This window comes from Saprospiraceae bacterium (assembly GCA_026129545.1).
GTDB lineage: Bacteria > Bacteroidota > Bacteroidia > Chitinophagales > Saprospiraceae > M3007.
This window is the reverse complement of sequence record JAHCHX010000001.1, coordinates 57,672-115,342: the sequence shown is the minus strand read 5'-3', so window position 1 is coordinate 115,342 and position 57,671 is coordinate 57,672. Positions and strand designations below refer to the sequence as shown.

At 53.8% G+C, this 57,671-nt stretch carries 27 protein-coding genes (1 of these 27 only partly in view); 8 read left to right on the top strand and 19 right to left on the bottom strand.

Annotation, left to right across the window (positions count from 1 at the left end):
• Nucleotides 1-32 precede the first annotated feature (32 nt).
• The 5 genes from KIS77_00355 to KIS77_00335 all read right to left on the bottom strand — a co-directional run bounded on the left by KIS77_00355 (nucleotide 33) and on the right by KIS77_00335 (nucleotide 16,981).
• Nucleotides 33-6,122, bottom strand: coding sequence for a DUF4082 domain-containing protein (locus KIS77_00355; protein ID MCW5920770.1), 6,090 nt, complete (start codon nucleotides 6,120-6,122; stop codon nucleotides 33-35).
• 1,052 nt (nucleotides 6,123-7,174) lie between these two features.
• Complete coding sequence (locus KIS77_00350) at nucleotides 7,175-8,308, bottom strand: T9SS type A sorting domain-containing protein (protein ID MCW5920769.1); 1,134 nt, start codon at nucleotides 8,306-8,308, stop codon at nucleotides 7,175-7,177.
• A gap of 215 nt (nucleotides 8,309-8,523) precedes the next feature.
• Nucleotides 8,524-9,249: a hypothetical protein gene (locus tag KIS77_00345; protein ID MCW5920768.1), complete on the bottom strand. Its 726-nt coding sequence runs from the start codon at nucleotides 9,247-9,249 to the stop codon at nucleotides 8,524-8,526.
• Nucleotides 9,237-10,520, bottom strand: coding sequence for an aminotransferase class I/II-fold pyridoxal phosphate-dependent enzyme (locus KIS77_00340; GenBank protein ID MCW5920767.1), 1,284 nt, complete (start codon nucleotides 10,518-10,520; stop codon nucleotides 9,237-9,239). The genes KIS77_00345 and KIS77_00340 overlap by 13 nt, the downstream gene beginning before the upstream one ends.
• Nucleotides 10,521-10,858: 338 nt before the next feature.
• Nucleotides 10,859-16,981, bottom strand: a complete 6,123-nt coding sequence (locus KIS77_00335; GenBank protein MCW5920766.1) for a hypothetical protein — start codon at nucleotides 16,979-16,981, stop codon at nucleotides 10,859-10,861.
• A gap of 259 nt (nucleotides 16,982-17,240) precedes the next feature.
• On the opposite strand from KIS77_00335, the gene KIS77_00330 reads away from it, so the two are divergent.
• Entirely contained in the window at nucleotides 17,241-17,660 is a 420-nt protein-coding gene (locus KIS77_00330; GenBank protein ID MCW5920765.1) for a clan AA aspartic protease, read from the top strand.
• A 21-nt stretch (nucleotides 17,661-17,681) separates the two neighbouring features.
• On the opposite strand, the gene KIS77_00325 is transcribed toward KIS77_00330, so the two are convergent.
• From KIS77_00325 to KIS77_00300, 6 genes are all read right to left on the bottom strand, one after another.
• On the bottom strand, nucleotides 17,682-21,788 hold the full coding sequence (locus tag KIS77_00325) for a response regulator (protein MCW5920764.1): 4,107 nt from the start codon (nucleotides 21,786-21,788) through the stop codon (nucleotides 17,682-17,684).
• 163 nt (nucleotides 21,789-21,951) lie between these two features.
• The gene (locus KIS77_00320) at nucleotides 21,952-29,424 is read right to left on the bottom strand and encodes a right-handed parallel beta-helix repeat-containing protein (GenBank protein ID MCW5920763.1); all 7,473 of its coding nucleotides are present in this window, start codon (nucleotides 29,422-29,424) and stop codon (nucleotides 21,952-21,954) included.
• Between the two features lie 218 nt (nucleotides 29,425-29,642).
• Nucleotides 29,643-33,719, bottom strand: coding sequence for a response regulator (locus tag KIS77_00315; GenBank protein ID MCW5920762.1), 4,077 nt, complete (start codon nucleotides 33,717-33,719; stop codon nucleotides 29,643-29,645).
• Between the two features lie 276 nt (nucleotides 33,720-33,995).
• Nucleotides 33,996-39,473 (bottom strand): lamin tail domain-containing protein, encoded by a 5,478-nt coding sequence (locus KIS77_00310; protein MCW5920761.1) that lies wholly within the window; start codon nucleotides 39,471-39,473, stop codon nucleotides 33,996-33,998.
• 338 nt (nucleotides 39,474-39,811) lie between these two features.
• Nucleotides 39,812-41,041, bottom strand: coding sequence for a T9SS type A sorting domain-containing protein (locus KIS77_00305; GenBank protein ID MCW5920760.1), 1,230 nt, complete (start codon nucleotides 41,039-41,041; stop codon nucleotides 39,812-39,814).
• A 235-nt stretch (nucleotides 41,042-41,276) separates the two neighbouring features.
• On the bottom strand, nucleotides 41,277-41,858 hold the full coding sequence (locus KIS77_00300; GenBank protein ID MCW5920759.1) for a YceI family protein: 582 nt from the start codon (nucleotides 41,856-41,858) through the stop codon (nucleotides 41,277-41,279).
• A 369-nt stretch (nucleotides 41,859-42,227) separates the two neighbouring features.
• On the opposite strand from KIS77_00300, the gene rplS reads away from it, so the two are divergent.
• Nucleotides 42,228-42,599, top strand: coding sequence for a 50S ribosomal protein L19 (gene rplS / locus KIS77_00295; protein MCW5920758.1), 372 nt, complete (start codon nucleotides 42,228-42,230; stop codon nucleotides 42,597-42,599).
• A 99-nt stretch (nucleotides 42,600-42,698) separates the two neighbouring features.
• On the opposite strand, the gene KIS77_00290 is transcribed toward rplS, so the two are convergent.
• The 4 genes from KIS77_00290 to KIS77_00275 form a co-directional block, all read right to left on the bottom strand.
• Nucleotides 42,699-43,247 (bottom strand): dihydrofolate reductase, encoded by a 549-nt coding sequence (locus tag KIS77_00290; GenBank protein MCW5920757.1) that lies wholly within the window; start codon nucleotides 43,245-43,247, stop codon nucleotides 42,699-42,701.
• Between the two features lie 112 nt (nucleotides 43,248-43,359).
• Entirely contained in the window at nucleotides 43,360-43,800 is a 441-nt protein-coding gene (locus KIS77_00285; protein MCW5920756.1) for an META domain-containing protein, read from the bottom strand.
• A gap of 7 nt (nucleotides 43,801-43,807) precedes the next feature.
• Complete coding sequence (locus KIS77_00280; protein MCW5920755.1) at nucleotides 43,808-44,161, bottom strand: T9SS type A sorting domain-containing protein; 354 nt, start codon at nucleotides 44,159-44,161, stop codon at nucleotides 43,808-43,810.
• A 40-nt stretch (nucleotides 44,162-44,201) separates the two neighbouring features.
• Nucleotides 44,202-45,158: a hypothetical protein gene (locus KIS77_00275; GenBank protein MCW5920754.1), complete on the bottom strand. Its 957-nt coding sequence runs from the start codon at nucleotides 45,156-45,158 to the stop codon at nucleotides 44,202-44,204.
• Nucleotides 45,159-45,313: 155 nt separating this feature from the next.
• On the opposite strand from KIS77_00275, the gene KIS77_00270 reads away from it, so the two are divergent.
• Nucleotides 45,314-48,337, top strand: a complete 3,024-nt coding sequence (locus KIS77_00270; protein ID MCW5920753.1) for a histidine kinase — start codon at nucleotides 45,314-45,316, stop codon at nucleotides 48,335-48,337.
• Here KIS77_00270 and KIS77_00265 read toward each other — a convergent pair.
• From KIS77_00265 to KIS77_00255, 3 genes are all read right to left on the bottom strand, one after another.
• A complete protein-coding gene (locus KIS77_00265) occupies nucleotides 48,334-49,176 on the bottom strand; it encodes a hypothetical protein (GenBank protein ID MCW5920752.1) in 843 nt (280 codons plus the stop codon). The genes KIS77_00270 and KIS77_00265 overlap by 4 nt on opposite strands.
• A gap of 75 nt (nucleotides 49,177-49,251) precedes the next feature.
• Nucleotides 49,252-49,983 carry a hypothetical protein gene (locus tag KIS77_00260; GenBank protein MCW5920751.1) on the bottom strand — a complete coding sequence of 244 codons (732 nt, stop codon included), beginning with the start codon at nucleotides 49,981-49,983 and terminating at the stop codon, nucleotides 49,252-49,254.
• Between the two features lie 244 nt (nucleotides 49,984-50,227).
• A complete protein-coding gene (locus tag KIS77_00255; protein ID MCW5920750.1) occupies nucleotides 50,228-51,571 on the bottom strand; it encodes a T9SS type A sorting domain-containing protein in 1,344 nt (447 codons plus the stop codon).
• A gap of 244 nt (nucleotides 51,572-51,815) precedes the next feature.
• On the opposite strand from KIS77_00255, the gene KIS77_00250 reads away from it, so the two are divergent.
• The 5 genes from KIS77_00250 (at nucleotide 51,816) to KIS77_00230 (ending at nucleotide 56,126) form a co-directional block, all read left to right on the top strand.
• Nucleotides 51,816-52,493 (top strand): response regulator transcription factor, encoded by a 678-nt coding sequence (locus tag KIS77_00250; protein MCW5920749.1) that lies wholly within the window; start codon nucleotides 51,816-51,818, stop codon nucleotides 52,491-52,493.
• Nucleotides 52,494-52,496: 3 nt separating this feature from the next.
• Nucleotides 52,497-53,870 (top strand): HAMP domain-containing histidine kinase, encoded by a 1,374-nt coding sequence (locus tag KIS77_00245; protein ID MCW5920748.1) that lies wholly within the window; start codon nucleotides 52,497-52,499, stop codon nucleotides 53,868-53,870.
• A gap of 244 nt (nucleotides 53,871-54,114) precedes the next feature.
• Entirely contained in the window at nucleotides 54,115-54,840 is a 726-nt protein-coding gene (locus KIS77_00240; GenBank protein MCW5920747.1) for a carbonic anhydrase, read from the top strand.
• A 118-nt stretch (nucleotides 54,841-54,958) separates the two neighbouring features.
• Entirely contained in the window at nucleotides 54,959-55,741 is a 783-nt protein-coding gene (locus KIS77_00235; GenBank protein ID MCW5920746.1) for a DUF2490 domain-containing protein, read from the top strand.
• A 124-nt stretch (nucleotides 55,742-55,865) separates the two neighbouring features.
• Nucleotides 55,866-56,126: a zf-TFIIB domain-containing protein gene (locus KIS77_00230; protein ID MCW5920745.1), complete on the top strand. Its 261-nt coding sequence runs from the start codon at nucleotides 55,866-55,868 to the stop codon at nucleotides 56,124-56,126.
• Nucleotides 56,127-56,347: 221 nt separating this feature from the next.
• On the opposite strand, the gene KIS77_00225 is transcribed toward KIS77_00230, so the two are convergent.
• A protein-coding gene (locus KIS77_00225; GenBank protein ID MCW5920744.1) for a hypothetical protein crosses the window boundary here: on the bottom strand, nucleotides 56,348-57,671 show its 3' portion. It continues 629 nt past the right edge of the window; 1,324 of the gene's 1,953 nt are visible here — the last part of the coding sequence; its start codon lies beyond the right edge, outside the window; it ends in the stop codon at nucleotides 56,348-56,350.

Sequence of the window (57,671 nt, the reverse complement as noted above, 5' to 3'; positions counted from 1 at the left end):
TTCGCTTGGCCGGGCAAGCCCTATCAATCTTTTCACAGCCCCGTCCCCGTGCCATTGATGGTGAACACAAAGGGATTACCGGGAAAATCGTCGTGCGTAATAATTACAATCGCCGAGCGCAGCCCTTGCGCGCTGGGGTCGAACTCTATGGTAAAGGTCGTGCTGCCTCCCCCCGCGATGGGTGTCGAGGGTTGCGCCGTCACGGTGAAATCCAAAGCATTGCGGTCGGCAATGGTCACCAATGGCACACCAGTCAGATTGAGCGATAGGGCGTTGGGCACATTTTCGATGGTGAAGGTGCGGCTGATAGTGCTGCCACTCACGTTGGCGCTACCAAAATCGGTATGGTCAGCGAGGCTGACGGTCAGGGCACGATTGGCAATTTCCACCCCGTTGCCTTTGACGCGAATGTGTTGAGGAATCCCCGTAACAGGCGAACAGGCGAACACAATCCCCTCTAAAACAGGCGTATGTGCCGCATTGGATGTGGACAAATCAGCGCGATACTGAATGTAACGCGAGGTGCCGCCGATGTTGGCACCGTTGGAAGGAATGGCCGAAAAAGCCGTCCAAGTGCCGTCGGGCGTGGGGGTGTCGCCTTGGCGTTGGAAAATTTGCAAAACTGTGCCAGTGGGCAATTTTTCCGTCCATGAGGCTTGTTCCCAGTTGCGTTGTTCCCCCGCGTCGTGGACTTGCGAAGTGAACGAACCCGCTGCCGGATAGGGAGAAATACGAATCCGGTTGACAGCCAAAGCCTGTCCACCCACAGGAAAATCACTGATTTGAGCCACCATGTTTGTGCCGACGGTGTAGGCAATCGTCGCAGCAGGCGTGTTTGCGCCATCCACATAAAATTCAAAATTGGTAGCCGTCCACACGATTTTGTAGCGGTGGGTGGAACCAAGCAAACCAGCGCCAAGCGAAACATCGGCAGCGCCATCCCGGCGGGCGTACACGCCATCGCCGCCAGAACCCGTGCCAATAGTGACCCACGGTGAATTAAAGTCAAAATCTGTTGAAAAGCCTACGTTTTGGAACGGCCCGGCCAGAAAAGTTGCCTCAAATTCGATGGAAGTACCCGGCCCGTAGGTCGCATTGGTGGCTAAATGCGCGCCATTGACGGTCACCGTGCCGCCGCCCACGACGACGGTGCCACCACCACCCCAAGCGCCATCCGTCCAACCAGCGGGCGTTGCCACACCGTCGAATTCCTCATTCACGGCGGGATTGAGTATGACCGCCCCGTCGCCGTCTGGCACCACCAAGGTGTTGGCATCTGGCGTGCCGAGGCTGAATTGCGCGAAAGTGCCGTCCACCGCGCAGGGGCCAAGCGGGGTGACGAAACTCAGCGGCGCGGCAGGCGGCTCCGGTTCGGTCGCGCTGTTGCCCACTCCGTCCTCTGAAGTGACGCGGTAATAGTAGAGCGTACCGGGGGTCAGTCCCGTGAGCAGAATGCTGTGCGAAAGGGTTGGCGCAGCATTGGAGCCGCTCATGTTCAGGTTGTTGGGATTGGTGCCGTATTGCACCAGCGAATTGGCCGATTCGTTGGTGTTCCAAGTCACAGTCGCTTCCGTGCCATTGGCATTGGGTGTAGCAGTCACGCTGGTAATCTCAGGAGGAGTGACATCCACGCCGTAAGTGGCAATGTACGCACCCGCATCCGCCGGGAAAAAGGCGTATTCGATGCCTTTGATGACCTCCGTCGTGTAGGAGACCGCACCGCCGTTGCGCGTGATGCCGAGCAAGGTGCCAACGGCTGAAACCACCGGCACCATGCCGCGCAGGTTGTTCGCATTGGCACCCACAGCGATGTCGAAACTCAATTCGTTGACATTCCATGTGATGGCGCCGAACGACGAGCCATTGCGCCCATCAAGCCAGTCGAGCATTTGTTTGGCCGACACCACAGGCACGTTGTTGGCTTGAGCATGGGATATGAGGCCAGCCGCCAAAGCGCGGGAAGATTCGCGGTCGGTGTGAAAATTGGCACAAAACACCCCATAATATCCTTCCGAGCCAACCGCCTTGTCTATCACCTGCTGATGGTGCGAGGGGAAATTTTGGCCCGATTCGTCGGTGAATTGCGTCGCCACTTGGTAGCAGTCAATCAAATTGCCATCCTCGTCCGCAAAACGCATCGGCAGACCGGAACCCGTGAACATACCTGCGCGGTCTTGCACCCAGCTGCCCGGCCAGTAGTAGTAGTTCACGTCGAGCCGGATGCCGTTGGCAACCTGCACGAGTGCCTTGCTGACAAAATCGCTCCACGCGATGCAGTGCGTGCGGTGGGTGGCGGGCGGGTTGATGTTGGGGAAATTATTCGCGAAGGCCGTCAAGTCGTTGGCAAAAAAGTTGGGCAACGTGGCGGGTGTCCAGTTGGCGCAGCCAGTACTGACGTGCACACTGACTTCAAAACCCTGACTTTGGTAAGTGTCGGCACCCGGTAAGGGCGTGTTGGGATAAATGTAGGAAGAGCCGCGCACGGCCGTCCAGTTTGCCACATCAGCAGGTGTGTTACCGCTGCTCGCCGCGAGGAAGTCGTTGAAAAACGAACTGGTGAGACCCACCCCGTGGTCGTCGCCGGTCATCACCACGGCAGCTTTGAAACCACTTGGCAAAAACCAAAAGCGCGGCAGGGGTTTGCGGTGCAAATTGCCTTGAATGATGATGTTCGACAGCAAGCGCAACTGCTCGTCGGCTTGCGGAATGGCAACCTTGTCGAGATTCACCCAATCAGGTTGCGGGTCGCCAGCGGCATTTCCGAAGAAAAGGTCATTGGAACGAATCACACCGTCGGTCGTCTCGCGGTTTTGTCCTGCCCAAGCGGGATTGCCTTGGCGGGTCAGCACCACAGAGCGGGCAAGGTCGTAGGTGAACGCAACCGCCTTGCCTCCGTTGGCGCCTACTTCGCGCAGCGTCGCCGCGGGGAATGAAGTGGCCGTGTTGGCATTTGAATAAAGCGTGGCCAAACTCGTCGCGCCGTTGAGGTTGTATTGGTCGGCGGTACCGTGAAATTGAATCGTTTGCCCCACGATGCCCACACCGGGGCCGGAGGCAGTATTCACCAATAAATAACCTTCCGAAAGGGTGCCGCCGGCGGACGTGATGCCAAGCAGCGTGGACAATTGTGCATCGGGACGGAAGGCGATAAATGTGCCGCCCGCGTCCACCCAGTTGCTGAACAACGTGACTTGCGTGCCCGACAATGCCATTTCACCCAAAATCACGACATCATAACCGTTCAACATCGTCGCGTCCACTTCGGAGATGTCCGCCGCAAAAAATTCGTTGAAACCCTCTGTGCGCAAAAACTCGACCGGATAGCGGCTGAATGGGTTGGCCGCCGAACTGACCACCAAAATCGGCCCGCCCGGCCCTTCGGAGGGCGGCGGTGGCGGTGGGGCGGAGGTGGTGAATGTCCAAGTATAATCGGCTGCCAAAGCATTGCCCGCCAAATCCTTGATGCGCGGGTCAGTGCCGCCACCGACTATTCTCGCCGTGTAGGTCGTGCTGTATTCTAATGCGGAAATGGGGTCAATGATAGCGGTCCGTGTGCCGACGTTGTAGGAAATGGTGGCTGGCACGCTCATGTTCGAGGGGTCGAGCAGTTCGACCGTGTTTGAGTTCACCGTAGCCGGGTCAATAGCCTCGTTAAAGGTCGCGCTCACGTTGGCGTTGATGTTCACCCCGGAGGCTCCTGCACCGGGCACGGTGGAACTGACGGTCGGCGGTGTCTCGTCCGGGCCGACATTGGTTTCAAACACCACGTCCACCCAATAGTTGCTGGCATTGAAAGTCTGAGTGGGGAATGCGGGCGTGTTGGTATAAAGGTACACGCCGTTGGGTCCGTCCTCACCGTCGGCAAGGCCGCGCAAGGGGCCATTCACGACGGCACTTGTGAAGTAGGGGTCTGTGACGGCATAATTGCCGTTGTCATTGAATACAGAGATGACATAAGTGGTATTGGCGACGATGGCTTGCGGGTTTGCAAAAGCCTGTTCTTGCCAACCAGAAGCGGTTTCGTTTTCAAAATCAACGGTAGCCAACAGGGAGCCGTTGTTAGTCCAGAGTTGGCCGACATGATTGCCAGTATTGCCTGCGCCTTTGTAAAAACGCACCCCCGTGATGAAGCCATCCTCAGCAGCGCGGAATCTCATGCCATTTACGATGCCGCCATTGTTGTCGTTTTCTAACGGAATAGCAGGCGTATTGCTCGGCAAAAACAAGGAGCAAGGACAAGGCAAGGCACCGCTGATCTCCACCGTGATGGCATTGGCAGCGGGCGGCGTATCGGGTGTTTCCATGTTGCCAGTGTCGTCGAATGCGCGGCTTTTGATGACGTAGGTCGCCTCCACCGTCGGCACCCAAGCGTATGTCCAGTTGGTGGTGCCGGTGGCGACCTGCCAAGTGGTGCCGCCGTCCACCGAGACTTCCACACCTGCCACTACCCCACCCCCTGCGTCGGAGGCTGTGCCGGAAATCGTGACATTGGAGTTGTTGGGGAAAATCTCCCCGTCCAATGGTGTCGTGATGACAGCACTGGGCGGGTCAACATCGGTAGAAGCAGTGGCAGCCACCAAGCCCGCCATCAACGTGGCGGGCTGAACGCCCATATCCGCAAACAGATTGATAGTAGCCTGCTGCATATCGGGGCTGGTGGGTTCGTTGCCCCGGTCGTGCACCTCGTCGAGTCCCCAAGACCATTGCACGGTGCCGGCACCAAACACATACGCGCCGCTGGAATGGCGATAGAGCGACAATTTGTGGGTATGTCCATTTTGCAGTGTGCTCGACATGAGGATGCGTCCGCGCGGGTTGCTCGATTCGTAGGCCGCCTGTTCCCAGTTCCATTCATAACCGAGGGTGCCATCGGGCATCGTCCAAGTTTGCCCGTTGCCGAGCGTGGAGACGTTGGGCGTGTTGCGCCAAAAACGCAAATCCTTGAAAGCATCTGGCACCCTAATGGGGCCTGTGGTGCCATCCCAACTTATTTGGCCAGTGAGGGCATTTTCGGGATTGCAGCCATCCGCAGGAGGCGAGAACGCACAGCCGTCGCGCCACAGTCCGGTCCAGATATTTACTTCCGGGTCACATTTGTTTCCGCAGACATTTTCTCCCAATGTTCCTTCTTTATAGCAAACAAGGGTGCGCACGGGGTCGTTGTTGCCGTCAATGCTGTTCTCCCAGCGCGTTTTCCAATACACTTCATTACCGCTAAAAAAAGCCAAGTGTACCCCGGCGTTGCGGGCGTTTTCAAATTTCGTGCGCTCGGCTGCCGACCAATACTCGTCGTGGCCGACTGACAAAATGACCTTGTGGTCAGTGTCAATGGGGTCGGGGTCGCGCTCCATGTCAAGGTCGGTGGTGTAACTGACGTGGTAGCCATTGCGTTCCAGAAAACGAATCATCGGATACTCCGCGTTGAACAACCAATCTTCCGACGAGCTGCTGCCGCCGCCGCCGCCGCGCGTCAAAAAAGGGCGGTTGTAGCTAATTTTTGCTGCATGACCATTGGGGAATCCCGGCACGCTGCCAGTATAGAAGCTGTTGCCTCCATAGCCATTGTAGGCCTGCCAAGTGGCATCCATCGTTTTGAACAACAAATCGGCGTTGCCCTCGTCATCGCGCACGATGAAGGCAATGTGGCTCGCGCCGTTGTTGTCGAGCCGGGTCAGTTTGGCAATGTAGATGCCCGACACTGCGCCAGAGGGTACAGCCCAATTGGCCGATTCGGCCCAAGTGCCGCAATCCACCAGGCCAGTGACGGGGTCGGTGGCGGGTGCGGGCTGGGCCACGCCGGTGAAGGTGCCGAGGTCGGCCACGAGGCGGGCGCCGTCGCCGCCGTAGTAACCGAGGCGGTAGATTTTAATGGTGTAGTCGGTGGCAGCGCCCGTCACATCTATTTTGAAGCGAACGGTTTCGCCCTTATTGACGCTCAAGCCGTCGGCGAATCCCTGAATGGAGAGGTCGCCTGCATTGGGGCTGGGAAGTTCCCATTCGGAGGGGGGATTGCCAGACAGTGCGTTTTCGGTGACGATGGGGTTTTGCGCTATCAAAGGGACGTAGAAGCATACCACGAACAGCAACAAAAAGACAGCAAGCGGACGTACAAGTTTATTCATAAAAATTGGTTGAGTGTTCGTTTGATTGACTTACAGATACACGCATATAGCATAACCCGTTCCCGCATCGAATTTTGCGGAAATCAGCAGTAGGGATGTTTTTCGGCCAAGATTATGAAAAAGGGATGATAGCGGAAATTATACCTTGATTCGCTAAGATTTGTCAGATAAGCATGATTGAACTCCCTGATTTTGAACAGATTGCGTTTTTATCTACGCTCAAAACCTGACAGCGCGAAATATAAGAAAGAAGCGATTTTATCTGCCACAAGGAGCATGGTTACCTTCCAACAGGTAAATTATCGCTGCAAAAGTAAGACCAAGTTCAATTGATGGGGAAAAATTTGGGGAAAAATGAAAAAAGTTAATATTAGTGCCAATGGTTCGTGAAGAATTTGTAAAAACTTAGGCAGGACAGCGGACATTCAATTTTTGACAGGATTTACAAGATTTACAGGATTTTTCGCAGCGAAGCCGCCTCATTGAACCTGTAAATCCTGTAAATCCTGTCAAAAACCTATAAGCCTGTCAACCGAGTCCTCTGCGCTTGAAGGCTGACTAAGTTTTTACAAGAATTTTTAACTGCTCACTATGATTTCGGCATTTTTGGTAGGGTTGGGCAACAACCCAACCCTACCAAAAATAAATTCTGAAGATTTTAAAAAATGCAACTTGCTGATTTCAAAGTCTTTTGACTGATTAGATTCTTCACGAACCATTGAGTGCCGCACCCGGTCAATAGCCCTTGAATTGCGGAGTCGCCAATAGACGGAGAGGCTACCGGGCGCTATCCTTTTTCAACCCTATGGGCAGCCGGGAAAAAGCGGCGGACTTCCTGAATATGTCGTTCAGTACTTACTGGCAGTATCTATAGGCAGGGACGCAGCGGGTTTCCGCCTCGCTTGGTCTTCCCCCGCCGCGCCGAGGTGTTTTCGCCCGGTGTACTCGCGTGAGGTACCAAGTGTAAAAAACTCACAGCGCCAATTTCTTCACCAACTCCCTCCCGCCGATGTCAGCGTCTGCGCCAACATCAACGGCTAAGCGAGGAAACTTCAGTTCTTAACCACCCTGGCCCGGCCAACGGGTACCCCATCGCGCAGTAGAATCAGTTCATAGATGCCAGGCGTCAGGTTAGCGACTGGAATAGAAATATCATTTATGGCTGTGCTAGCCTCCACTGTTTGCTCAAGTATCAGACATCCTTGCGCGTTTATTAGCCGTAATTGAAAAGTTGCCCCTGCGTCGTCGTTTGTGAAACGCACATACAGCGTATTTTGAACCGGATTGGGATAGGCCAAAAGCGATTCATTCAAGGATGGTGCAAAAGTGGCGACGGGGGGAGGCAAGGCTTTGTACTGAACGCCCGTCACCGTGTTTTGTGCAGTATTGAGTGTGCATATAGCAATAGCTTCCTTGGACACGTTGTTCAGAAAATGAAAGGTCGTTATGGTATCCGTCCCCAAGGGGAGTAATTGTTGGCCGCCGATAGTGGATATATCTATCCATCCCAAAGGTGCCACCTTCACATCCACAGCGGTTGACTTGTATTCGGTCTGCTTTTTCCGCAGCACATCAAAAGTGCCGCCGGGGATTGCCAGTGTGCCATACGCATCGATGACACCGATCCGCTGATACGTAAACCGGATACGGAAAGAATCTGCCGTCGGTACCAGGTTCAGCAAAATGGGCGGCGCGAGCGGCGCATCGAAAGCAGTTAAAACATTCGAAGTACTTTGGTGGATGTCAAAGAAGTTGACTGGCGCCCAGGATTGTTCCAGTGCCGGCACCTTTTTAAACAATAAAGTCAAGCCCAAACCCAGCTCGTCTAAGCCATAATAACCCAGGTCATTGACCTGATTACTGGTAACCTGCAAATAAACTTCCGAACTGGAGTTTGCCGGATTATACAGGATAGATGCCGCAGGGAAGGAGCCGGAAGCCGTGCCCAATTGCGGGCTTTTCATGACCTGATTCCACAATTGGGTTGGCTGCAGGTTGGTAAGTTCCCACTGTTGGCCGCCGCCGGGCGGCGTGAAAATCTGATTGATAGCTCCGGGCTGGTTGCCAAAAGCATGGTGAAGCGTGTCGCCCACTGAAGGAAAAACCGAATTGGTGATGGCAATCTGGGCCGTTACCAGATTGGCAAGACCTAACAGCAGGAGGGAGCAAAGTACCAGTTGTTTCATGGTTGCATTTTGACAAGGAACTTACGCAATATTGCGCCACAGCGTCGGCAATCAGCGGGGAGACTGAACCGCCAACAAAGATATTGCGGGATTGAACTAATGCGAAAAATATTCGCGTGAAGCTGGAATCACTTCTTCTGCTGATGTTGGTGTCCGCGCCGACACTCCCTCATGCGGTATATGCACGGTGTCACATCATTTTTGCGGGCACCACCTTAACCTCTTTGAGACATCTCCTGTCTTAAACTATCGCCAATCGTGGACTCAACCGCAATCAAATCATGATAGCTTTCCACACCTGCCTGCATCCACATTTCCCGGTACGGGATGATTTCCATAGCCGACAAATCGAGCCGCTCAAAAAACCGATGCGGGTGCAAGCATACGTCACCCGTGCCTGCTTCATGCTCGCGCAGGCTGCCGCGCATATCCATAATGCCGATGTACGAACCACTTTCATCGCCCTGAAACGATTGGTACAACTGGTAGGCCGCGCTGGAAGCGCCTTGTTGTTCCGTACTCAATTCGACAATTGGTTGTCCCCGATGGCAGCGTGCTATGCCCCTTATCGTGCGATTGTCGGGCGAAACGGAGAACTCTACCGAGATGTCCTCCATGAAATGCGGCAGATGCCACAGGTCAATGGCATGGTCGCGGGCCTTGCAGCTGCTGGAAGCCACCACGAGCGGATAGACTGCCGCGTGCGGATGCTGTTCCATGATGCCGAGGCGCGGCGCGACATACAGCGACATGACCAATTCCTGATAAGGGCCGACGGGGCTTTCCGAAAAATCGAACATCGTGACACCGAGCAGACTGACACCGTGATTGGCTTCTACAGGTTCGATGCCAACGGGCAGGTACTTGCGAGCGACTTCGGTCGGTATTCCAAAGATGGAATTGATGCCATTGGAAATGTGATATTCAACTACTTGTCGCATGGGATACCTGCTTCTTGTAAAATGTTAGCGATAGTTTGTGCGGCGTATTCGAGTTGAGCAAGGGTGTGCGAGGCAGAGACGGATAGCCGAAGACGGGCTTTGCCCTTGGAGACGGCCGGGTAATTCACCGGCTGCAAAAAGATACCTTCTTCGCGCAGCCTTTTGGCAATGCCGAACACTTTGGCATCTTCATACACCATGATGGGAATCACCTGCGAAGTGGATTGGCCAGTGTCCACACCCACTTCTTTCAGCCTTTTTTGCAAATACTCCACATTGTGCCAGAGTTGGAGCCGAATTTCGGGATTGGCTTCGATGTGATTCAAGGCCGCCAAAACACCAGCCGAAACAGAGGGTGGCAAGGTGCAGGAGAAAAAGCGCGAGCGAGCGTAGGCTTCGAGATAGAGGACAAACTCGCGGTCGCCGCAGGCGTAGCCACCCAAGCCGCCAAGGGCTTTGGAAAAAGTGCCCATGTGGAAGTCCACGGCATCCTCAAGGCCGAAATGTTCGACCACGCCCCGGCCATTTTCGCCGACCACAAAAGCCGAATGTGCCTCGTCAATCATGATGCGAGCACCGTGTTTTTTCGATACCTCCACGATTTCCGGCAGGTTGCAAAAATCGCCGTCCATAGAGTACACGCCTTCCACGATTACCAATTTTCGACCCGTTGTGCCAGCAAGTTTGCGCTCAAGGTCAGCGGCATTGTTGTGTCTGAAAAATACGGTTTTGGCTTTTGACAAAATCGCGCCGTCCACGATGGAAGCATGGGAATACTGGTCGAGAAAAATCGTATCCCCCGAACGCATAATGCCGGAAATGATGCCCAAATTGGCAGCGTAGCCAGAGTTGAAAGTCGTGCAGGCTTCTTTCTTTTTAAAAGCAGCCAACGAGGCTTCCAGTTCGCGGTGGATGTCGTACATACCGCTCAGGTTGGGACCGCCCGAAGCACCGAGACCGTATTTATTGATGGCAGCGACGGCGGCGGCAGTCACCACAGGCGCGTTGGACATTCCGAGGTAGTTGTAGGAGGAAAAATTGAGCAGGCCTTCGAGGTGTTTGCCCTGATTGCTCCTGATGGAAATGTGTGTACCGGGTGCCGAGGTGAACGGCTCACGGTAAATATGATAGCCACCGGGAAAAGCCTCGTCCCACCATTGGTTGAAAGAACGGATGGCCTCGCACACGTCGTCGCCGGAGCCGAAATAGAAATTGCTGAAATCGTAGTTGGTGAAGGGGTGAAATTTGCGGATTGCAGTTTCAGTTGCCATGACGGTAAATTTTTTGTAAAAACTCAGGGAAGGCTGATTTCATCTCCATTGAAACAGTATGCGACCTAAAAGCAAGTCTCTCAACCATCCACCTCCCGCCTTCTACCCTCTACCTAAGCTTTTACGATTTTTTAACGTGAGTTCGGAGATTGATGCTTTGAAAATCAATTTCGGAGGCAAGACTTTCCAAGTTTGGAAACTTGGAAAGTCTTGGCCGAATTCTTGGCATCTCGCCTTAAGAACGGCGCTGGCATAAAAGCATCAAATTCAGGCTGCAGATTCTGGTGTCAGATTTTCTGTTTTTGAGCGAGCACAGCGGCGCTATTCGAGCGAAAAAGTCACTTGCGGGTCGCCACCATCCTTTTTGTCAAAATCCCGAACGGTGTCGCCAATTCGTACCACAACACCCCGCTCGCGCCTCGCAATTCAAGTGTTTCCTCATGCCGACCCGCCGCGTAGTTTTTCTTTTGGGAAAACAACATCCGCCCCGACGCATCGAACACCCGCAACTCTGCCTCGCAATTTTCCGACAACACAAAACCGATGCTCGTTCGAGTCTCGAACGGGTTGGGGCGATTTTGCAACAATTCGATTTGAGGTTGAGCAATCGGAGCATTGGCGCTCGTGGTACCGGAGAAATTCAGTTTGACATTGTTGTCCACCAAAGCGCTCGTGTAAGCATGGCCTTCCAGCACCTCGTCGGCCAGTTGAAGCGCCTTGCTGAGTGTGCCGCCTGTTTCCAGCACATTGAAAGTCAATGTGAAAATTGCCGCGCCTTCCTCCACCAGCAAGCCTTCCGCTTGCGACCACACGACACGGAGTTCCCCTTCGGAAATGTTGTAAGCGCCGAAGTTTTCCTCCGAAATGGGCAAGCCTACGAGCGGCCTTATTTCTGCCAAAGCCAATTTTTCCACATCGAATTTCAACGCAAACTGCAAGGCCGCGAGGTCGGAGAACTGATTGGCGCTGAACGTGACCGCCACCTGCTCGCCAAATTGCAGCACCCGGTCAGGCGCGTTGAGGACAAATCCAGACGCTTCGGAATGGTCGAAATTCGCCGGGTTTGTGAAAGGCGTAACCACATCACCTGTTTTGATGCCGAAGAAATCTTGGTCGGGCATATCGTTGTTCACGCCTGTGAGGGTGATTTTTTCGGGAAAACCCCACGGCGGGTTGTTCATCGTGTGCGAAGTTGGCACGAAACGCCACGAGGTTTTGAAATTGGCCAAAGCCGTGGGATTGCCTGCCAGTGCTTGGTGGATGGTCACTGCGTCCTGCATCGTCACGGCATTGTCCTTGTTCACGTCGGCAGCCACGATTTTGTAGAGGCTGGTGATGGGGTTCGCCCCTGCGATGTGCTGCTGGATGCGAGTGGCGTCGGCGGTGGTCACGCCGTTGAGTTTGTTGATGTTTTTGGTGGGCGTGACGGTGAAGTTCGAGCCGGAAGTGACGGTGAACGAGTAGGTCCCAGCCGTTGGCGTTGTCACGGAGCCAGTTTGGTCGCCCGTGAGCGCGACGGTGGCGCTGCCCACGCCACTTGCACCGTCGTGTTCCCAAAGGAGGGTCCCGCTGATGGTGATTTCCTCATTGCACTCGTCAACCGTGACCGGAACCGGGGCACTTTCACAGCCGTTGGCATCCTGAATCACTACCTGATAGGTGTCGGCTGCCAAGCCGGTAAAGGTTGCTCCAGTTTGAAAGTTCGCGCCGTTGTCTATGGAGTACAGGTACGGCCCCGTGCCGCCAGTCTCGCCGCTGACGGCGATTTGGCCGTCGTTCGAGCCGGAACATCCGTTGGAGGGCGTAGCCGTGAAAGTGGGTTGACTGACAGTGACCGTGTGGCTGGCAGTGCAGTCGCCATTACCGGTGGACACCGTGTAAGTCCCTCCGGCACTCACGGAAATGCTCGGTGTGGTTTCGCCGGTGGACCAGAGGTACGAGGGGCCTGTTGTGCGGGTATAGGTGAAACTGCCGCCGCCGCCGCCTTGCCAATAGTTGAAGGTTACCTGAAGATAGATGTTTTCGGCCACCAAATGCATCACCAGCTGCAGGCCGGGAATACTGGAGCCTGAACAATTGGGAACGGGCATCGTGTTCGTGTAGGTTAGCGAGGCCCAGTCGTCAATATGGCCGAGGGCCCACATTACATTATTGACAACAGGACCGCAAACGCCGGAGGCGCTGGGGCCGTTCTGGGTGACGGCATTGTAGATGAATCCGCTGTTCCCCCGTGTAATGTGCGTGGAGGGAACAATCGCATCTGCCTGCCCGGGGCTTGTTTTTTCAAAAATATAACTGCCGCTATTCCAGATAACTGGCCCGTTGATGTTTGCCTGCAAGGTGGCAGAGCCACCCTGGCAAATAGTGGAGGCGCCTGTAATGGTTATGCTTTCTTCAATGGTAAAAGAGCCGGAAACATCGTCGCAGCCGGCGGAGTTGCCCACCGTCACGGAATAGACACCGGCGGAAAGGCCGGAAATCGAAGCCGTGTTGGCGCCTGTATTCCAGATGTAGCTGGCGCCGGAGAACTGCGGAGCGGAAACCATGCCATTGGACGCCCCGGGGCATACAGTCGGCGTACCCGTCAACGTGATGCTTCCCGCATGGAAGGAAATAGAACCGTAAGATTCTCCACTGCCCTCTGTCACCCGGAACTCTACTTCACTATCGGCGCCCAGAAAACCCTGCCAGGCATTTGGATGGTTGTCGCAGCAGCCGATGTGCTCCCACACCATTTCGCCGTCAATCCAAAGCTGTGCGGCATCGTCGTGGCCGTCAATACTGATGCGATAAAAATCGCAGGGAAAACCTTTTCGTTTGGCACTGAAGGAGTGGTTATCTATTCCGACGGGGCAGCCTTGATAACCGGGCGCCATGGCGGGTGACTGATTGTTGTTCCATTGTTGCTGGGTGTTCAGGTTCAGACTGTTTGCTGTGTAAAAACCGGAGTAAGCTGTGTTCCATGAACCAGCGGTCGGTTCCGCGCCACCGGCATTCCAGGCATACACGTTCCAAGCGTTGTCGCCAAATACGGCGGGGTCGCCCGCAGGGCCTTGCGCCTGACCCGACAACACAGTGGAACAACCACTGCCCGTGCTAAGGGTGACTGCGTAGGAGCCGCCGGAAGTGATTTCAATAGAAGGCGTGGTTTCGCCGGTTGACCACAGGTAATTGCCTGCCGGGTTGTTCGATATGGCCAGCGTGGCGCTGGGGTTCCCGCACAGGTCGTTTAATCCCGTCAGGGTCGGTGTTATTTGTTGGATAAAAATAGCGCCATAGGATGTGCCAGTGCCGTGCGTGACCCGGAATTCTATTTCCGATTGCTCGTCGAGCAGCCCATACCATACATTGGGATGGTTGTCGCAACAGCCGCTGTGTTCCCACACCTTCGCACCGTCGAGCCACAGTTCCGCGTGGTCTTTGTGCCCATCTATGCTGATAGTGTAATTGCCGCAGGTGAAGCCCTTGCGTTTGGCGCTCCAGGAATGATTGTCATTGCCGACTGGGCAGCCGACGTAATTCGATGCGCTGGAGGGCGATACCGTGTTGTTCCATTGATTTTGGGTATTCAGGTTGACGCTGCTCACGGTATAATATCCGGCATAATTGGCATTCCAGGTGTTGGCACCGGGTGTCGCGCCGCCAACATTCCATGCGTACACCCGCCACTCGCCGACTCCGAACACGGTGGGGTCGCCTTCCGGGCTGGCAGCCGTGCCAGAAGCATTTACCGAACATCCGCCGCCGTTGCCTATCGTTACACTGTAGTTGCCGCTCGTAGTGATTTCAATGCTGGGCGTGGTTTCGCCTGTGGACCACTCATAGTCGCCTTGCAAACCGCCCGAGACCGACAGCGTGGCCGATGGGTTGCCGCTGCACAGGCCGTCCAAACCCACAATGGCTGGCGTGACCAATTGAAACGAAATTGCGCCATGCGAGCCGCCGCCGCCTTCCGTCACCCGGAATTCCACTTCACTGTCGGCATCCAGAAAACCTTCCCACTCGTCGGGGTGGTTGTCGCAACAGCCGATGTGTTCCCACACCATCGTGCCGTCGAGCCAAAGTTGGGCGGCATCGTCGTGGCTGTCAATGCTGATGCGATAGTAGCCACAGGTGAAGGCTTTGCGTTTGGCGCTGAACGAATGGTTGTCGTTGCCGACGGCGCAGCCTTGATAGCCGGGAGCCGCCGAGGGCGACAGGTCAGCGTTCCATTGGTTTTGGGTGTTGAAATTCAGCCCTGTTGCGACGTAATAGCCAGAATAGTTGGTGTTCCATGAACCCGGGCCCGGCTCCGCTCCGCCGGCATTCCAGGCATACACCCGCCATTCGCCGTTGCCAAATTCGGAGGGGTCGCCGGGCGGCGGGTCAAGGGTAACTTGAATCGAATTGCTGGTCGCAAGTATCGGGTAGGCGCAGGATATGGAACTAACCATGACGCAGCTGACCACATCGCCACTTTGCAAACTCATGGTGGAAAAGGTGGGGCTGTTGGCTCCTACGTTGTTTCCGTTTATTTTCCATTGATACACGGGCGATGCGCCGCCGTCCACCGGGGTAGCGGTGTAAACGGCGGGAGCGGAACAACTTACCTGTGTCGGCCCGCTGATGCTGACCGAAGGTGTTGCTTCGGGTACAAAAGCAGATTGATACTCCCATGCGCCCATATCGGTCATTGCTAACGGCAAACCAACGGCGTTGAAAGGGCGCGGGTTGCCGTCGAAATCTTCGTTCGGCGCGCCGGTGTTGGCGCCGGCATCTATGGCCGGAGAACATTCCTGTAATTGCAAATTACCTGCCGTGCCCAAGCCGACGGGCGGCTGCTCGACGAAGAGCGGGTCGAGATTCAGGTTGCCCGTTCCGGGATAGACTCCGCTGTTTTGCTGGATGATGGAGTGTGACGCATTTAAAAAAACACCCGAATTGGCGCCAATGCCCGAGCTGTTTCCCCATAGAATGCAGTTCGTCAAGACGACTTGTGTGGAAAAGGTATACATCGCGCCGCCGGTTGAGGCTGAGTTGCCGGACATACTGCAATTCGTCAGAGTGGCGGATGAAGAGCTCTGTACCGAGACGGCACCGCCGATAAAAGAGGTATTGCCGATAAAATTACAGTTGGTCAGGTTGGGAGAAGCGCCGTTGGCAAAAGATACCCCGCCGCCGCTGTTCTCCGCCGAGTTGCCGGCAAAAAGACATTGGTTCAGCACATCGTTGGTGTTGTAATTGAAGTATATGCCCCCGCCGCCAAATGCCGTATTGGAAGTAAAAACACAACGATTGAAAGTACTTGAACTTTCGTTGGAGCTTTCCACCCCGCCGCCAAAGCCCGAACATGTGTTGCCCGTGAAAGTGCAATCGTTCAGGGTGGGTGAAGAGGATGAACTTGACATACCGCCACCGCTGCCGAAAGCGGAGGTAGTATTCGAAGTGAAGTTGCAATTGTTCAGCTCAGGCGATGCAAAATAATTGTACATCCCGCCACCGCCGTTGGTTCCTATATTTTGAGAAAAAACGCAGTTGGTCAGCACGGGAGAGGCGTTGTTATTTAGCATCCCCCCACCGCCGCCGTTGCCCGTGGTGTTTTGAGAAAAGGTGCAATCGTTGAGCGTCGGGCTGGAGCTGAAGTTCATCATTCCACCGCCGCCATAGGCAGAAGAGTTGCCGGTAAAGGTGCAACTGTTAAACACAGGAGCAGCGCCGCCCGAATTAAGCACACCGCCAGCGCCATCTCCAAACGCCACATCTCCCGAAGAGTTAAAGGAAAAGGCGCAGCTGGTAAATATACCCGCAGAAGAACCGTTATTGGCAGCGCCACCCCCGGCAACACCGGCCGTGTTGTTGGAAAATGTACAATTGGAGACAGCAGGATGCGAATCCTGGTTATACATTCCGCCTCCGCGGAAGCCTGCCCCGTTGCCGCTGAACACACAATGGCTAATGCCAGGAGAGGAAGCCTGGTTATACATCCCGCCACCGTTTCGATGAAGGTTGACATCCCCGGTTGCATTCCCGCCGCTGATAGTGAAGCCGTCGAGCAAGGCAGTGTTGTTCACGTTCTGGTTGAAAACGACGTGGTAGGAGTTGTCGCTGTTGTCGTTCGCCGCGCCGATGTCGCCGCTGAGGGTCGTCACATAAGTTTCCCAGTCGCGGTCATCCATGTCCGGGTCGCCCGTGTCGGGAAAGCCACCATACACCGCCACGCCACTCTTCAAGGAAAATGAAATGGCGCGGTCAGTCCCGGCAGTGGGTTTATACACCCCGGCTGCCACCCAGACTTCATCGCCGGAGGCAGAGGCATCAATCATGGCTTGCAGGTCGCCGGATGCATTGGCCCAAGAGGAGCCGTCGCCGGAGCCTGCGGGTTTTACATAGCGAATGGTCTGAGCGTTTGCGCTAACAGCCAAAAGCAGGAAGGCCGCCAAAATGGCTATGAGGGGGAAGCGGGTGAGAGAATTGTTACTCATGTCCGACAAGGTTTAATTATGCGTCAAGTTTTTAGAAGGTTGCGAGCATCGGTCGGAAACCCCATCGCTCTGCTCGCGCACCTTTTGTTCGGCACAAACATGGCCTCTGGCACAGGCAGACATACCCGACCAATTGGTAGGAAAAAACCGACTTGACAAAAAAACAAGGTGGAAAAACCCGACACAGGTGGGAAAAAGGCGACTCGAATCGGAACGTGCGCCTTAAAACCTTATCTTTCGGGCAAAATTCTTAGATGTTATGGGACTCGTTTATGCAGAAATCGAACTTATCAATGGCGGCGATGTAGAAATGGTCCGCCGAAAACTAATGGACCCCGATGACGTGAAGCGAATGACCGTCAAGGCATTGGTAGACACGGGTTCTTATATGCTTTGCATCAATGAGGTCATTCAGGAACAGTTGCAATTCCCGATTGTAGAAAAACGCAAAGCAGAAACTGCCGATGGTCGGATTTTGGAATTTGACGTAGCCGACAACGTTCAAGTTCGTTTTAAAAACCGCTCCACCACCTGCCGGGCAATGATTTTGTACGGCGACAGCGAGCCTTTGCTTGGCGCCATTCCGCTGGAAGATATGGATGTCCTGATTCACCCGCAGCGACAGGAATTAATTGTCAACCCGGAACATCCTTATTTTGCCCAAATGAAACTGAAATAAAACGGCAAAAGGTACGCTCCCTCAGCGCATCATCTCCGAAGGATACTTCCCGAACCGCTCGCGGAACTGCTGGGCAAAATACTTTTCATCGCGGAAACTCACCGCCCAAGCCGCTTCCTTCACCGAACGCACCTGCCCGAGTTCGAGGAGGAGGCGTGCTTCCTGCAAACGCACTTCCTTGATGTAGGCATTGGGCGATAGCCCGGTGAGCAGTTTCAGGCGGCGCTGAAAATGGCGCTCGCTCAGGTGCAGTTGGTCGGCGAGCCATGTCACGGACAGTTGGTCGTTCTGCGCTTCAGCGGCCACGAGCGTTTCCAAAGAGGTCAGCCAAGCGGCATCGTGTTCCGACAGGCGAATGTCGGAATCGGCCGGTTGCTCAGCCTCCTCTGCTTCTTCGGTTTCCCATCCCCGGCGGCGCTCGCCATATCTTTCGAGCAAGGCAGCCACGCGCACCAAGAGTTCTTCTTCCTCGAAAGGCTTGAGCAGGTAGTCGTCCACGCCGATGCGCAGGGCGCGGATTTTGTCCTGCATATCGGCTCGCGCGGTAAGCATGATGACCGGGATGTGGCGAAAACGCTCGTCGCTTTTGAGTTTTTCCAGCAACTGAAAACCGTCCATAACGGGCATCATGATGTCGGAAATCACGAGGTTCACGATTTCAGATTTGCGATTTTCGATTTCCTGCGATAAGTAATGGAGGGCAGTCTGACCGTTTTCGGCAGCCGTAACGCGGTATTTATCCGACAGCAGGGTTTGCAGATAGATGCGCAAATCGAGATTGTCTTCCACCAGCAGGATGGACGGTTTTTCAGGAGCATCATTTTCTGTTATGGCGGGTATAGCGAAGGCTTCGCCTGCGGGTGCGGGCGCTTCTTCTGCGGGTCGTTCCGCCGCGCCCATGACCTCGATTTTGGGAAATTCAAAAGTAAAGGCCGAACCTTTTTCGCCTGCCGCCGGGCTTTGAACACTGACGCTGCCGCCGAACAAAACGGAGAGTTCTCTGACCAAAGCCAAGCCGATGCCCGTGCCTCCCTCGGTGGGCGCGTCGGCTTGCCGGCTTTGAAAAAAGCGGTCGAAAACACGCGGCAAGTCGTCAGGGTGAATGCCCTTGCCCGTATCAGTCACCGTCAGGCGGATGCTGTGCGCGAGGTCTTCCACTTTGAATTCCACGCGCTCGCCCGCGCTGGTGAATTTCATGGCATTGGACAACAGGTTGTTGAGCACCAGTTCCAATTTGGCGGCATCGGTCTCGATTTGCAGGCTTTTTTCGGCGCGATACAAAAAAACGAAGGCGATGGATTTGTTTTGGGCGAGGCTCTCAAATTGGGCGGCGATGCGTTTCAGCAAAGGATAAAGCAGCACGGGTTTGGGATGGAGTTCGAGTTTTTTCGATTCCAATTTTTGCAAATCGAGAATTTCGCCCACGAGTTTGAGCAGTTGCTCGCCATTTTGCTGCGCGAGTTTGGCGTAGGTGAAATTGCGGTTGCTCAGTTCGCCGCTTTTGAGCATCGAAGAAATGGGGCCCAGCATCAGGGTCAGGGGGGTGCGCAGTTCGTGGCTCACGTTGGCGAAAAAATTGGATTTCACCTTGTCCAACTGCCGCAGTTCTTCCGCCTGTTTTTCGATGGTGCGTTTGTCCTGCTCAATGCGTTCGGTGGCTTTTTCCACCATGCTTTCCAATTTTTTTTGCTCCAAAATATGCTGCTGGCTGCGCCAACGGATGTAACCCCGAATGCCCAACCCAAAGAGCAGCGCCATCATTGCCAGAAACCAAGCCTGCAAATACCAAGGGCGCAACGCTCGCAAAGTGAAACTCAATTCTTTTTTCGACCATTGGCCGTCGGCTGCTTTGGCTTTGATGCGCATCGTGTAGGCGCCGTATGGCAGCCCGCCGAAATTGATTTGCCGCTCTTCTTGGTAGTGCCAGTCCTCGTTCAAGCCTTCGATTTTCCATGCGTATTGAATCAGGCCCGGCTCGTTGAAAGTCAAGAGGGCGACTTCGAGATTGAAAAAACGGTCGTCGGGGCGGAGCAGGATTTCACGGGTGCGCAGGATTTCACGGGTGCGGTCAACGAGGCGGTTTTCATTTTTGTCAAATTGCTGAAATGCGGTCAGCACGAGCGGAGCATCGGCCTGCGATTTGTTTACGTCGTCAAAATCGGCGGGATTGAAAGCGTTGATGCCGTTCAGGCCGCCGAAATAGAGCGTGCCGTCTGGCGCCTGAAAATGCGCTGCCCGGTTGAATTCGGCATTGGTGATGCCGTCGGACACGAAGTAGGTCTTCACCGCCTCCGTTTTTTTGTCCATGCAAATGATGCCGTTGTCGCTGGGGAGCCAAAGCCTGCCCCGCGCATCCTCGTAAACCGCATAAATGAAGTCGTTGGAAAAACTGTTGGTGCGGTCGAACACCTTGCCCGATTGTGCGTCCCACGCGGGCGAGCGGGCGCCGTCGTCGTCCATTTTGGAAGCAGCGCGCACCAAGCCGTTTGCCGTGGCAAACCAAAACACGCCATCGGCATCCCGGTGAAAATGCAGAAAGTTCTCGGCAGGCAAAAAATACGCGCCCGTGCCGCCCCTCCAATACCGCGCGACGACACCTTTTTGCGGCTCCACTTTGTAAAAACCGTTGTTGGCACAAACCCACAATGCACCGCTTGGCTCCCGCTTGATGTAGAGGATGAAGGCGGTCGCCAGCGCGTCGAAGCCATTGTAGCGGGTGAACGGCTCCGTCGCCTTCGCGCCGGGCGCGAGTGTGTGCAGCCCGGCAGACGAGGAGCCGAGCCACATTTTCCCTGTGTCGTCTTCGCAAAAAACCCAAGTGTCGAAGTCGGTCGGTATCCTTTCTCCTTTTGTGCCATCGGGCAGCAGACGGTGGAGCGATTTTTCCTTGCCGGAGAAAATTTCCCCTTTGCTGGAAAATACAAGCGCATGGTTGCCAAAGCCTGCGCCAGCGGCTTCTATGCGGCGGCTTTTCCCGCTCCGAAAATCATGTTCATACAGGCCGAAACTCTCCAAGTTCGCATACAGCTTTTCGGGGGTGGCGACGATGCCGCGTATGCTGTTGCCCAAAGCGGGCAGCGCATCTTTTTTGAAAAGATAGTGCTGAAAGCGGTTCTTTTTGATTTGCAGGATGTAAAACCCGAAATCGTCGCCCAGCCAATATCTGCCCGCATCGTCTCTCATGAAAGCTCGCCACAAGAAATTGTTTTTGTCGTGGTGCGAAAACGTCCACTGCGCCAATGTGCCGCGTTGAGGAGCAACGAGGCGGTCGTGAATCACGAACGTGCCTTTATCGTCGAAGGGGAAAATAAGCGCAGGAAAAGGCTCTTGGGTGTGCTCCAGACCGGGTGGGGTATAGGGCAAGCGTTCGGCTTTGAGATTGTAGTAACGAAAATCTTCCACCGGGTTGCGAGGTCGCGGTATGGTCAAAACGCCGCTTTCGGATATCGCCCAGTCGCCGTAGAGCCAATTTTTTTCGATGCGGCGCAGTTCTTTACCTTCTTGGCTCAGCTCGACGATGAGGTCGTCATCCGTCGTCACCCAGATCGTTTTGTCGGGAGAAAAACAAACCGGTCGGATGCCCTGTAGCCCCTTTATCGGGAAAGCCCGAACGCCGCTTGCGGGGTGGTAGCGATACAATGTGTTAGTATTCTTGGCCGACAGCCACAGCGCCCCGTCGTCGCCGCGCAACATATTGTGCCAAAATTTGCTGGCGGCAAATTGGGGGTCGCTCTTCCCAAACTTCTCTTCCAACGACAACACTTCGCCGCGTTCCGGGTGAAACAGACAAATGCGCTCCTCCTCCCGGCCTAAGAGCCACAGCCAACCGTCGGCATCCACCCGACCTCCCCAAATTTCGTTGAAAAACAGCCCGTCTTTTTCTTTGGTGTACGTCTTGAAAGCATACCCGTCGAAGCGGTTCAGTCCGTTGAGTGTGCCGAGCCAGACAAATCCCCTGTTATCCTGAAAAATGGTGTTGACCTGTCGGTGCGACAATCCCTGCTCTACGCTGTAATACTCCACTTTGGCAATGTAGTCCTGTGCAGCAAGTGACAAGGCGGACACAAGTCCCCAAAACAGCAACGCCTTGCGTTTGCTTCGGTCAGCCAAACGAAGTATCGTCGTCAAAGTGAGGTGTGTTCTTGTTCGCACAAAAGGAAGGATGATAACAGGACAAATGCAGGGTTAAAGGTAAAAATTAGGCGGAAGTCGAGGAACTGAATAAAAAACGGCCTTCGGAAAACAGTGCTCCGAAGGCCGCGATTGCTGCAAAAACAGCGCTTGCCAGTATCTATTTTACCGCCACCATTTTCTTTGTCAAAATCCCGAACGGCGTCGCCAACTCATAATACAGCACACCCGATGCCCCTTCCAAATTGAAGATTTCTTCGTTCCGGCCCGCCGCGTACTGCCCTTTCCTTTCTGCCAACATTTTTCCCGACACATCGAACACCCGCAACTGTGCCTCGCAACTTTCCGGCAGCACAAAACCGAGCGTCGTGCGACCTGTGAACGGGTTGGGACGGTTTTGCAACAATTCGATTTGAGGTTGAGCAATCGGAGCATTGGCGCTCGTGGTGCCGGAGAAATTCAGTTTCACATTGTTGTCCGCCAACGCGCTGGTGTAAGCATGGCCTTCCAGCACCTCGTCGGCCAGTTGAAGCGCCTTGCTGAGTGTACCGCCTGTTCCCAACACATTGAATGTCAACTTGAAAATCGGGGCGGCCTCCTCCACATGCACGCCTTCCGCTTGCGACCACACGACACGGAGCTCCCCTTCGGAAATGTTGTAAGCGCCGAAGTTTTCCTCCGAAATGGGCAAGCCTGCGAGCGGCCTTATTTCTGCCAAAGCCAATTTTTGCACATCAAATTTCAACGCAAACTGCAAGGCCGCAAGGTCGGAGAACTGATTGGCGCTGAACGTGACCGCCACTTGTTCACCAAATTGCAGCACCCGGTCAGGTGCGTTGAGGACAAATCCAGACGGTTCAGGGTTGTTGAAATTCGCCGGATTGGTAAAAGGCGTGAGTACGTCGCCCGTTTTGATGCCGAAGAAGTTTTGTTCCGGTGCGTCGTTTTGCACATTGTTCAGCACAATGTTTTCCGGGAAGCCCCAGGGTGGGTTGCTCATTGTATGCGAGGTCGGCACAAAACGCCAAGAGGTTTTGAACTGCGACAGTGCCGAGGGATTGCCGAGCAGGGCCTGGTTGACGATTGTCGCGTCGAGTGTCGTGATTGAGTTGCTTTTGTTCACGTCGGCGGCCACGATTTTGTAAAGGTCAGTGAGGGGGTTGGAGTTGGCGACGTGCTGCTGGATGCGGGTAGCGTCGGCGGTGGTAACGCCGTTGAGTTTGTTGATGGTTTTGGTCGGGGTGATGGTCAGATTCGAGCCGGGTTCGACAGTAAAGGAGAATAGCCCGTCGGCAGTTGTGGTCATCGAGCCGCTTTCGTCGCCCGTGAGCGCGACCGTGGCGTTGCCCACACCGGAGGCATCGTCGTGCTCCCAGATGAGGGCACCGCTGATAACTTTGGCACATGTATTCACTGTCATCGTAATCGTGTTTGAACCGGCCGTATTGCCTGTCAGGCAACTGCCGCCGGTGACGGTGATTTCGCAAGTCGCTTGGTCGCCGTTGGCCAAAGCGGTCGTGCTGTAAGTGTTGGAAGCGCCGTTTTGTACGCTGCTGCCGTTGACTGTGAAATGATATGTCACCGTGCCGCCGCCCGTGTTGCCCGCCGAGGCAGAAAATTGCACCGGGGTGCCTGCGCAGATAGCGCCCGTGGGCGAAGCGGCGATGCTTACGGAGGGTATAGCGTTTGGCGTGGTTTCCACGGCGATGTTCTGGGTGGCGCTTTCACAGTTGTTGCTATCCTTGATTTTGACAGGATAAGTATTGGCCGATAGGCCGGTGAAGGTAGCGCCCGACTGGTAGTTCATCCCGTTATCTTTGGAGTACATATACGGGCCGGTGCCGCCGGTTTCGCCGGAGATAACGATTTGGCCGTCGTTGGAACCTGCGCAGGTGCTGGTAGGCGTGGCGGTGAATGTGATGGTGGGGCAAGAGGGGCCGGTGAACTCATAAGCGCCCATTTCATATCCCGCGCCGAAGGGGCGAGGGTTGCCGTCCAAGTCGGTAGCCGGAGCACCGGTAGCCGTGCCGGCATCTATGGCTGGCGAGCCTGCCGTGAGGTGCAGGTCGCCCGAAGTCCCAAGCCCAATAGGGGGCTGATTCACGAATAGCGGATTCGCATTCAGGTTGCCCGTGCCAGCATAACCGCCCTTGACAATGGAATAGGACACCACCGGGGCGGGGCCGAACCATAAGTAGATTTCGGTATTGTTGCCCCAAAGGATGCAATTGGTAAGGGAAAACGAACCACCGCCCTGCGAAATAGCGCCACCAAAATTCCCGCTATTGCCGGAAAAAGAACAGTTTTTTAGGGCAACTTGGTTGTCGTTGTGTATGCCGCCACCGTATGTAGCCGTGTTTCCGGAGAACAGGCAATTGATAAGGGTGACATTAGAGCCGCTGCGAAATGCGCCGCCGGAACTGGCCGTATTGGCTTGGAAAATACAATTTTCGATAGAGGCGTAAACGGAGTTTTGCGTACAAATCCCGCCGCCGATATTGGAGGCCGAATTATCAATGATGGTGCAATTTCTTATCTGGGGGTTCACCTGAGGATACATAGAGCTGGTGCCCATGAAAATGCCTCCGCCATTGCCAGAACCACCATCGGCATTGCCGCCTGTTATGGTAAAACCATCCAATACGGCATTGGTAAGGTTGTTTGTGGTCATTGGGTCTGCGTAGGTATAAACTACATGGTAGCTGTTGTCCGATTTATCGCCCTGAACACCGATATCGCCGCTGAGCACGGTTTCATTGAGTTTCCAGTCCCGTTCGGCAAGCGCGGTTTCCGTACCGTCGAAACCGCCGTAGATACCCCAGTTACTTCGCAAGCTAAACGATTTGCTCCGGTCGTTATCGGTAGTGGGCTTATATGTTCCCTGGGCCACCCAAATTTGATAAAGCCCCGGACGCGGGTCTGAAATAGCGCTTTGCAGATCGTTGTAAGCGTTTGCCCACGAAGACCCGTCGTTGGCGCCGGCGGCATTCAAATTGACGTAAATGATATTGCCCGCGCAAACTTCGTCTTCATCCGTTAGCCCGTCGCAGTCGTCGTCCGTGAGGTTGCACAGTTCTGTAGCGCCCGGATGGATGTTGCCGTCGGCATCATTGCAATCGCCGCCGTCAATCAGGCCTGTGTACACGTATCCGGCCCCCGGAGAAAGACACTGGGTAATACCATTACCCGTGTAATAGCCATCGCCATCTGCATCGAGGTACCAGGTTCTGGTCAAAAATCCTGTTTGGTTTTCATACGCCCCCGGGTCCACGGTGCCATCAACAATTCTGGAACTTCCCGTCAGGTCGGTGGCCGGCGCCCCCGTATTATCGCCTGCATTCAGGGCAGGCGAGCAGGTTTGAAGCTGGAGGCCGTCGTCCGATGTACCCCATATCCCGTCCGGGCCTACCGGGTTGTCGGGGTTGGTAAAAGCAGGGTTGGCACTCGCATTGTCGCTGCCGGGGCCGGCCCACCCCCCCTGCACCACGGAGTATGTAATGGTCGGTGTGGCGCTTCCGAAAAGCCCGCCGTTGTTCCAAAATATGCTGTTCTTAATCGTTGTTACCGGGTTGTTGCCATCAATGTACATTACGCTCGTACTCCTGTAAACGGCCGGTGTCTCCTGGGTGGTGTTGTTGAAAAAAGTGCAACTGGCAACGTTTACAGTGGATGAACGGTTGAACATGACGCCGCCATAAATATTTGAAATATTTCCCGAGAACAGGCAGTTGGTAAAATCAATCTCTGCATCCTCATTGTAAAATGCGCCTCCGGAACTAAAGGATGCATTGTTTGAAAACACGCTGTTCGTCACCGTGCCAGTGACGCCAATGTTGAGCATTCCCCCGGCGGGTGCTGCCGAATTGTTGACGAACGTGCAATTGGTCAAACTCAGGCTGTTCTGGAAGTTGAACATTCCGCCGCCGCCACTCGGGCCGTTGCAATAGTTATTTGAAAACAACACGTTCGTAAGTACCGGGTTGGCATCAGTAAAACTATACATACCGCCTCCACCGCCCTGGGAAAAATTACGGTCGAAAACAACATTGTTCAAAACAGGCGATGAGCCAGAACCATTGAACATCCCGCCGCCGCCGTCCACGGCCCGGTTCCCTTGAAAAATAATGTTGTTTACTGTCGGGGAAGCGGCGCTGTTAATCATGCCTCCGCCAAAATCATTATCGCTCAAATCAAAGGAACTGGCATTTCCGCCTTTGATGGTAAAGCCATCCAGCACGGAGGAATGGTCCACGGTGTTGCTTCGAACCACGTGAAAACTGTTCTCTCCGATGTTGGCGATGCCCACAGGACCTTCACCCGTGTCGTCTCCGTTCAGGTCGCCACTCAGGATAGTGACATTAGTTACCCAATTTCGCTGCGAAAGTTCTGTCTCTGTGCCATTGAAGCCACCATAGATGGCGACCCCGTTTTTCATCTGAAAGGAAACAGTGCGGTCACTGCCTGAAGTAGGCTTATAGGTTCCTGCCGCCACCCATATTTCAAGGTTGGAGGAGGTGCAAGGGTAGTTCAGGGCATCCTGCAGGTCGGAGAAAGCGGTTTCCCAGCTCAAACCATCCAAATTGCCAGCGCCTTCGAGGCTCGCATCTACATATAGTCTCGAAGCATTTTTCTCAGGACCGGCTATCCAATTGGAAGTTGTTCCATTCAATTCTAAGTTAATCAGCTGCCCATTGTAAAAACCCGGCTGTGCTATATTTTCCACACCCGACAATACATTGATATTATTGCCATTGGCTTCCCCGTGGTCAAATGCGTACCAGGCTACCAGCCCGCTTTGGGGCAAGGTTAGCCCGCAAAGGCCTGCCTGTATCTGCTCTTTGGTGCGGGCTACATTCCATATACGCACATTATCCAAGCTGCCGTTCATCAGTTGGTCGTTGCCGTAGAGGGCGCCGAGATAAGCGCCGGTATTGATTATCGGTAGCGGGTTGGCAGATGAATTCCGCTGCCCGACCAATTCCCCGTCTAAGTAAGATTTAAAACCATTTACGGTCGCCCTTTGCCAGGTCATGGCAATATGATGCCATTTGCCATCGGTGGCTGCCGCGCCTACCGGTACGCCGCTGCCCTGGGCCCATCCCCCGTCGTTCGAAAGGATATGCTCCCCGTAGTGTCCTGATACAATGTAATGTTCTCCATCGGGTTGCAGCCTTACCGCGCTTTGCAGTACGCTGCCTCTAAACCAATATTCAATTGTGATGGCATCGTCCCCGTTTACGATAGGGGCGCCCATTCCACAGTTATTGATAAGGGCCACATGGTCATTTGCCCCATCAAAATGGAGCGCGTTATCTGTGGTGGTGGGTGGAACGGGAACGCCATCTTGGGGTGTGGCTTGAAGTTCATAAGCCCCCATGTCCACCGTGCCGCTGTTGAAAATGCGCGGGTTGCCGTCCATATCAACGGTGAGGTCACCCGGAACGGAGGCGTTGATTCCAGCATTGACGGCCGGAGAACAGAGTTGGAGGCGAAGATTCGTGGGACTAACAAAAAGCGGGTCCGCATCCAAGTTGCCCGTTCCCGGATAACCGCCTTGTACGATGGAGTGGTTGATGCTGGCTGGCCAGTTTCCGGGGTCGTTATATATCCCGGAACTATTGCCCCAAAAGATGCAATTGTCAATGCGGCTGATTCCGTTGAGCAAGATGTTTGCCAAGGTGCCGTCGTCTGCCTTATTTCCGGAGAAGGAGCAGTTAAACATTTCAAGGTACACGAAATTCGGGACGTAAATACCGCTCCCGATACTGGCTTGATTGTTTCGGAAAATGCAATTGGCGATGACAGGAGAGCCCCCGAGCAAGGCGATTGCCCCGCCCTGAGAAGCGCTGTTCGCAAAAAAGGTGCAATTAAAAATCCTGGTTTCGGAAGAAGATATTTGCAGCCCGCCGCCTTGTCCGCCATTGCCCCCGCTTATGGCAAACCCATCCAAACGGTTGGCATGACATACGGCTACCTGATAGGCATTTTCATTGTTGCCGCTGATGCTCAGGCTGGCGCCGCTCCCGGTTATAAGGTCGTTGTCGTTAAAATCGCCGCTCAGGATGGTCGGGTTGCCGGGGATATCCCGTTCATCGGGATCGTTTTCGGTACCTGCGAACCCCCCATACAGTTTAATTCCGGCCCTAAGGGTAAAGGTTTTGGTTCGGGGGTCGGCCGGGTTTTGATTGCCGCTCTGATCCCGGGTTGGTTTGTAGGTGCCCGCGGCCACCCAGATTTCGGTCTGCCCGCAGTATATGGGGAGGTTGTCGATAGCGGCCTGCAAGTCACCGGCTGCATTGGCCCAGGAAGAGCCGTCGCCGGTTCCGCTGGCAGCAGGTTTCACATAGAAAACCTGCCCCTGTTCGTTCGGGCAAGAGTTTTCGTAGGCGCCTGCGTCAAACACGCCGGTACGGGCATATCCGGTAATATCTAATGGAGGGTCGGTAATGGCCGGGTCGCCGGCATTGATGGCCGGGCTGTTGTACTGAATCCAAAGACCGTCGTCGTCGGTGCGGTGGATGCCGTCGGGTCCGGCGGGGTTGTTGGCATTTTTAAAAAGGGGGTCTTGCCCAAATATCACTCCCGGCCCCGATAAACAACACTGATTTTGTATAACCGAATACGATGCGGTCATAGAGGCATTAAATCCTGTCACCATAGCGCCGTACCCGCCTCCAATCCAGTTATTCCAAATAATACTGTTGACAAGGGAAAGGCTTGCATAATTGTCGGAATACAAAACGGCTATGAGCGAGGTATGATTACTGGCAAAAGTACAATGGGTAAAAGTCGCCGAGCCATAGTTATCAATATCAGCCGCACTACCAAAAACTGCTTTATTACCATAGAACACGCAATTTTTAATGGCTGCCGTACAATTATTTCCATAAAAGCCGCCACCGGTATGCGCGTTATTATTCAAAACGGTGCAATTGTCGAGTTGGGGCGAGCCCAAATAGAAATAGAGTGCGCCGCCAAGACCGCCACCCGGCGCTCCGTCGGCGTTATTCCCGGTAAAAGTGCAGTTTCGGATGGAAAGTGAAGCGCCAAAAGCCACCAAACCAGCGCCGATGTATCGTTGATAGTATTGACCTTCAGCGGTGAATCCACCTTCCCCGTTGGCGTTGCCGCCTGTAATGGTAAAGCCGTCGAGCAGGGTGGTGTTGTCATCCGAAACGGAGACTACGACATGGTAGGCATTTTCGCCGTTGTTGGAAAAAGAGAGCGAGCCGCCGCTGCCACTGACGGCATCATCCCCGTTGAAATCGCCGCTCAGGATAGTTGGATTAGCGCCAATGTTGCGCTCGCCCAGGGTGTTTTCCGTGCCGGCAAAACCGCCGAAAACCTTGACCCCGTTTTTAAGGTAAAAAGATTTGTCGCGCGGGTCGGCCGGGTTGGCATTGCCCGACGGGTCTTGGGCAGGTTTGTAAACGCCTGCCGCCACCCACACCATATCGCCCGCGGCCGATGCGTTGATCATGGCTTGCAAGTTGGCGGAAGCGTTCGCCCAAGAGGAACCGTCGCCGGTGCCGCTGGCGGTTGGTTTTACATAACGCGTGGCGGCTTGAAGGGAGTTGGATACAGCGGCAAGGCATAAAGCCAGCAGCACCGGGAAAAAGATATGTTGTTTCATCGTGAAAAAAATTTGACCTGAGTGTTGGAAGGAATGGCGGCTCAAACATTGCCGCGATGTGTACAGGTCAAAGGTGCCGGTCAGGCATGTCAAAGGTTTCCCATTGTCCATTCAAAGAGGTGGAGCCAGCATTCCGGCAGGTGGATTTTCCATTCCATAAGGTGGATTCTCCATTCAGACTGAAATGGCACTTTTCTAAGTCTTTGAAAAACAGAAATTTAAATCTTGCTCGGCGGAACGCCGAACGCCTCCGCAAAAACCCGGCTGAAATACTTCGGGTCGTCGAATCCCACCGCAAACGCCACCTCGCTGACGTTTTTTTCCCCAGCCAACAGCAAGGTTTTTGCCTGAGCAAGCCGGACGGCACGGATGAAGAGCGTGGCGTTTTTCCCGGTCAGGGCTGTTAGTTTGCGGTGCAGCTGCGGCTGGCTCATGGCGAGCACGCGGCAAAGGGCATCCACGGAGAAGGCCGGGTCGGAGAGGTGTTCTAAAACGGCGTTGTACACTTTTTGAATGAAGGCATCTTCGGGGTCGGCTGGATGGGAAGTCGCCAACGGCTGCCCGGGCTGTGTTTGGTATTTGGCCTGCAATTTTTTGCGCACTTCGAGCAGGTTGCCCAGCGTGACGAGCAGTTCTTCCTGGTGAAAGGGTTTGGACAAATAAGCATCCGCACCCCGCCGCAGACCGGCGACGCGATTTTCCACGCCCGCCTTGGCCGTGAGCAGTACGATAGGGATATGGCTGGTGCGTTCATCGTTTTTCAGGGTTTCACAAACCTCGAAACCATCTTTTTCGGGCATCATCACATCGCTGATGATGAGGTCAGGGATGGTTTCCAGCGCCATTTCAATCCCAGCCCGGCCGTTGTAGGCAAAGTTGAGCGCATATTGTTCCTGCAAACAGGCGACGAGGTATTCCACCACATCCGGGTTATCTTCGATGAGGAGCAATTGGTTTTTAGTTGTCACGCCAAGTCGTGATGGCGCGTTCGCGCTCATTGGTTGCTTGTCAGGTGGCTGGTTTACTAAACTTTGAAAGTTTGGTAAACCTTGATTTTGATTTTGATTTGCTTTATTGGTAATGGGCAGTGTCACGGTGAACGTCGTGCCTTTGCCTACTTCGCTTTTTACCGAGATTTCGCCGCCCAAGGCTTTGACGAGTTCTTTGGTGAGCGCCAGACCAATTCCCGTGCCGCCTGCTTTGGCTTTTTCCAAATTATTGGCTTGGTAAAACCGGTCGAAAATAAGGGGCAATTCTTCGGATGAAATACCTGCACCGGTGTCGGAAACTGTTATTTTTAACGTCGGAAGGGTTTCCAACCCTTCCGACGTTACGGCCTGTAAAACCACCTGGCCGCCGGAAGGTGTGAATTTGATGGCGTTCGAGAGCAGGTTGTGCACAATTTGCAGGAGCCGCTCCGGGTCGTAGTCCATCATAATCTGGCCCTGTGCCCCCGGGATTTCCATGCGCAACATCACATTTTGCGCGTTGGCAAAGGAGTGCAGACTTTCTATGATGTAGCGCAGATAAGCCGACACGTCGCCATGTACATAATTGATTTTCAGCGAACTCGATTCCAATTTTGCTAAATCCAGAATCTGATTGATGAGCCGCAGCAGGTTCACGCCGTTGCGTTTTATCAACCCGAGTTTATTGCGTTTGGGCTCGTCCGGCTCTTCTTTTAGCCACTGTTCGCTGATGCCGAGAATTACTGTCAATGGTGTGCGGAACTCGTGGGTGATATTGGTAAAAAAACGGGTTTTGAAATCGTCTAATTCACGCAGGCGGTGGGTTTCCTGATGTTCAAGGCGCCGACGAAGTTGGTAGCGGTAGAACAGCCCGACGAAGGCGGCAACGGCAGTCAGGTAGAACAATAGTGCCCACCAGCTGGCCCACCAGGGCGGCTGGATGACGAACCGGAATTCGTCTGGAGCCTGACTCCACAGGCCGTCGTTGTTGCTGCCCAACACCCGGAATGTGTAATCGCCCGGTTGCAGGTTGGCGAATTGAACGGAATTTTTTATGCCCAGGTACTGCCAAGGCTTTTCTGTATCGGCCCGGAACGTATTGTGGCGAACCAACTGGTAGCGGTAACGATTTTGACCGGGGTTGCTAAATTCAAGCGCCGCAAATTCAAAACTGATAAAATTTTGATTGTGTGCCAGTTTTAGCACGTTCTGGCTGGCAGCGTCCAACGGGATATTATCAACCGTCACGCGCACAATGCGAGTTTGTGGGACAAATTCGTTGAACCGTAGGCTATCGGGGTGAAAGCACGTAAGCCCGTTGACGCCGCCGAATATCAGCGTGCCGTCTTTAGTCTTCAGGTAGCTCGACTGGTTGAACTCGTTGTCTTGAAGGCCGTCGGCTACGGTGAAATTTTTCACTGTCTCGTCCCGCACATGAAAACGGCACAAGCCCTTGTTGGTGCTCAGCCAGAGATAGTCTCCGGCGTAGAGAATTCCATACACGACATTGTCGGGAAGTCCTTGCTCTGTTTTGAAGTGTCGAAACGTGCCGTTTTGTTTATCTAAGCGGTTCAGCCCCCCACCTTTTGTACCGACCCAGAGGTAACGCGCTGGGTCGAGGGGGTCTGCCACCACGCAAAATACCGTGTTGTTGGATAAGGAGGTCCGGTCGTCGGGGTTGTTTTTGAAATGGGCAAACTGATATCCGTTGTTCCCGGGAGTAGCTTTGACCAATCCTTCGAATGCAAAAATCCACAGGTCGCCGGTCGGGTCTTCATACAGCAATTGAGAGTAGGTGTAAGAGGGAATCAGGGGCTGAGGTTTGTCAAAAGAGATAAGCGTGCTTTTTTCGGTTGCCGGGTCGAATTGCAGGAGACCTTCCTCGCTCACGCTTACCAGTTTTTTATTTCTGTCCAACACCAGTCCCATTCCTCCCCACGGGAAATGCCGCAATGCCCCGGTATTAGCGGCGACGCGATAGAGGCGGTTTTGTCCGGTATTCACCCAACCATTGCCCCCCCAGCCATTGCCCTCCGTATCGAAGACCGTAATCAATACCGGGACGCCATCGGCCTGAAAGAACCAAGGATTCGATATGCTTCGCCCGAATTGTTTGTCGGTGAACAACCGTTCGCAATTCATCGTGGTAAACAGATTGCCTTGCGGGTCTTCCAACACGCGACGTTGGGAATAGTAGGGCAGGTAACTGGAAAATTTAGGTTTCTGGGGGTTGATTTTAATTACTCCATAACCGCTTGTACCCACCCATGCGATTCCGGAACGGTCAACGGTAAAGGAGGGGACATAAAAGTCGGGTGTCAGAATGACCGGGTCGGTCCAGGCCCATTCGAATGCAGGCTTCCCGCCGCTTTTCAAAGCCTCTGGTCGCCATTTGCGCAGCGTGTGTTCCTGTAATGTCCACACATTGCCCTGATAGTCGAACTGGGATTTGTCTACCCGCATGAACCGGGCGTTTATCGGTGTCACCGACCGGCCATCCCAAGTGCACAGGTCGAATTTAGACCGGGTATGATAAAGGTCTGCTGGTTTGGCGGGTATAAGGAGCCGGCTGGAAGGCTCTAGTACCTTCAAATAGATGCTTCCGGCTTCATCTTCCCCTGCAATAATTATGGACTGTCCGGGCAATGCCAACGGCAACAGCGTTTGAGTAGCGGTATCTAGCCGGTAAAGCCCGTGCGTAGTCCCGACGAGGAGTTGATAGTGTTTACTGTAAAAAACGCTGATGGGTTTCACTGTGCCATTCAAACCATCGGGTTGCGGCATAGGCAAGGTCATGTATGGCAACCGGGGATAGGCATTGCCCGTTTTTGCCGCCGTATTTAGCAAATTTTCCGGTGCCTCTATGCGCCAGAGTTTGACCCTGTCTGTCATCCATACGGCACCATCGGGGGTACTGGCAAACGTAAGCGGGCTTCCTGCATTCGCAGAGCCGGCATAAATCGGCAGATGTTCGGATGACAAATGGAAAAAATGACCGCTGGCAGGGACGAATATATCTAATCCTTGAGGGTAGTTTATCCAAATCCGGCCTTGTTTATCCTCAAAAAGTTGCCGGACTTCGTTATTGGAAATTGAAAACCGGTCGAAAGGGTCGTGGGCGAAAATTTTGAAATTGTAACCGTCATACCGATTTAGCCCGTCTTTGGTGGCGAGCCACAGAAAGCCGTCGTGCCCTTGGAGGATGTCGAACACCATGCCCTGCGACAGCCCTTTCGCGGTGGAAAGTACCTCGAAGTCATTGGCCGTCGTCTGCGGGAAAAGGCGATACGGGCTTAGGATTAACAGCAATACAACCACTCGGTACATATTAATTGCAGGCGAGTTTTCAAAACAGTCCGAAAATTACTGTGTCCAAAGCGGACACCCACAGAAAAAAGCAAAGTTCCCTTTTAATAAGGAAGGCACGACCTTGCCTCAGTCGTGCCTTCCAAAGATAAAAAAACACTTGAATAAGTACTGAGACAAAATTATTCAAGCATTTCACACGACGACACAACGGCACAAAGAATTGGTTATCAGAAAAATAAAATCGTAGTGTCGCAGTGTCGTTGTGTGAAATAAATCTGTACGGGTACTTAACATTTACTTCGTCGCCACCATTTTCTTTGTCAAAATCCCGAACGGCGTCACCAATTCGTACCACAACACCCCTGACGCGCCTTCCAAATCAAACGTTTCCTCGTTCCGGCCCGCTGGGTATTGGGCTTTTCTTTCTGCCAACATTTTTCCCGAAACATCAATAATCCGCAACTGCGCCTCGCAACTTTCCGGCAACACAAAACCAATCGCAGTTCCCCCACTGAACGGGTTGGGGCGGTTTTGCAGCAACCGCACACCGCTCGCCGCTGACGGGTCGCCCGTGCCGGTGGATGCCAAGAAATTCAGTTTCACGCCCGATTCTGCCAATTCGCTGTTGTAGGCAAAACCCGGCAAAGCCTCGTCGTCCAAGTACAGCGATTCGCTCAATTTGCCGCCGCCTTCCAACACTTTGAATTTGAGTTGAAACACAGGGGCGGCTTCTTCCAAAATTACGCCTTCCGCCTGCGACCACACGGCGCGGATTTCTCCTTCAGCAAGATCGTAAGTACCGAAGTTGTCCATTGTTAGCGGCAAGGCTGCGAGCGGTTGAATATCCGTCAACATCAATTTTTCGACATCAAAACGAAGGGCAAATTGGAACGAGGCCAAATCGTCCAACTGGTTGGCGCTGAACGCCGCCACGACTTCCGCGTTGGGTTGCAAAACTTGCTCTCGCACATTCAACACAAATGGGTTGCCTGCCCCAAAGTTGGCTGGGTTGGCAAAAGTAGTTGCCAAATCGCCCAATTTGATGCCTTTAAAATCCTGACCGCTCACGTCGCCACTCACGCCGGTTAGCGTGATTTTTTCTGGGAAACCCCACGGTACGTTCGGGTTCGGGAACGTGTAGGCCGCCGGCACAAAACGCCACGAGGTGTTGAACTGAGCGTTTGCCGCCGGGTTGCCGAGCAGCACTTGGTTGATAAGCGTGGCATCGAGCGTAGTGATGGAATTGCTCTTGTTCACATCGGCGGCAATACGCTTGAACGGGCCGGGCAGCGGATTCACATTTGTCACGTGTTGCTGCACACGAGTAGCATCAGCGGTCGTCAGACCATTGAGTTTGTTGATGTTTTTGGTAGGCGTGACGGTGAAGTCCGAGCCGGAAGTGACGGTGAGCGAATAGGCTCCGCTCAAGGGCGTGGTGGTGGAACCTGTCTGGTCGCCCGTGAGCGCCACGTTGACATCTTTGACACCGCTCGCGTCGTCGTGTTCCCAGATGACGGTGCCGCTGATGGTGTAGGAGCAAGGCCCCAACCCAACAGTTACCTCAACAGCATCACTTTCGCAGAGGAAATCATCCTTCACCCGTACCTGATAGGTATTGGCGGGCAAATCGGCAAAGGTTGCGGTATTGAAATAATTTTCGCCGTTGTCAATCGAATACAGGAAAGGCCCGGTGCCACCCGTGACGTTGCTGATGGTGATTTGGCCGTCCATAGCGCCCGCACAGGATTCCTCTATCGGTGTTGCATCGAAGGCTAAATCGCACATCGAGCAAGATGCCGAACCCTCCGGGCTGTAAAAGCCGCTCCCGCAAGACGCGCATTCAGTTGCGCCAGAAGAAGCACTGTAAGTGTTGATTGCACAAGCCGTGCAAACGGTTGAGCCTGTTGTGTTGCTAAACGAACCCGCCGCGCAAGCCAGACAGGATGTTTGTCCGATTTGGTTTTGGTAGGAACCCGCAGCACAAGCCAGACAACTCGTCTGACCCGACTGGTCTTGGTAAAAACCCGCCGCGCAGTTCTGACATTCCGTCGAACCCACCACGTCGCTGAACTTGCCCGGTGGGCAGGCCGCGCAACTCGTCTGACCCGACTGGTCTTGGTAAAAACCCGCCGCACAGTTCTGACATTCCGTCGAACCCACCACATTGCTGAACTTGCCCGGAGGACATGGAATTGAACTGATACCATCGGGACAATAACTGCCAGGCGGGCATGGCTGGCATCCGATGATGACGGTTTGGCTATTGCGCTCCTCCGTGACGGGGTAATAGCCGGGTTCGCAATTGCAGGTAACCGTGTTGAAATTGGAAATGCCATTCACCGCCAGTGGACAGTCGTCGCAAGCATCGCCTATGCCGTCTATGTCGGTATCAATTTGGGTAGTGTTGGCGATTTCGGGGCAATTGTCGCAAGCATCGGGGCGACCGTCGCCGTCGGTGTCGGTGTTGGCGATATTAGCTGTGCCCGGAGAGAGGCAGGTGAGCACAAAATCAGCGTTGTTCTGGTCGGTATCGTTGCCGTCGGGGATGCGCGAGAGACCGAGGTTTTGGGCGGGAGAGGTGCCGTCGTCGTTCAACCCTGCACCGGAGCCTTCCACTGCGCCCGGCACCGAGCCTTCGTAGCTGAGCGCATCCACTGTGATGATATTGTTCAGAACCAATCTGATGGCATCTGGCGCGCCGTTTTGGATTCTGTCGGAACCAGCGCCGTCGAAGTTGAAATTACAGTTGGGCACCCCAGAGCCATTCCCGCAAATGACGTAATAACCGCCTGCCGCGAGGTTGAAGTTGGGCAAATCAACGGTGCGATACACCGTGTTTGTCCCGCCGTCCACCAGCTCCAATTTGTAATTGTCCAAGTTCACCGTCGCGGCGCTCACGTTTTTCAGTTCGATAAATTCCTGCGTATCGGTGCCGGGTTGGTCGTAGTCCACCTCGTTGATGACCAAAGTGGCAGGGTAGCACACACCGAGGCTGTTGAAAAAAGCGTCGCGCTCGCCGAAGTTGCCCGCGTTGGCATTGAAAATCCTTACTTGTGAAATGGCTTGGCCGCCCGCTGGGTTTTTCAAACTGCCAGAAAATGTGGAAGAAGAACCACCCAACGGCGTGACGACCAACTGGTAAGTCGTCGCCGTTTGCAAGGTGAATTGCAAGGAAAGCCCTTCGTCGGTGAAGCCGATGCTGGTGCCATGCTCTCCGGTGAGGTCGTTGGTTTTGTAGTCTGGTTCGCCGTTGCGGAAATAAAACTCAAGTAGGTTTTCGCCGCTGGCATTTCGCAAGCCAAAGCCCACCGAGCCGCCTGCTTCTATGAAGCCGTTGTCCATGTTTATGGAAAAAACCGCGCCGGGCGGAAGGACTGCCGCAAATGGGCGCACCGCGTTGGCGACACCGCCAGAGTTGGCAAACATCCCCCAAGCCTCGCCGCCCGTGTTGATGTCACCGTCGGCATTGCCGTCGCCATTGCCGTTGTTGGCCGAGTTTCCGATAAAATGGCCTGCCGTTCCGGTGGTGCTTAGCGCCCAGGCGCCAAAGCCGTTGCCGCCGTTCGAGCCGTTGGTCCAGCCGCTGTTGTATGCCTCGGCATCGGCTTGGTCGTTGGCACAAAATGGCTGGTTCACGGCAGCATGCGTGTTGAAAGCAACGATGCGAGAAATGCCCTCGCAGTCAAATGTGCCTGTCGCGGTCGTGGTCAGCGGGAACGTGGAAAAATTGCCGTTTCGATTGGGAGAATTGGGGCGCTCAGGGGAGAAATTGAAATTCGTGGCGTTCGCCGCATATTGCACGGTGCCTATTTCAACTTCCGAACTGGCGCTCGCGTCCCACACGAACACCCGGAAATTTTCATCATCTGCCAACCCATTTGAAGAAGGCGCTCCCAGCACTTCGATAATCATATCCTTCACGCCGTCCCACCGAAATCCTTGCCCAATGCGTCCGATGCCGACCACTTGACCGGCAGCGTTTTTCACCGCTATTTCGTCGCCGACGGCAATGGGGGCGCCGTTGACAATCAGGTTGGCAGCGTCGGCCACGCACACGGCGATAAAGTGTGGGCAACCGCCCGGCGTGGCATCCATGTTGAAATGGCTGGCTGCCGTTGCGGGCGATGTTGGGTACAAACCCGTGACCGACCACCAAGCGTAATCACGCGGGCCTGCTTCGATGAGCGCCCGCGAATCGCCGAACGCTTGCGTGGTTTTGAACAGTAATCCGTCGGAATAGTCTTTCAAATACTTGTTCGTGAACGGCGTGTTGACATACACCGCGTTTTTCTTCGTCGGGTGGTCGTTCAGGCCCAACACGAGGCCGTCGCTGGTGCCGCCCGTAAGGCCGTTGCGGCGCATGGCGAACATATTGCCGCCCTGATTGTCGCCGTCGTAGGGCGGGTCGGTGGGCCAAAAACCAGCCATGTTTTGAATGTGGTCAGAGGTGCCTTTGGCAAAGGTGTTGCGCAGCGCCATTTGCCACTTGATGTCGTCGTCGAGGCCAAACCAGTGCCAATCTTTCCAAAACACCACCGGGCGGCCTTCGGCAGCCATGAGCAGGGGATAGCCCATATCTTCTTTGTCCGCTATGATGGGGTCGTGGTCATGTTCCGTATAGAACTCCAGACAGGCGCTGCCGAAGGGAATGGGGCAGCCTTCGCTAGCGCCGATGTAGCCAGTGCGGTCGGTGTCGTGGCTTTCGAGCCAAGTGGACACGTCGTCGCCGTTCATGCTGGTGGCCCACACGAGGCCCGCGTTGCCGAGGGTGTTGTACAGATCCGTCGTGCCGGAGGTGTTGTTCAGCACCGACTTCAGCGCGGCACGCAGGGGGAAGTCGAAGAGAGACATTTTGGCGGATTTGGAGCCGCTGTTGGGGCTGGTTTCCACATCATTGTGGTAGTTGACCAAGTTGCTCAACCCATACTCGAAGGACTCGCCGATGGCGTAGGGCTGTGCCCCGTTTTTTGATTCCACCAAAAATTTGGCGATGTACCACGGGTCAACGTGTTTCACCGCGTCGAGGCGGAGTTCGTCGAAGCCCACATCGTTCACGAGCCAGCGTCCCCACATGATGAGCGAGTCGCCCATGGAGCCGACGATGATTGGATTGCCGAAAAACCACGAGCCAGGCGAGCCGTCTGCGTTGGTAGGCGGGTCGGTGTCGTTTTCGTTGAAATGACAGATATCCTCAAAGAAAATGCGGTTGTGGTAATCGGGGTTGAGGTCGGGGTGTTGGTTGGTGGGGTGCACGGCTTCCGGGCCACTGGGTATGCGGTTGCTCGGCGGAGTGAACACGTTGTAGCCGCTACCAAAACCGTCCACTTGATAGGGAGCGATGGCATCGGCACCGCCCCGGTGGTTGAGCACCACGTCGGCCATGACCTTGATGTTGTTGGCGTGCATGGCCGCTATCATGGCATCTAGGTCGGCCCGGCTGCCGTGGCGGGTGCGGGTGGTGCCTTTGCTGAGAAAGCTGCCGAGGTCGAAGTAGTCGTAAGTGCCGTAGCCCATGTCCCACACGCCCGCGAAACTTTTGGTCGGCGGCGGTGTCCACACGGTGCTGAAGCCGGCGGCGGCGAGTTGGGGCGCTACGGTGGTCAGCGTGTCCCACCAGATACCTCCGGTGGTGGTATTGGTCACGTCGCCGGGGTGGGTATTCCAGTAGAAGCCCTGCATGATGACATCCTGCGCATGGGTGCGCGAAGGCAGGCAGAGGAGCGAGGAGAGAAGAATTCCTGTGAAAAGAAGTCGAGTAACCGAAGGTTTCATACACCTGTTTTTTGTTTTGAAAATAAAGATATTGCAAAACCCGAGCAGCGTTGGGCTTGGCTAAAGCCTTGCTTGCGACACAGCCTTTGCCGTGTCAGCATCTGAATCGGAAATGGAACAGGGAAAAAGGCGGGATTAAAAGCTTTGGCGAGACCCGCCTACGTCAAAGTGTGGCGGATAATATGGTAAGGACGCGCCAAAGGTAAAGCAAAAAAAATGGGGCAACCATACGGTTGCCCCATCAAAAATTTTTTGAGAACGATTGTTTGCGAGCATTTTGCCGCTGCCCTTCTTCTTTTTGGCACGCAGCGCGAATCATCGGCGGAACCACCCCAACTTCAACGAGCCGTCGCTTTCACTACTTTTCGGGTGATCACTTTTTCGCCCGTTTTGCACTGAACGAAATAGATGCCTGCCGGAAGATTGGGCAGCTCGAGCCGATATAAGCCAGCGTGGAGATTTTTCTGTGGAAGCACTACCGCCACGATTCTGCCCGTTTCGTCGGTCATTTCGACGGCCAGCGTAGCGGATGCTTTAAGTTCCACATCCAGCGTGGCTTTTTCGTAATAGGGGTTCGGGTATATTTTCACATCGAACGCATCCATTTTGGGGCCACTGCCCGCTTGCAGCACTTCCTGGCTGCGTTTCACGGCGCGATTGGGCAGGAGGTCGCCTTTCGATGCCAATGGATGTTGTTCTTGAGCAGTCTTGGATTGGGTGGCCCAACGAAGCGTATTGGAAAGAATGCGGGTAGGCTCGGGCTGGTCATAGTAGTATTCCATGCCAAGATAGACGACTTTGCCCGCACCGAGTGTCTTGTAACCAATGACCGGAAAATTGCGCAATTCCGACGGAACGACTTCATCCGTTTCAGACCAGCAACGCATGGGGGCGCTCTCTTCGTCGTAGCCCAACACGTCCACCAGTGTAGTGAAATCGGGGTCGGTGATATCAAGCGGGTATGCGTAGTCGCTTAGTGTGAATTGTCCTTTTGTGCCTTCCAGTATAGGGTGCGCTGTGATGATTTCATGTATCACGGGGTCTTGGCAGAAATAACCAAAATTCACGTCGAGCAGACCAAATTGCTGCAACACGCGGTAATCGTCGGTGCCTGTGAAGACCACTACCCCACCCTGCCGCACATATTGCTCCAATTGCTTGCCATACGTTTTGTTCATGTCCGACTTGCCGCCGGAAGGGTAAGCCACTACCACCGCATCGTGGGTGGCTAAGGCCAAGTTGAGGTCGTAGATGGTGCCTTCCCAAAATTCCGACACCGTGCAGGAAGGCATTTGTGCCTGCACGAGACGACGCATTTTAACGGCGTAGGCGCTGTCGTAGGTGCTGTAGTCGAGCAGTAGAACGCGCAGCACCGTGTGGGTGTCGGCTGCGGGCAAGTTGTGTGGTGCGTGTAAATGAAGCGTAATCAACCCACTGGAAAGTTGGGCGAGAGCGGCCGCGTCATTTGCCATGAATGGCTGGTTGTTGCACTTCGGGTTTTCCGCCCGGAAAGCCGTCAGGCTCATTAGGCCAGACGCCAGCGCGAAAAGAGTGAGCACTCGAAGCATGAGGGTGTAAATGTTTGGACTATGTGCAGAAATCAATTTTGCCGGAAAACGCCGCAAACGGTTGTTATCGTACAAGTGTGGCGGTTTTTGTGATTTTCGGCATTACAGAGGGGGCAAAGGTAATGCCAGAACATGGACAAAACAAACTGCCCGGAGGTTGCGTACCATCCGGGCAGTCAAAAAGGGGGAAGGGGATTAGAAGTTGTTAGGGGTTACAAGGGGCTGCTGAAATTCATTACTTCTTTGCCACGAGCGACACTTGGAGGTCGAATTCGTCGTAAATCGTCTTGTCGCCCAAGTTGTCGAAGAACGAGCCGGAACCAAATTTCACATCGAAGTCCGAGCGGTCCACCGTGATTTTGCCGGAAGCGTTGATGGTGTTATTGCTCTCGCTCACTGCGGCTTGGAATTTCAATTCTTTTGTTTTTTCCTTGATGGTGAGGTTGCCTACGATTTTGTAGTTGCCTTTTGTGTCTTGCGGAATGGCCTTTGTGATTACAAATTTGGCAACCGGGTGTTTCTCCACGCCAAAGAAGTCGTCACTTTTCAGGTGGCCGACGAGTTTGCCAGCGTATTCGCCTTCGAGGTCGGTGCAGGTGATGGAGTTCATGTCAATCTCGAAAGAGCCGCCGGTGAGTTGGCCATTGTCCCATGTCAGGTTGCCATTTTTTAACTTCACGGTGCCAGTGTGTTTGCCTGTCACTTTGTAGCCCGTCCACACGACGACGCTGGATTTTACATCCACATTGTAGGCGACGGGAGCGTGCGCTGCCATTGCGAGCACAGCCAGAAGAGGAAGAAAAAGCAGTTTTTTCATGTTTTTTTCAAAATTTTAGAACGATGATGAGATGGATATGCGGATGTTTCTTGAACATAAGCGGGATGTGTGTTCAAAAAACAGGTGTTTTAACATCTAATCGGAGGGTTTGTTTTGCGCGGCCCGTCATTTTTTTTCTGAACAAAATCCAAAGGGCGCGCAAAGGACACCTTATTGCCCCAAACGGCATTTGTTGGGTAGATAAAACCGGGGATTGAGGCGATAAATCCGGGTCGGCACACAGATGCCACCATACAAGAATTGGCTTCGCCTTGATTTTTGGGAAAATTTCAAAACATAATTTTTTTTTCCGAGGCGGCTATTTACCTTTGCGCCTCTTTAATTTTGACGCTCATAAATACTCGAACAATGAAGGAGTTGGAAGCCATAAAATTCGTACACGAGCAGCTGCTGACGAAGCCTCAATTCCCCGATTTCAAAACAGGGGACACCATTACCGTCACCTATAAAATCACGGAAGGCGACAAGACTCGTGAGCAAGACTATCGCGGTGATGTGATTCAAATCAAAGGACACGGCCTCACAAAATCGTTCACCGTGCGCAAGATGTCGCATGGCGTGGGCGTGGAGCGTATCTTTTCGTTCTCCAATCCGAACATCGCCCGCATCACGGTGCAAAAACGGGGCAAGGTGCGCCGCGCACGGCTCTACTATCTGCGTGGCTTGGTGGGCAAAAAAGCCCGCATCAAAGAGCTTAAGATGGCTTCGAGCGCCAATTGACGCAGTAGCGTTTGTTGGTGTCCTTTCTATACGAAACAGGCTGTCCGAGCATCGGACAGCCTGTTTTTTCGTTTTTCTCAAAAACTTGCCAAAGTCAACTCAAACGGCACCTGCGTCTCTTTTCCGCTCGAAGTGCATCTGGACCAACCCGCTCGGGAACGCCGTGCTTTTCAGCAATGTCAGGTTGTGCCGAGGGCGGCCGGGTTTGAACAAGGGAATGCCCTCTCCCAACAAAATCGGTATGACTGATATGACGTATTGGTCAATCAAATCGCGTCGCATGAGCTCGTACACCACTTCGGCGCCGCCGTCGCAATAGATATTCAGGCCGGGGGTTTGGCGGATTTGGGCGACGAGAGCGCCTACGTCGCCATTGAAAAACGTCACGTTTTCGTCGCCACCGCTGCGCGTTCTCGACAATATGAAACTTCGACGCTCGGCGTGAGGCCAAGGGATGCCGAACGATAGGACTTTCTCGTATGTCTTGCGCCCCATGATGATGGTGTCCACTGTTTTTACGAATTCTTTATAGCCATAGTCTTGCTGCGGCGCCTCCACCATAGAGAGCCACTCAATGTCGCCGTCAGGCTTGGCAATGTAGCCATCAAGACTGGCCGCGATGTAGAGAATTAGTTTGCGTTGAGTCATGCGTAAAGAAAATTGGCAGCCGCGACCGCTTTTCGCGGCTGCAGGTATGAAAACATGGTGCGACTATGCCGGGTTGCATTATTCTTGACATTCCAAGCGTCAGTGCAGTTGCTTACTTGCCCTGTTTTTGTTCGTTCAGGCGAAACACCAAATTGCCCATGTCGCCGCAATCAATCTCCATGATTTCTCCACGAATGTTGTAACGCTTGGCGAATCGGAGTTGCTCGAAAAAGCGGCTTTCCTGCTCCGATGCGTTGTCGCAGTACATTTCGGTGGCGGTGATATCGTTGATGCTGAGTTGATTGACGTTCAATTTGTAGGTCGCGCCGTAGCCGTTGCAGCCGCCGTGCCCTTGTATTTTGCCGCCTTCAAATTTGACGGTGACGGTTGTGCCTGCCTGTACTTCCCGGGGTTCGGGGCCGACGGCGAAGAGCGTCAGTTGCCACGTTTTCCCTTCTAGGCTATTGGAAGCGTAAGGGTCGGATGCAGGTGCGTTTTTTGACTGACAAGCGCACATTGCCGCTATGAGGAGCAGCGAAAGTAGTTTTTGCATGGCTGTTTTATTCTTCTTGAACAATGAACGTTTTGGAGTAAATCTGGCCTTCGATGGCCAGCAACGCGACGTAAGTGCCGGGGTCGAAGGCTTCGACGTACACGGATTTGGTAAAAGTGGATGGAGGAATTTCTCCCAGGTTGATGCTAAGCGACATGCAGCCTTCCAAATCAACAAGCGTCAGGATGACGGGGGCCGCTTTGTGCATCGTCCAGGTAAAATGCACTTCGCAGACAGCCGGATTGGGAGAAATATGCAATTGCAGGTCATCTTTTTTGCCGTGAAGGCTATCCTGCCTGGACTGGGCCTGGAGTATTGCCCAATTTCCCAGTAGCATGATGATGAAAAGCGTTTGTTTCATATATTGTGTTTTGTGTTTGGAAATCGTCTGAAGGATTTTTTCAGTGAAACTCTGTCACGATGCCGCCGTGTTGTTCCCAGCGTCCGAGGGTTTGGTTGTAGTAGGTGCCGTTTCCCATGATGGTTTGTTGGTTTTGCCGCATGAATTGGAGCTCATTGGTGATGAGTTGCGTTTGTTGCTGGCGCAGTTGGTTGAGTTGGGCGGCCTGCGCCTGCCGAAATTGCGCGAGGTAGCGGCGTTCTTCTTCTGACAGGTTGTTTTCGCCCACGACTTTTGCCTTGACGAACAGGCGTTGTTCGGGAGTGCTGTGTTCCCATTGCAAACGCTGGAGCGCCACGTTGGCAGCCGTCGTGAACATTTCTTGTTGTTGGGCGACATTAAGCGTTTTCCATTTGGCAATGGCTTCTCTGTACATTTTTTCCCGGAAAGCGGCATCCATCGGCTCGGCCTTGATGCCTTTTACTTCCACGTTGAAAAAATAATCGAACTCGATGAGGGCATCCACGATTTCGCGGGTGAGCGGCGGCGTGCCCGATGCCAGCGGCGGATGGGCAGCGTAGTAGAGGTCAAGCATCCATTTGGCCTCGGTGTCGCCGGTTTTAGCGATTTTCCAGTGTTCGTTGAGGGTGATGGCACGCAGTTTCTTGCATTGGGCATCGCGTTCGGAGGCAGACATTCCCATGAGTTGTTCGTAAAAAACGAGGCAGTTTTTAAACACCTGATTTTTTTGCGCATCGTCGCTGAAACGGTAGCCGTCGGCAAAAGTGCGCAACTGCGCCCGCTCCGCGTGGGTCATTTTTACGTCGAACAACATTTCCACAAGCGCGTTGTAACGGCGCAAATCGGGGTCGGCAGTGGTGTCGGGTTGCGCGACAGATGAGGCGGCAGGCGCGGGTGAAGCGTTTTTGGCAGGTGCTTTTTCAGCGGGTTGCGCCGTGCAATGCATGGCTGTCAGAATGAGCAAAAAATGCAGAAATGCAATCGTTAGTTGTTTCATAGAAAAAGTTTTTGTGTTTGTTGGCTCAAAGTTGACAGCGGCACTCTGGGGGCTGCAAAACTGTGTTGCCGAATGGCCGAAACCAGCCGATGAGTGGCCGAAAAAGTAAAGTGAGGTTTATTGCCCTGCTCGCTACATTTGCTGCGGTATTTTGTATGAATGCAACAAGATGTACCTGTCCGGCACTATTTGCGCTGCTGTTCCTGTGGGGTGTCGTTCCCACGGCTAAAAGCCAGCCTGGGTTTATTTCGCTGGGCCATCTGACGACGGAACAGGGGCTGTCGCAGGATTTCGTCGGCGCTATCGCGCAAGACGACGAGGGCTTCATCTGGTTTGGCACCCACGATGGTCTCACTCGCTACGACGGTCGCCGTTGCACCGTTTTTCGAGCGCAGGCAAACGACAGCACCTCGATACCCGACAATCGTGTCACTGGCCTGACTTCGGATGGACGTGGCCGGCTTTGGGTGACGACGATGAAGGGTATTTGCTATTATCTACCCGCAACGAAACGTTTCCGGCGGGTGCCTATCCCCTCACCGACCGCTCCGAACAAGACGCAAGAACATTACTTCAGCAATATCTCTTTTGACAAAGATGGCACGGGCTGGACGCATACAGACAGTTTTTTGGTGCGTCTGGACGGCCATACGTTTAGGGCTGAATTTTTCAGAATTCCCTGTCGGACTAAATCCGAAAGTCAGGTGTTTGTTGATTCGAAGGGGCGTGTGTGGGTCACCATCGTTGGGCAGCATCTGCTTCGTTTCGACCCTATTACGAGACTGTTTACTTATGTGCGGGGCTTAGACAAACCCGATGGCCCCAACCCTTGGCCGATGTGGATTCAGGAGGACAGTGGGGGCAAAATTTGGCATTCGGACTGGGACCAAGCTTTTTTCACCTACGACGAACAGCAGCAGCGGTTTGTCAACTTGCCCGATTCGGCGGGCATTGCCACCGTGTTTGTTTTGGAAGAACGCCCCCATGCGCCGCCCTTGATTTGGGCAGGTGGCGGCAATCATGGTCTTTGGCGCCTGAACTGCGCCGATATGCGCCGCACGGAATTTCCCAAAAACCCACGCGACCCCTACTCGCACAACAACACGCGCACCTATTCGCTCTACCGCGACCCCAAGACAGGCATCATCTGGATAGGCACCGAATTGGGCGTGGAATACTACGACCCTAACGGTATCAAATTCGGGCGGGTGCTCCTGCCCGAAAAACCCGGCCAAAGCCAATTTTACAGCATTACAGGCATGATGCCAGACCCAAGCGTGCATGACCGATATTGGGTCAGCGTGTGGGGGGTCGGCCTTTTCGAGTGGAATCGTAGCGATAACACCTTCAATCTGTTTGAATACAACAACAGGGGAGTCTTTTCCAACGAAATTTTCGACATGGCCCGCGATGCCGAAGGCAATCTGTGGTATGCGACATGGAAGGGCGTGGAGCGCTTCGACCCGCGCACCCGCCAACGCCGCCACTTCATGCAGCCTGCTCCTTGGAACACGAATGAAGACAAGGCGCTGAGTATTGAAATAGGCCCCGACGGGCGCGTATGGCATGGCAACAACCGGGGCGGATTGGTGGAGACTGACCCCAGCACCGGCAAGAGTCGCAACATTTTCCTATATCAACACGACGGCAGCAAATTTCCTTTCTACACGCTCTGGGACATCAAATTGGACAACAGGGGGCGGGTTCTGGTCAGCTCGCCCAACGGCCTGCTGCGCTACGACCCTGCCACCGAAAAAAACGAACACCTCCTTTATCGCTCACCGCCGCTCAACGTGTTGGATGCCGTCTGCGGGCCGGACAAACGGCTTTATGTGGGCACTGCCGAGGGATTGTATGTGCTCGATGAGCGCGATTCCTTGCTTGTTGTGATGACGGTCGAGCATGGGCTGCGCAACCAAAACGTGCGCAAATTGGAGATGGACCAACAGGGCAACATTTGGCTCGCCACTGCCAATGGGTTGCATCGCTATGAGCCTGCCACCGAGCGGATTCATTATTTCTCAAAGGCCGATGGGTTGTTTGTCAACGACCATTCGCAGGGCTTTCGAGTGATGCCCAACGGCGAATTGTTCTTAGGCGGCGAGTATTCGTTCAATATCGCGTCGCCAGAAAACTTGTTTGGCAATATCCACCCGCCTCGGTTGGCACTGAACAATATCCTGATACCTGACCGCAAAACGCCTTGGACACCCAGCCAACCGCTTACCTTGCGTCCGGGAGAGGCGGTGGTGACGTTCGATATCGCCGCGATTCATTTCACGCAACCCGATAAAACCGTGCTTGCATATCGCTTGGAGGGTTTCAACGAACAGTGGACAGAGACCCAACAAAACACGATTACCTACACAAATCTCGACGGCGGACGCTACAAATTGCAGGTGCGCGCGCGCAATGGCGACGGGGTGTGGAGCGAGGAAACGCTGGAAATACCCTTCCGGGTGGTGCCTCCTTTTTACAAAACTTGGTGGTTTCGCACGCTGCTCGCGCTGCTATTGGCAGGTATTATTGCGGGCGTTTCGCTCTATCGGCGACAGGTGCGCCTTCGGATGGAGGCCATGAAAGCGCGTTCGGACGAGCTGGAGAAACAAAAGCTGCTCAACGAAATCGCATTGCTCAAAACGCAGGTCAACCCGCATTTCCTGTTCAACAGCCTCAGCATACTTTCCTCGCTCGTCCACACAAACGCAGACTTGTCAGAGCAGTTCATTGACCAGCTTTCGCGCTCCTACCGCTATATTTTGGAGCAAAAAGACCAATCGCTCGTGACCATGCGGACGGAGTTGGCATTCATACGCTCGTACACCTTTTTGTTGAAAATTCGATTTGAGAACAAGTTTGACTTGCAAATTCTCTTGGAAGACACTTCTCTCGACCAATACAAGATTGCCCCGCTGACGTTGCAATTGTTGGTTGAAAACGCCGTGAAACACAACCGGATGTCGGCAAAAGAGCCTTTAATTGTGGAAGTGGCGGCAGAAGGTGAGACCCTGATAGTACGCAACGCGCTCCAATTGCGCCCCAACCCAGAGGCATCCACTGGCACCGGCCTTAAAAACATCATCAGCCGTTATGCGCTGCTCACCGATAGACCGGTGGAGGCAGGCACGACGGCTGATGGGTATTTTGTGGTGAAAGTGCCGCTGTTGCGGGAGAATTAGTACTGATAATTCGTTGTCTGCATGCCGCCTGGGCTGGTCGTGCGCCGAGAGATGGGCAGGCCCTCGGCATTGTATTGATATTCGTGGGTCGTGACCTGCACAGTACCGCCGGGCAGACGGCGCACCTCGCGGCGCGGATTGTTGTAATGCCAGCGCACTTGAGGCAGGAAGGGGTATCGCAGCATCCAGCTCGTGGGGTTGATTTTGTCGTCGAAATTGCTGTATTCCAGCGTTTCGAGCAGTCTGTACTGTTGCTGACCCGATGTCGAGTCAGTGACCTGTTCATAGACTTTTATTTCGGCAAGGTTCCCCTTCGCGTCATATTCAAACTCGTGCTTGTAAAGCGTGACAGGTTCTGAAGGCAGGTTGCTTACCCTCCAGATTTCCTTGATAATCCGGCTGTTGTAATAAATATAGGTGACTTCTCGGGCTACCTCACCTCCGGGATAAAGTTCCTGGCTTCTCTCGACCAATGTATCGTGGTAGAAATAGCGACTGAAATAGCTGCTGGGAGTACTCACGCGAACCGGTCTGTCTTGCGTATCATACTCAAAATCATACACGATGGTGCGAATTTTGGTCGGGTCGCTCTGGTCATACTGCCATTGCGCCCGGAGTTGCACGACTTGGCCTCTGGTGTTGTAGGAGAAATTTTCGTGGTCAATATCGGTTTTTTTCAGTTGCTTGACGAGTGCGTTGGGGGGCAGTGGGTTGGGCAGTTCCTGCTGCGGCGGAAGTGGGTGGGGGTTGGGTTCGATTTTGGGGTCTTTCTCGCACCCAATGGCAGCAAGCATTACTGCCAACCCAAACAGGCTTGACTTGAACGAATCTTGTTTCATAGCTTAATCTTTTAAAAGTGTAGTTGTTGTGTTTTTGCTTCGAAGGATGGATTGTTGTTCCGAACCAACAGAGTATCAGCGCACGGCACGCAAGTCGGCCTCCTCCACGTCGGTGCGCAAGAGCAGCCCTGTGGCGATGGCGGCGATGACGGTGCGCGTCTCCGCTTCGAGGCGCTGGTCAATCCATACCGTACCCCTGTTGACGGTCGAAACCGCGCCCACTACCTTGCCGTCCATGCGAAACTCGTGGCCATACACGGCCAATTCCTTGAGCCAATCCGGCTGGCCTTGCAGCCCTCTGACGGCCTCTATCTCAATGCGTTGCGAGCCGCTCTCCGCAAAGCCTGCCGATGCTCGCTGGCGCAGGAAGTCTCCGTTGGGGTTGTGCACGATGAAGTCCCAACTGTTGCGGCCCTTGCGCATCACCACGCTGCCCGCAAAGTAGTTTTTGTATTCGAGCGGGATGCCGAAGAAGTCTCTCACCAAAGGGATTTCGGTGCTTTTGAACCTGCTGACACAAGCCACTTCAGCCTGTGTCTTGGATGGGCCATACTGGGTGAAACTGAGTTTTTCCTTGGCAGCTTGGAAGCGAAGGAAAAAGGGGATGTCGTACCCTTTTGTCCAGCCGCGGCGCACCTTGTCGGTGGTGTATTCGCCATAGCGGATGACTTGGCCGATTTGCAGGCCGTTGCGCCCTTTCACGGGCATTGCTTCGGCGCTCAGCGCAGGGTCGAGCGCGATTTCGGGCGTTCGGCAAGCGATGAGGCTCGTCAGGGCGAGTAGGGCGATGATGGTTGTTGGTTTCATAGCGAATGTGTTTTTGTGTGTTGTTTGTTGGGGTGACATTTACGAAACCTCGCAGGTTTCGTAAAGGTGGCTCGCATGGTTCAAGCCGTTTTTCCCAAAAGTCTTTTTTTCAAAATTTGTCTTTTGACAAAAAAAGACGCGCCGCAAATCAGCACTAAGGAAAATGTGTAGGCCATGGCGTGGGAGATGAAACACACGAGGCGGCGAGCAGGCCGCCCCGTGTGTCGGATTGGGTTGAAAAAAACTACTGCTTCACTATTTTTCCACTGTAAGAATCAGCGCCTTGCTGGGCAGTGACTTGATAGATGCCTGCGGGCAACTCCACCAGATTGAGCGATTGGCCGGGCTGTATCAGGCGCGACTGCACGAGGTTGCCAGCCGTATTGAACACTTGCACAGTGGTTTCTTCTTGGAGATTGAGGCGCACCGCGTCGGTGGTCGGGTTCGGAGCGATTTGCAGCGCCAGTGCTGGGCGCGGGGTGGGCCGCACGGACACGAGGCCGGCGTAGTAGTAAAACTTTTTGCTGTCCAACATCCAGTCGAACAGGTTGTCGTCCCAGAAGAGAAGGTATTCGACTAAGAGATAATCGTCCTGAACGTAGCCGAAAGTTTGGAGCTCGCGCTCGTTGGGAGCATCTTGGTTGATGAATGTGGTTTCCTTGCTGGCAACGCGCTGCTGATTGTCGTAGCCGTACTCCGTCCGCTCAATCATTCGCCAGTCTTCTTTTTCCACGTTCCATTCAAAACCCAATTCCAGCCGAACCGCGCCGAAGAGTGTGTAGGCGTAGTTTCTGCGACTTTGTGGGAAAAACTCAACCCCATCGGTCACAAACACCGTCACTTCGATAGGCTGGTGGTCAAAGTATTGGATTTCGGTGCGACCCGTGTTGAATTCAAAACCATCGAACAGCGCATAAGTCTCGATGACGTGATTGTCGCCGTTATCATTGTAGAGATACACGTCTTTGAACTCCAGCACCGTGCCGGACAGGTCGAAGATGGAGTACTGCTCCATCAGGCGGTCGTTGTCGTCAAACACGTTTTGAGTGGACAGCAAGAGCTCCCAGTCTTTCAAGTCTGTGTTCCATGCGTACACGAAAAACGAGTCGAGCAGGTCTTGCGAATTGCCGTGGGGGTAGCTTTCGAGCCGCGAATCGGGCACAAAGCTTTGGCTGTCCCAGTCATAGCCTTCGCCAGTGACCAACACGATACGCTGTTGAGCGTCGCGCGTGATGGTGGTGCGGTTGATAGGCTGCCAGACGTTGCCCTCAAATTGGTAGTTGGTTTCGATGGCTTCGATGGCCGTAGGGTATTGGTAAATGGTGCGGAACAACGGGGTGCTGTCGCCCGGCGCGGGCAGGTTGTAGGCATAAAAGGTTTTGGTGGAGTCCAACTGGAGGTCGCCGCGCGAAGAGATTTTGTTGACGGCGGCAGCCTGAAGGTCGAAGCCGGCGTGGTTGAGCATCCGCTTCACGTTGTGCGACCAATTGTCTGCATAAGGCTTGAGGCTTGGGGCGAGCGTTTTTTGGGCAAAGGATTGGCTGACGGCCAAGAGGAAAAGAACAGGTAGGAAAAAGTAGTTTTTCATGCTTAATTGCTTGTGTGGATAGTTGTTTGTTAGTTGATGCGACAAATGTGGCCGCCACAGGCAAAGCCATGCAAAAGCGAGTTGCCGAATGACGAAAAAGGGTGGATGAATGACGAACAATAGGGAAGGACTTTTTTTGCCGCGACGCACGCCGGAAGGATTGCGAACCCTCCCGATGTTCTAAACACAAGCGTTTTTTGAACAGAACAAACCTAGTTCGAGTTTGATTGCACACGTTGCTGTCATGAAGCACAAGATACTCATCATAGAAGACGAAAGCCATATCGCCTCTCTCCTTCACCGGGCTTTTCAAGAGGCGGATTATGATGCCTACATCGCATTGGACGGCAAGATGGGAGCGACCCTGTTCGACCGCCTGCGCCCGCACTTGGTCGTCACCGACCTCGTGATGCCGGAGATGGACGGGCACGAGTTGTGCCGCCATATCCGCGCTTCCAAAAGTACTGTCCCGATACTGATGCTGACGGCTATCGGCGGCACGGACGATGTAGTCCGTGGGCTTGACTCCGGGGCTGACGATTATCTTGTGAAGCCTTTTCGTCTGCCCGAGCTGCTGGCCCGGGTAAGGGCTTTATTGCGCCGTGCCGCGCAAGCTGAATCGGACCGCGTGAGCAAAATGGCCGACTTGACACTCGACCACGAGACGAAAGAGGTGCGGCGCAATGGCGAGCTCCTCAAACTCACGGCCACCGAGTTTCGCTTGCTCGAATTCCTCCTGCGCAACAAAGGCCGTCTGAAAACCCGTATGGAAATCCTGGAAGAAGTGTGGGGGGTGCATTTCGACCCCAATACCAACGTCGTGGATGTGTACATCAACTATTTGCGCAACAAGGTGGACAAGCCCTTTGAAAAAAAACTCATCCATACCCAAGTCGGTTTGGGTTTCATTTTAAAAGAATAGGCCATGAAATCGCTGCGATTGACAATTCGCCAACGGCTCACGTTCGTCATCACTGGCTCTTCGCTGTTGATTTTATCCCTCGTGGGCTATTTCATCTACCGCTACTCGGTGCGATTTTGCGAACGGGAATTCCGAGGACGAATCGAAGAGCGGCTGGCGCTGGCCGACTCTGTCATTGGCCGCGACCGCCTGCACCCCTTCAACATGATTGGCAAGATACCGCCCGGCTATTTGCCCGAAGAGGAGATTCACTACTACACCGACCCACGCCAAATGACAGCACCTAACGGCAACGATATTTTGTCGAAACTTATCGACACGACGCAATTTCACAACTGTAAAATCTGCTTCACGCATATCGGCCAGCGCGACTACGGCATCCTGCACGACTCGGTGAGCCATCACACGCTGGTCATCTCGGCCATTGACCGCTACGGCTATACCAAAATTGCCAACCTGCGCACTAACATCATCACAGGCATCCTGCTGGGGTCCTTCTTGTTGGGGCTTATCAGTTGGTTTTGGATAAAAAACATGCTGCAACCCATCACCGACAAGATTAAAAAAGCCCGCGCTATCGGCACCAAAAGTCTCAATCTGCGCCTCAACGTCAAAAACAACTACGACGAGCTCGGCCAACTGGCACTGACCTTCAACGCCATGCTCGACCGCATCGAACAAGGTTTCCACGCGCAGCAGCAGTTTATCCGCAACGCCTCCCACGAAATGCGCACACCGCTCACGGCCATCAGCGCCGAAGCCGAACTTGCCTTGCAACAAAATCGCGACGGCGAGTCTTACCGGCAATCGCTTGAAAACATCGGCCAGCGCGCCAGAGACCTCAATCACCTCGTGTCGCAACTGCTCACCATGGCAAAAATCGAAGCCAACATCCCCTTGCCCAACGAGCAAACCTGCCCTGCCGACGAAATCCTCCTTTCAGCAGTCAAAACTTTGCAAACGAGCCACCCTGACGCGGCGCAACAAATTCGGCTGCACATCGAAGCCGACGAAGCCGACGAACTTCAAGTGTGGTGCGACCCCGCTCTTTTGCAAACAACCTTCTTCAATCTGCTCGACAATGCAGTAAAATACGGCGAAAAACGCCCCATACGAGTACGACTTTTTTTGCAAGGGAAAAATGTATGCCTCGAAGTAGCCGACGAAGGGCAAGGCATTGCGCCGGAAGAAGTAGAACTCTTGTTCGAGCCATTTTACCGCAGCAAAACCGCCCGGCATTTGCAAGGCAGCGGGGTCGGGCTGTCGCTAGTGAAAAGCATCGCCGATAAATATGCCGGCGGCGTGTACATGGATTCGCAATGGGGAAAAGGGACGATGGTGCGGTTTTTTATGCCGAAATTTATCCCGGGTACTTAGTACAGCGGATTAGCCAATCCGCTGTACTAAGTACTGAGACAAAATTATTCAAGCATTTCACACGACGACACAACGGCACAAAGAATTGATTATCAGAAAAAATAAAATCGTAGTGTCGCCGTGTCGTTGTGTGAAATAAATCTGTCCGGGTACTTAATCATTTCCAAAATCTAATTCCCTTCTAACACCGCTCTTATGAGTTTCTAATAACCCGGCAGTGACCTTTGTCTCAAAATTTTACCACATGATTTTAAGACATTCGTTCACTGTTGCCGCGATTTTTATCGCTTTGCTGGCTGTTTCATCCTGTCAAAACACGGAGCAGAAACCCGCCAAAAACACCCCTGCTGCCACTGAGGCCTATAATGCTCCCACCGCTGTAGTCCTGCCACCTTACCCAAAAACGCCCGACGAGGCCATCGCACGCTTGAAAGAAGGTAACGCCCGCTTCGTCAATGACCAGTCTGCACATCCAAATCGTGATGATACGCGCAAAATCATACAGGCCCAGCAGCAAACGCCCTTTGCAAGCATTATGAGTTGCAGCGACAGCCGGGTGCCATCCGAAATCGTTTTCGACCAAGGCTTGGGTGATTTGTTCATCGTGCGTACAGCCGGGCAGGCTCCTGCTGTTGCTTCATACGGCTCACTCGAATTTTCGGTGGCTGTGCTTGGTGTGAAAGTGATTGTCGTGATGGGTCACGAGAAGTGCGGTGCAGTAAAAGGCGCTATTGGCACAGACAAACTTCCCGGCCACATCGAGGATTTGGTAAACATTATCCGGCCAGGCGTGAAAGACTTCATCGGCAAGCCCGATAAACTGGAAGAAGCGAGTAGAGCCAATGTGCTGGCCGAGGTAGAAGCGCTGAAAAAGCTGAACCCCATCTTGTCGCAGTATGTGCAGGAAGGGAAAATAAAAATCATACCAGCGTACTACCGTCTCGAAACAGGCCAAGTCGAGTTTCTATAAACAAACAGGGCACTGACGCTCGCTTCGCTGCCGCGCCACCTCCACTGCTACAATAGGTGGCCGGCAGTTTTCCCAAAACGGGCGAAGTGGACAGCCGTTGTCGCCATAAATTTTGTCCATGACTGTACGCATTTTTCTTCCGACGATTTTACTCGCAATATTTTCCGCCAGCCTTTTTGCCCAAAACACCCGCCTCAATGACCGCAACAACATCGGTTGGTGGGCTACTTTCGGGACATTCAAATTCTCTGAAAAATGGGGGCTTCACGCAGAGTATCAGTGGAGACGCGAAAACTTTGTGACCGACTGGCAGCAAAGCCTACTGCGTCTCGGAGCCAACTACCAGGTAAATCCCAAAATTCAACTTCGCCTTGGCTACGCCTGGATTGAAACATATCCATACGGAGATTATCCCATCAACGCGCTGGGGCGGGATTTTACGGAGCACCGCATTTTTCAAATGCTGACACTGACTGATAAACCGGGCCGTCTGGATTTCGTGCACCGCTTCATGCTGGAGCAACGCTGGATAGGCCGCTACACCAGCCCCGAAGTCACCCGCGAAGACGAATATTTCTTTGTCAACCGCCTGCGATATATGTTCAGGATGCAGTATCCGCTGAAAGGCAACACGTTGGACGACGGCGAGTTTTACGCGGCGGCTTACGACGAGATTTTCATCGGTTTCGGGAAAAACGTGAATGAAAATGTGTTTGACCAAAATCGCATTGGACTGCTTTTCGGCTATCGTTTTGGGCCAAAACTTAGAATTGAAGGCGGCTATTTCAATCAAATTCTTCAATTGCCACGCGAGATAACATTGCCGGGCGAATCGAACGGGCGCAACGTATTTCAGCGCAATTCAGGATTTATCGTCAACGCCTATTTGAATTTAAATTGATGTAAAAAGAGTTACGATTCATACATAGAGCATGAGGTTTGTTACATCCCGGAAGTCACACATTTCGGTAAGCCCCGACGCAAGAGTCGGGGCTTTTCTCCGGGACAAAAATTTTGATTGACTCATGGGTAAATGTCCTAAATGCAATACTGCTCTAACGGTGTCCCAAAGGCACGGGACACTGGCCGAATACTGTCCTCAGTGTCGCCGCTTGTGGGTATTTCACGGCAAGCTTGACCCTGAGCACGGTTCATACAGCAGCGACGCGGTAGCCAATACGCAACACGGCAGCAAAAACATGGAGAAACCACGAACTGCCGCTCATCATAAATACTCGCCGTTGAGAGGACTATTCGATTTTCTAAGAACTTTTATGACACGCTGACTGACCTCGCAAAACACGCTTTCAGTCGGGTGCATTTCAAATTGCCGCAAGTAATCGGAACGCTGTTCCGACCTCTATCGGAACAGCGTTCCGGCATACAAAAGCGACAATTTGAAATGCACCCTTTTTTATCGAACACAGAGGCGCGGAGGGCACGGAGTTTTTTGTGCTCCGCGCGCTCTGTGCCGCTGTGTTTATGAATAAAAATCGAAAGTGCAGAATCAGTATTCGCCCCCAACTTTTCTGCGGTTCCATTCGGGCTTTCCCTCAAATCGAGGCAGCGAGTCGGGTCTTACTTGCAGATGCGATGGGTTGTCCGTGAGCGAATGCATAAAAGCTATCAAGTCCCGTTGTTCCTGCGGGCTGAGTTGGAGCGGCGCGTCGGGCAGGGTTTGGTGGGGTAGTTCGATTCCGATGCCCGCGCCGCCGCCGCGATTGTAAAAATCAATGACTTCTTCCAGCGTTTGATAAACGCCATTGTGCATGTAAGGGGCGGTAAGCGCCACGTTGCGCACGGTGGGTGTCTTGAACGAGTGTTTGAAAAAAGGTGCTTTGTCGCGGGGCTTGCCGCTGTCGAATCGCCCCAAATCCGGGTCGAGCGGCGCATTCAGGGTGTCGGGGCGGAGCGGCACGCCGAGCACTTCCGATTCTGATTCGGTGTAGAGCGGTGGCACGGTGCCGTTGAAAACGGGCGCAAAATGACAGATGCCGCAATTGGCCTTGCCCATGAACAGATTGAACCCACGATAAGCCGCCGGGTCGAGATAGGCCGTGTCGCCCCGCACGAAGCGGTCGAAAGGGCTGTTGAAAGCGTTCAAGCTGGCCACATAGGATGCCAATGCGTCGGAGATGGAATAGGCGGACAGGCTATACTGCGGATTGTCTGAGTAAGCGTCTCTAAACATCTTTTTGTATAGGGCACTCTGATTGAGCTTCTCGATAATAACAGGATAAGTCGTGGAAAACTCGAGGGAATCCACCACGACGTGCAAGATTTGCCGCGACAGCTGCCGCTCCCGCAGGTCGTAGAAGAAGCTTTCGGAAAAAACGCAATTGAGTAAGGTGGGAGCATTGCGCTTGATATGGCCTTGCCCTTCGGCGGCGAGGCTTTTGGGTAGCCCATCCGTGAAGGCTTTTTCGGGCTGATGGCAGGACGCGCAGGCGCGTTGATGGTTGGACGAGAGAATGGGGTCGAAGAAAAGCATTCTGCCCAGCGCGACCCTTTTTTCAAACTGAGGGTGCTTCATGTCCACTTTGGCGTAAAATCCGACATTGAGGAATTGCTCGTCGAACAACCCACGAGCAGCCTGATTGACGGGTTGAGGCATTGGCGAGGTCTCCGATGAGGTTTCCACGCCCAACACGCGCTGCACTTGATAAATCAGCTCGTAGAGCGGGTCAATATGTTTCGTCAGGAAATCGAGTCGGTCGAAGGTGTCGAATGACTTGGATTGGCCCAAGTGCCTGATGGTGTGGTCGAAACGCGCATCCAGAATAATGGCCAGCCCTCTGTCTTTCGATTCGACGATGGGCAAATAGGCTCTT

Coding starts and splice junctions, on each gene's coding strand:
- KIS77_00345 (MCW5920768.1), bottom strand. CDS start 9,249: ATGCGACAAGTAGTTGAATATCACATTTCCAATGGCATCAATTCCATC.
- KIS77_00335 (MCW5920766.1), bottom strand. CDS start 16,981: ATGAGTAACAATTCTCTCACCCGCTTCCCCCTCATAGCCATTTTGGCG.
- KIS77_00240 (MCW5920747.1), top strand. CDS start 54,115: ATGATTTTAAGACATTCGTTCACTGTTGCCGCGATTTTTATCGCTTTG.
- KIS77_00290 (MCW5920757.1), bottom strand. CDS start 43,247: ATGACTCAACGCAAACTAATTCTCTACATCGCGGCCAGTCTTGATGGC.
- KIS77_00305 (MCW5920760.1), bottom strand. CDS start 41,041: ATGCTTCGAGTGCTCACTCTTTTCGCGCTGGCGTCTGGCCTAATGAGC.
- KIS77_00260 (MCW5920751.1), bottom strand. CDS start 49,983: ATGAAACCAACAACCATCATCGCCCTACTCGCCCTGACGAGCCTCATC.
- KIS77_00265 (MCW5920752.1), bottom strand. CDS start 49,176: ATGAAACAAGATTCGTTCAAGTCAAGCCTGTTTGGGTTGGCAGTAATG.
- KIS77_00270 (MCW5920753.1), top strand. CDS start 45,314: ATGAATGCAACAAGATGTACCTGTCCGGCACTATTTGCGCTGCTGTTC.
- KIS77_00230 (MCW5920745.1), top strand. CDS start 55,866: ATGGGTAAATGTCCTAAATGCAATACTGCTCTAACGGTGTCCCAAAGG.
- KIS77_00250 (MCW5920749.1), top strand. CDS start 51,816: ATGAAGCACAAGATACTCATCATAGAAGACGAAAGCCATATCGCCTCT.
- KIS77_00280 (MCW5920755.1), bottom strand. CDS start 44,161: ATGAAACAAACGCTTTTCATCATCATGCTACTGGGAAATTGGGCAATA.
- KIS77_00285 (MCW5920756.1), bottom strand. CDS start 43,800: ATGCAAAAACTACTTTCGCTGCTCCTCATAGCGGCAATGTGCGCTTGT.
- KIS77_00310 (MCW5920761.1), bottom strand. CDS start 39,473: ATGAAACCTTCGGTTACTCGACTTCTTTTCACAGGAATTCTTCTCTCC.
- KIS77_00235 (MCW5920746.1), top strand. CDS start 54,959: ATGACTGTACGCATTTTTCTTCCGACGATTTTACTCGCAATATTTTCC.
- KIS77_00340 (MCW5920767.1), bottom strand. CDS start 10,520: ATGGCAACTGAAACTGCAATCCGCAAATTTCACCCCTTCACCAACTAC.
- rplS (MCW5920758.1), top strand. CDS start 42,228: ATGAAGGAGTTGGAAGCCATAAAATTCGTACACGAGCAGCTGCTGACG.
- KIS77_00245 (MCW5920748.1), top strand. CDS start 52,497: ATGAAATCGCTGCGATTGACAATTCGCCAACGGCTCACGTTCGTCATC.
- KIS77_00275 (MCW5920754.1), bottom strand. CDS start 45,158: ATGAAACAACTAACGATTGCATTTCTGCATTTTTTGCTCATTCTGACA.
- KIS77_00350 (MCW5920769.1), bottom strand. CDS start 8,308: ATGAAACAACTGGTACTTTGCTCCCTCCTGCTGTTAGGTCTTGCCAAT.
- KIS77_00355 (MCW5920770.1), bottom strand. CDS start 6,122: ATGAATAAACTTGTACGTCCGCTTGCTGTCTTTTTGTTGCTGTTCGTG.
- KIS77_00315 (MCW5920762.1), bottom strand. CDS start 33,719: ATGTACCGAGTGGTTGTATTGCTGTTAATCCTAAGCCCGTATCGCCTT.
- KIS77_00300 (MCW5920759.1), bottom strand. CDS start 41,858: ATGAAAAAACTGCTTTTTCTTCCTCTTCTGGCTGTGCTCGCAATGGCA.
- KIS77_00330 (MCW5920765.1), top strand. CDS start 17,241: ATGGGACTCGTTTATGCAGAAATCGAACTTATCAATGGCGGCGATGTA.
- KIS77_00255 (MCW5920750.1), bottom strand. CDS start 51,571: ATGAAAAACTACTTTTTCCTACCTGTTCTTTTCCTCTTGGCCGTCAGC.
- KIS77_00320 (MCW5920763.1), bottom strand. CDS start 29,424: ATGAAACAACATATCTTTTTCCCGGTGCTGCTGGCTTTATGCCTTGCC.